Raw genomic sequence first — 57,671 nt, forward strand, 5'->3', positions numbered from 1 at the left:
ATTATGGTGGGTGAAGGCAGGAACAATTTTATCATCGATTATATTGATCCTGCAGACAGAGAAGAAGAAGTTGCTGGCATATTTGAAAAAGACTGATGGCGGAGAAACAAGCAATAGAAATACTTTCCCTGCCCGTATATGCACAGGCAGATACTTCCTTTGTAGTGTCAACGCTTTGTTCCCTGGGCCCCGATTTCTTTGCCCATACCGAAGCGCCCCACCGGCATGAGTTCTATACCATCTACTGGATCAGAAAGGGAGAATTGACACATACCATCGATACCGTAACGCATGTAGTGGAAAAGAACACGCTCTTTTTCCTGGCCCCGCGGCAGGTGCACAAAATGCATTTCAGCCAGAAGGTAGACGGGTATATGATCGCCTTCCCTGACGCCTTTATGTGTTTACAGGAGGCCGCCAGCATGGCGGGCATCCAGACAGACCTTTTTATCAACAACCAGTTCAGCAGCGTGATCACCCTGGACCAGGAACAGGAAAAGGAATTTGAAGAGATCGTACAACGTATGCTGCGCGAGCTAAGCGAAAAAGAAGCCGGCTATGAAACCGCGCTGCACAGTTTGTTGCGCTATTTCCTGGTGCTGGCTTTCCGTATCAAAGGCGCCAACATGGCGGCAGTGCCGGAACAGTTTGCGGCGCATAACAGCTCGCTGTTCCTGCATTTTAAGAACCTCATAGAAGAGCAATTCATGCAGCTGAAGACCGTTTCTGATTATGCCGCCCGCATGCATATCAAACCTGTGCTGCTGAATGAGATCAGTAAACAGTTATCCGGCATCACTGCAGGAGAACATATCCGTAACCGCGTAATATTGGAAGCCCAGCGCTACCTATACAATACCGACCTTACCGCTAAAGAAATAGCCTATAAACTGGGCTTCGAAGACCCCCATTATTTTAGCCGCTTTTTTAAGAAGTACACCCAGCAAACCCCTTCCGAGTTCAGGGAAAGCGCCAGAACAGGAAAGACAGAAGGGCTGAGATTGGAGGTTTAATGTTTGAGGTTTGACGTTCGTTAAACGTTGAATGTTCAGAAACATATAGCCTGCGGTTGCTTAAATGCCTGATTTTAAGATTTTTAGGGTGCTTCCTCCTAACCTCAGACCTCCATCTTCAAAGCTCAAACTAAAAAAAGTGCACCACTTGCGATGTTTTATCCATTTCAAATAGTTGTTGCAACGCATAATTTTGTGTCGTATTCAGGAGGTTAATATGATAACGACGAAAACAATAAAAAGTGTCAGCAATATATATAAGGCTCCGGCGCCGCATATGGTGGGCGATGGATTCAGGGTGCAGAACGTATTTCCCAGCGGGAACAGGTTGGGAAAAAAGATCAGCCCCTTCTTTTTACTGGATTACGGGGCGCCGGCCTACTTTCCTCCAAGCAATAAACCCAGGGGCGTAGATGAGCATCCGCACCGCGGTTTTGAGACCGTGACGATCCTGTATCAGGGCGCCCTGGAACACCGCGACTCCGCAGGGAACTACGGAAAGTTGTATGCGGGCGATGTACAGTGGATGACAGCAGGTTCTGGCGTAGTGCATGAGGAAAAACATGAAACGGAATTTGCCCGCCAGGGTGGTACGCTGGAAGTAGTGCAATTATGGGTGAACCTGCCAAAGGCATATAAGATGACCGCTCCCCGCTACCAGGAACTTTCTAAAGACCGGATACCGGTAGTACCGGTGGGTGAGCATAGCCGGCTGCGGGTGATCGCCGGGAACTTTAATGGTCACGATGGCCCAGCCAGCACTTTTACGCCGCTGAACCTGTTTGATATACAGCTCAAAGCCGGTGACAGCGTAACGCTCAACTTACCGGAAAACTATAGCACCGGCATTGTAACGCTGAAAGGCTCCGTGAACTATAATGAAACGCATGCTGCGAAAGAAGTGGAGATTGCATTGTTTGATACAGCAGGTGAAGAGATCACTATCACGGCCATTACCGATGCCACACTGCTGGTATTGAATGGTGAGCCGATCGATGAGCCCATATTTGCCTACGGGCCTTTCCTGATGAACACAGAACATGAAATAATGGCGGCCATCGATGACTACAACGCCGGAAAAATGGGACATCTGAAGTAGCAGCTGGCTTTTGGCTATTAGCTTTTAGCTGGTAGCGGTTAACAGCGAACAACTAGTATTTAATACCTTTTTAAAATAAACTGATTAAAAACACAAACAATGGCAACCTGGAAAATTGATTCAGCACACAGCGAAGTACAATTTAAAGTAAAGCACCTGATGATCAGCACCGTAACCGGTCAGTTTTCAAATTTCGAAGGCACGGTTGAATCTGCCAACGATGATTTCAGCGGCGCAAGCATTACGTTCGAAGCAGATGTGAACAGCATCAGCACCAAGAACGCAGACCGCAACCAGCACTTGAAAGCGCCCGATTTCTTCGATGCTGCACAGTATCCGAAAGTGCGCTTTGTTTCTAAAGAAGTGAAAAAATTAGACGAATCAAATTATAAAGTAACCGGCGATCTTACCATCCGCGAACATACCAGGCCTGTTGAACTGGCTGTTGAATATGGCGGTATCACAAAAGATCCCTGGGGACAAGTGAAAGCAGGTTTTGAACTGACTGGTAAGATCAACCGTAAAGAATTTGGATTGTCTTTCCACGCTACTACCGATAATGGCGGCCTGGTGCTGGGTGATGAAGTGAAATTGCTGGCAGCAGTAGAAGTGGTGAAGCAATAATGTTTGAAGTGTTTTAGGTTAAACAAGGTAGAATTTACATAGGAATAGCAAAGGATTCATAGAACAGTAACAGCAATAATCAGCATAAGTGGAACAATGTAGGGGAGTGACCCTGATAATTGAAAAGTGCAAATGGAAGGGCACAGATAGAATGGAATAAATGAAACATTATAGCAGGAAAAGAAGCTGAAGGATCAATTGTCAGGCGAAAAGTAAAAACCGTCCCGGTTATAATCGGGGCGGTTTTTTTATTAACTTGATTCTCTCTTATTACTCACCTCAAAAATTGCAACAATGAAACGATCCGCATCTGCTAACTGGCAAGGCACAGGTAAAGAAGGCAAAGGCACATTGACTACAGAAACCGGCGTACTGAACCATACTCCCTACTCTTACAGCAGCCGTTTTGAAAGCGGCGCAGGCACTAATCCGGAAGAGCTGGTAGCGGCAGCGCATGCAGGCTGTTTCACCATGAAGCTGAGCTTCCTGATCTCCGGTGCAGGGTTTACACCGGGTAATATTGACACCAGGGCTACTGTTACGCTGGAGAACGGTATGGTGAGCAGCAGTCACCTGGTGGTAAATGCAACAGTGCCGGGCCTGGACAAGGGGAAATTTGATGAGCTGGTGGAAGATGCAAAGGCGAATTGTCCGATTTCGAAATTGATGAATACAAGTATAACGTTGGAGGCGACGCTAAGCTAGTTTGAGGTCTGAAGTTTGAGGTCTGAGGTTCGTTGAAGGTTGCAAGTTTAATGTAGACGTCTTCGTCAGAGAAACTGTCTGATTGGATATAAAACTTGTTTTGAACCTTTAGCTTTTAACGAATCTCAGACCTCAAACTTCAAACCTCAAACTGCCTTAGTAACTCATTCCCCAGCCAAACTTATACAGCGGCTGCTTTGAATCATACGGCACATCTTCCTTTTGTGCGCGTACGGCTTCCATAGAAGAAGGCAGTTCAATAGGTAGTTTTCCTTCCGGTTTGGCTTTGCCGAAGATCACATCCAATACGGCTGCATCGCTGGCGCCGAAGTCGGCCAGCAGGCCTTTGGCAGCTTCGTTAATCTCGGGTATCACGGCGGGACGATCAAGGTAGATGTCTACGATAGACGGTGTGGTGCGGATCAGCATCAGGAGGCTGTCCTTCTGTTTGCCTTTAAAGTCCAGATCGCCGTGGTGAAACATCAAAGCGAACGGGTTCTTGGTGGCTACGGGGTAAAAGGGTGTGTTAAGGCGAATGATGGCGATGTCTGCATCAGCGGCCTGGTCTACTACCACGCCGTATTCTGCGGCTACTTTAGGATCTATATTCTTTATATACAGTTTTAATGTGCCGGGTTTCAGCGGCAGTTTTTTATCGGTGTTCTTCAACAGCGTGATGGCTCTGCGCTGCGAAGCTTCTCCTTCCTTGCTGAAAGCGGCATTGCCTACCATGGTGGCTGCTTTTTCGACATTTACAAAGGGATGATCAAACAGTCCCAGTTCAAATTTCTGCCGCAGCAGCCTTCTAACGGAGGTGTCTATACGCGCTTCGGTAATTTGTTTACTCTTTACCAGGTTCACTACCAGCTGAGGCAGGTTCTCACCGCCAAACTGGTCTACACCAGCATCGATCACCTTTTTTACGCGCTGTTCGGGGCTGAGCTTTTCCACGCCCCAGGCCCTCGCAGGCCATATGGTGGCGCCCAGGTTGGCGTCGGAGATCAGTCCCCAGTCTGTACATACCACACCATCATAGTGATATTTGTTGCGCAATAAACCGGTAATAATATCCTTATTAAAGGCAAAGCCTACGTTCTCGCTAGTTTGATCCATGGGCACGCCGTAATAGGGCATAATAGCGGCTGTATGCGCTTTAAACGCTGCTTCAAAGGGAATAAGGTGGTAATTGAAATTCTTGCCAGGGTATACCTGTCCGCGCTGAAATTCAAAATGCGGGTCCAGCCCTTCTTTCTGGGGGCCGCCGCCGGAGAAGTGTTTGGTCATGCAGGCTACGCCCGAATCGTTCAGCGAATTACCTTGGTAACCCAGTATGTAAGCATAAGCCATTTTTGCGGAGAGCGCCGCATCTTCGCCAAAGGTACCGCTGATGCGGGGCCAGCGCGGCTCAGTGGCCAGGTCTACCTGCGGGTGCAGGGCCTCGCGGATACCTACGGAAACGTATTCCTGCCGCGATATTTCTGCAAAGCGGCGGGTAAGGGCGGTATCGCCGATGGCCGCCAGTCCGAGCGGCTCGCACCACTGAGAGAAGCGGCTGGCCTGCATGGCGAAGATATTATTGCTGAAATGATTGCGTGGATCGGAGGCGATGGTGACCGGGATACCCAGGCGGGTATTGGCGGCGTATTTTTGAAGACTATTATACCAGGTGGCCAGTTCCCTGGGTGGAGCGGGAATCATCCAGAGGTTGAAATGGTTCATTTTCATGCTGTCCACCAGTTTGGTAGCGGCCATCACTCCGGCCAGCATGCCTTCTGCGGGCTTATCGTCCAGGCTGCCGTCGGCATTTACTTTGGTGCCGTTAATGAACAGCATACCGGCTTTTTCTTCCAGCGTCATTTGTTGCAGCAGGTCGTTCACGCGCTGTTCTACAGGCTGCCGGTTGTCTTCGTAAGGGTCCAGCTTCCCGTTCTTGTTCAGGTCGCGAAAAGTAAACCCGTTGATGGTAAGCGTGCCGTCCTCGTTTTTTGAAGGGCTGTTGTTACAGGCCGGTAGGATAGCAGATAAGGCAAGGATAGCAAAGGGTATAAAGGGCCAATTTTTCATAAGGTGGAAGTAGTTTTGATCACCTGAATATAAGCATAAATATGTAGTGTGTCAATACGACGCGCACTTAGTTGCTCTGAATTGATTTTCAAATTGTTTGTATTTTTAAGCGATGTTACTAGCAACGGATCTTGACGGCACATTCCTGGGCGGCAGCCCGGAAGACAAAGCGCAGTTATACAGCTGGCTGAAACAGCAGAAAGATGTAAGCCTGGTATTTGTTACAGGCAGGGGATTGGCCAATGTGCAGCCTTTATTGGACGACCCTCAGATGCCAATGCCGGATTATATCATCTGCGACGTGGGCGCTACCGTGGTAAAAGGCAGTAGCCTGGAGCCGGTGCAGCCTCTTCAGGAAGCCATTGAGCAGAAATGGCCCGGAGAGGCGATGGTAAGGGCCCAGCTGGAGCAGGTATCCGGTTTACGCTACCAGGAAGTGCCCCAGGAAAGGCGCTGTTCCTTTTATTACGATGCCAGCACCCCTATTGATGTAGCATCTGCCATTGCTACTGAGCTGGGCTGTGATGTGCTGCAGTCGGCCGGAAAATACCTGGATATATTACCCGCGGGCGTCAATAAAGGCAGTACGCTCACGCAGCTGCTGGAAATGCTTGGCTACCCGGCTGAGGAAGTACTGGTGGCCGGTGATACCATGAACGACCGGTCATTATACGACGCCGGTTTTAAAGGTGTGGTTGTAGGGCTTGCCGAAGCGGCATTATTGCAGTACACCCTGCCATTTACCCACGTACTGCAATCAGAAAAACCAGGCGCAGCGGGTATTATCGAAGGTATTTCCTGGTTCACGTCGGAAAAAGAAAAAAGATCGTAACTTAGAAATGGCTTTCACTATATACATTGGATATTGACTGATAGCGATAGGAAATGATGAGCACTTCGTTCTATGTTCATTCATCATTTAACTGCTACAATAAAATCAATACACCATGGAAATTCCAACACAGACTTCAGACCTGCAGCAGCAGATCAGTTCCTGGAAAAGCAACGTAGACAATGCACGGCAGGAAATACGGGAAATGCGCGGCAGGTTAGAACAGATGGCGTACCGGAAAACAGATGCTGATATGCTTATCCATGTAGAGCATTTTCAGAACCAGTTCATTTGCCAGATGGAAGTAGCGGATGAATTGTTCCATGACCTCAAACAATCTGCGAAGAAATTGATGAATAATGGCGTCCTTGCGATTGTTCATGACGATCGTCCTGTTGACGATGTTGGCACTTTACATGACCGTATGGAGACTTTTCAAAAGTTGTACGGTGAACTAAGACATGAGTTCGAGCAATTTGCAAAGTAAAAAGAAGTCGTAAGCGGTTAGTCGAAAGTGGCCAGTGATTGGTATTCGCTGCATTTACTTACAACTTACGACTAACCACTTACCTCTCTTAATTACTTTTCTCTATTTCCCTCACTTTTTCTTCCACCTTGTGGATGATCTCGTCCAGTTGTGATGTGCTGTCATACAGCCAGTCGATGAGCTGGTTGTTGAGCGACATGTCCTGATTGCTTTTATCAAAAAGCTGTGCAATGCCGAGGATGGAAGCAATGGGCCGTCTTACTTCGTGGGAGTTGATGCGGGCAATCTCCCGCAGACCTTCGTTCTGCTCGCGCAGGCGTTGAATGATCTGTTTCTTTTCAACAATGTGATCTATATCCTGCAGCAGTCCTACCATACGGAGAACCGTTCCGTTCTCACGGATGATATAAGCTCTTGCCAATACAGATTTATAGGCGCCGCCCGCACAGAGCAGGCGGTATTGTGCTTCATAATATTCATCTGTGCTTTGCAGGGTTTCTTCAAAGTAGGTGATCACATGGTCCTTATCATCAGGATGTACCTGCGCCAGCCACCACTCCATGGTAGCGCCGGTTTGCGGGGTATAGCCGAACAGGGAATAAAGACCATGGTTCCAGATAACCTTATCAGTGGCAAGGTCCCAATCAAAAACTGCGTCGTTAGTGGCTTTGGTGACGAGATCATACCGCTTTGCCAGTTCATGTGCTTCGATGCTTTCCTTTACCTGTGCATCAACATCCACCGCCATGACAATGCGGGTTCGCCTTCCGAGGTAATAACCATCATGCCCGTAGAGCTCTACATAAAAATCAGTACCGTCTTTTTTGCGGTGTTTCCATAAACCGCGGTACTGTCCATCCGGACGGTTCTGTTGCACACTCTCCAGCATTTTAGCAATCTCCTTCGGATCACGTATGTCCTTTAGCGTTAGTGAAAGAAATTCCTTCTTACTGTATCCGTATTTTTCTATTGCTGCGCGGTTCACGGCCAGAAAGCGAAGCGTTCCGTATTCGTATATCCACATAGGAATGGGATGATTGTCGAACACACGGAAATATTGCAGCACAAAACGGTAGCGGAATAAAAAGTAGAACAAGAGCGCTGTACTGAATGAGGCAAACAGACCGTAGGAGAGCCAAACAGGCTCCGGGAGTATCCGGTTGATCAGGAACAGCACAGACAACCATAGGATAATACCTGCAAAACACACAGTTGCCAGCCTGAAAGGGGTATAACGCATGGCAGCATTTTTATCAAAATTTAACGATAAAAAAGCGAAGGACAAAATTTATAGCTGCGCGCTATAAGGGAAAGCTCCAAGCTGCAAGCTACAAGCTGAAGGAGTATACCGTTTATTCAGGTACCCGCATGAACGGCGTTAGCTTGCAGCTTGTAGCTTTTTACAGCTCTATCCTGACGTGTTCGCTGATTGGGTAACTCACGCAGGTAAGGATAAAGCCCTGGGCCAGCTCTTTATCCGTGAGCACCTCATTAACGGGCATCCATACTTTACCTTCGGTACAACGGGCGGTGCAGGAGCCGCAAACGCCACCCTTACAGCTGTAGGGCAGTAATACGCCCTGCTGCAGGGCACTGTCAAGGATATGCTGATCACCGGGGACGGTAATACGATGGGACTTACCGCCGATCAGCAGCTGTACATCTTTGGGAGAGGCGTCGCCGGGGCGTCCGGCCTTTTCCACCTTTACGGCGGTATTCACCACAAAGTTCTCCTTGTGCAGCTGTTCTTCTGCAAAGCCCATGAAAGTAAGGGTGAGCAGGATCATACGCATATAATCCGGGGGGCCGCAGGTAAAGAATTCCGCATCTTCCCTGTTGTAGCGGAGGTGCTCATTTACCAGTGGCTCCAATGAAACGTTGTTCAGCCGGCGGATGAAACCGGGGTTGTCATCAGGCAGCTGCCTGCTGAACAGGTAGATGATCTGCAGCTGTGCACTGAACCTGGTTTGCAGTGCCTGTAATTGTTCAAAGAAGATGGTTCTTTCCGGCGAAGTGGTGCTGTAAATGAGTGTAACCCTGGCCGATGGCTCCCGGTAAAGAATATGTTTCAGCAGGGAAAAGATGGGGGTAATACCGCTGCCGGCGGCCATCAGGAAGATATCACGGGGGCGCGGGCCCAGCGTATTAAGGGTAAAGCGGCCGCTGGGCAGCAGGCTGGTAATGATATCCCCTTGCTGCCAGTGGCGCAGAATGTAACGGGAGATCTCCCCGTTCTCCTTTTCGCGGATGGTGACAGACAGGAAGGGATCTATGCCGGGAGTTGAGCTTAAAGAATAAGAACGGCGGTAGGTAGTGCCATGCAGCGCTATGAGGAAAGTGAGGAACTGACCTGCCTGGTAGATCACTGGTTCATCGCTGGTATTTTCCAGGCGGTAAGTGAAGGCGTCCGGTGTTTCCTTTATTATTTCGGTGATACGCAAACGAAGATACAGATCCGGCATTGGGTAAAAATTCAAATCCCAAATTCCAAATTCCAAATGGTGTTCGCGAAGATCTTCGCTGTTTGGAATTTGGAATCTGGGATTTGGAATTTCTTAGTTTATTCTGTTATTACAGTGATCTTACTTTTAAGCATTTCCCTCACTTTCGCGGCAATGGCAGCGGCGTCGTACCCGCATTCGCGGTGCAGCTCTTCCGGCTTGCCATGTTCCACGATTCGGTCTGGTATGCCCAGCATCCGTACTTCGGCGTGATAACCATTCATGGCCATGAATTCCAGTATGGAGCTGCCAAAGCCACCTGGCAGGGCGGCATCCTCCACGGTGATCACCTTATTGAACTTGCTGAACACTTCGTGCAGCATTTCGGTATCCAGCGGTTTAACGAAGCGCATATCGTAGTGGGCGGGCTGCAGTCCGTCTGCCAGCAGCTCTTTGCAGGCTTCTGTTACGAAGTTGCCGGGATGACCAATGGAAAGGATGGCCACGTCTTTTCCGTCGCGGATCTTGCGGCCGGTGCCTATTTTGATCTCACGGAAAGGCTGACGCCAATCGGGCATTACGCCTTGTCCGCGGGGATAGCGGATCGTAAATGGTGAATTGTTGGAGGGCAGCTGTGCCGTGTACATGAGGTTGCGCAGCTCTTCCTCGTTCATGGGGGCGCTCACGATCATATTGGGAATGCTCCGCATATAGGCGATATCGTAAGCTCCGTGGTGAGTGGGACCGTCATCGCCCACCAGTCCGGCACGGTCCAGGCAGAAGACCACAGGCAGGTGCTGGATGGCTACATCGTGCACTACCTGGTCGTACGCCCTTTGCATGAAAGAAGAGTAGATATTACAGAACACCCGCATGCCCTGTGTGGCCAGTCCGGCGGAAAGGGTTACGGCGTGCTGTTCGCAGATGCCCACGTCGATGGCGCGGTCCGGCATCTTTTCCATCATAAATTTCAGGGAGGAGCCGGACGGCATGGCGGGTGTGATACCCATGATCTTGTCGTTCTGCTCTGCCAGTTCTATGATGGTATGTCCGAATACATCCTGGTATTTGGGCGGCTGCGGGGTGGTGACCGGCTTTTTAAAGATCTCGCCGGTGATCTTGTCGAACAACCCGGGAGCGTGCCAGAGGGTCTGGTCCTGTTCTGCGAGGGCATATCCTTTGCCTTTGGTGGTAACGATATGCAGCAGTTTGGGCCCGGGGATGTCTTTCAGGTCCTGCAGGGTATCTACCAGTTTGGTGATATTATGACCGTCGATAGGCCCGAAATAGCGCAGGCTGAAGGATTCAAACAGGTTGCTGGAGCTGGACACGATGCCTTTGAGGCTGGCTTCCAGTTTGGAGGCCATCTCGCGGGTAAAACGTTTGCCTACCGGCAGCTTGCCCAGCAGGTTCCATACATCATCACGTAACTTATTATACGTATGGGAGGTAGTAATGTCTGTTAAATATTCTTTCAGCGCGCCCACATTGGGATCTATGGACATGCAGTTATCATTCAGGATGATCAGTACATTGGCGTTGGACACACCTGCGTGGTTAAGCGCTTCGAAGGCCATACCGGCGGTCATGGCGCCATCGCCTATCACGGCAATATGCTGGCGGTCCTGTTCTCCTTTGAGCTGGGAGGCGATGGCCATGCCCAGGGCGGCGGAGATGGAGGTGGAAGAGTGTCCTACCCCGAAGGTGTCGTAAGGGCTTTCGTCGCGTTTAGGAAACCCGCTGAGGCCTTTGTATTTACGGTTAGTATGGAATACTTCCCGGCGTCCGGTCAATATTTTATGGCCGTAGGCCTGGTGGCCAACATCCCATACCAGCTGGTCGTACGGTGTATTGAACACATAATGCAGGGCGGTTGTTAACTCTACCACGCCCAGGCTGGCCCCGAAATGGCCCCCATGCACGCTAACCACGTCTATGATGTACTGGCGTAGCTCATCACATACCTGGTGAAGCTGTTCTTTGCTTAACTTCCGCAAGTCGGCGGGGTATTGTATCTGGCCCAGCAAAGGACCGGGAGTAATGTTCATAGTTATAATACCGGATCAGGGTTTGTTATAAATATATGGCAAAAATAGGTAAAAATAATGTGCGGATGTGCGGCACCTTAAATCCACCCATCCGTACTTCTGCCCTTTGATAACATTTACTTTCAGGTGGGCAGTGCTGAATGGTATTTTTGAAATAAAGCGACAGTTTACTAATTTCAAATTGATGTTTAAACACATATCAAAATATTGGTGGTGCCAGGTACTTGGGTGGATGGCGTATTTTGTGATCAATATCTTCTTTGCTTATTCTTACAACGGAAAGGTAGAATCTTCCTTCTTAGTCAATATCATCATTTTGATGTCGTTTGGGCTCTTGTCCACTCATTTGCTGAGGAATGTTATCAACCGGCAAAACTGGTTTCAATATAGTTTTGAGAAGCAGATATTGTTATTCTTTGCGCTGATCGTAGGGGCCGGGGTGCTCATGTCTCTGGGGGCAACCTCGGTGAGCAATTTTTTCCGGGAGCCAGACCATCGTAAGGCCTTTTCGGGGCAGGAGGTATTCAGGAGCCTGTTGTCCAACTGCCTGATCACCACCATCTGGTGGCTGATCTACTTTATCTGGCATTATGTAGACAGGAGCCGGAATACCCAGGTTGATAAGCTGAAGCTGGAAAGCACGGTAAAGGAGCTGGAGTTGAAAACCATCAAATCGCAGCTGAACCCGCATTTTATATTCAATGCGCTGAACAGCATCCGGGCCCTGGTGGATGAGAACCCGCAACGGGCGCGGACGGCCATTACGGAGCTGTCTAACATCCTCCGCAGCTCCATGCAGGTAGAGAAAGTTGAAACGGTAAGCCTGGAAAATGAGTTAAATATTGTGAAAGATTACCTGGCGCTGGAGAACATCCGGTTTGAGGAGCGGCTGAAGGTGCAGTATGATATTGATCCCGACACGCTGGAGCTGCCCGTGCCGCCGCTGATGCTGCAAACCCTGGTGGAGAACGCCATTAAGCACGGCATTTCCAGGATGGTGCATGGAGGCGTGGTGCGTATCAGCTCGCATTTGCGGCAGATGCAGCATGAGCTCACCATTGAGAACACGGGCCAGATACAGATCGTGGAACCCGGTAACGGGCAGGGCTTTGGCTTGCAGAGCACCCGGCAGCGTCTGAGCCTGTTGTTTGGCAGCCGGGCCTCTTTTGAGATCTATAACAAAAATGAAGAAACGGTGGAAGCAAAAGTGCTGATGCCGTTGATATAGAGCTTTTAGCTGTTGGCTATTAGCCGTTAGCCGGCGGCTAACAGCTAAGGCTGATAGCTAAAACCACTGTCATCAACCAAACAAATAGTTTCAGATGAAAAAAGCGCTAATAATTGATGATGAACGCCTGGCCAGAAGCGAACTAAAGAAATTACTGGCCGATCACCCGGAGATCGTAGTTGTTGGAGAAGCGGTAAATGCTAAGGACGGGCTGGAAAAGATTGAGACACTGCATCCCGACCTGTTGTTCCTGGATATCCAGATGCCGGACAAAACAGGGTTTGATCTGCTGGCAGAACTGGAAAGGACACCGCAGGTGATATTCACCACGGCCTATGACGAACACGCCCTCAAAGCCTTTGAGTACAACGCACTGGACTACCTGTTGAAGCCCATTGAGCCCAAACGCCTGGCAGATGCCATCCATAAGCTGCACCAGCAGGAAGAAAAGGAGCGTCAGGCGGCAGCCGGAGGCATACGCACCATCCTTTCGGAGAATGACCAGGTATTTGTAAAGGATGGAGACCGCTGCTGGTTCGTAAAGCTGCAGGAGATACGCCTTTTTGAAAGCGTGGGCAACTACGCGCGGGTGTATTTCGAAAACAACAAACCGCTGATACTGAAGTCATTGAATGCGCTGGAAGAACGCCTGGACGAGCGGACCTTCTTCAGGGCCAACCGCAAACATATTGTAAACCTTCGCATGATAGAGAAGATCGATACCTACTTTAATGGTGGCTTACTGCTGGAAATGCGTGGCGGGGAAAAGATTGAGGTAAGCCGTAGGCAGGCGGTGAAGTTTAAGGAGATGATGAGCCTGTGAAATCAGCTTTTGGCTGTTAGCTTTTAGCTATTAGCGCTTAATGCTAACGGCTAAAAGCTAGCAGCTGACGGCTATTTTATAGCTACCGGCGCTGAATGCACTGCGTCGGCAATTTCTTTAACCAGGGAGAGGTCTTTTTCGATAGCATTACCTACAACGATCACATCTGCACCGGCTTTACAGTCGAGATAAGCTTTTTCTGCATCGCGGATACCGCCGCCAACGATCACGGGCACACTTACCTGGCTGGACACCTGGCTGATCATGCTTTCACTGATGGCGTCGCGGGCGCCGCTGCCGGCATCCATATAGATCATTTTCAATCCGAGCATTTCCCCCGCCATTGCGGTACACATGGCAATATCATCCTTGTCTGCAGGGATGGGGGTGGTATTACTGATATAGGAAACCGTGGTAGGAACGCCACCATCGATCACCATATAGCCGGTAGGAATAATTTCGAGCCCGCTGCGTTTAACCGCGGCGGCCGACACCACGTGCTGGCCAATAAGGAGCTCAGGGTTCCTGCCGGATATTACGGAAAGGTAAAGGAGAGCGTCTGCATACCGAGACACCTGGGTAGGGCTTCCTGGAAAGAGCACAACAGGGATGTCACAGGCAGATTTGAGCCGTTGTACGCATTCATCGAGGTGCTGGGTTATGACCAGGCTGCCGCCGAGGAATATATAATCCACCTTGGCTTCTGCACATTTGGCTGCAAGGTCTGTTATTCCAGCAGGCGTTACCTTATCCGGATCAATCAGGACTGCAAATGACTTTAAACCTTTTGCTTTTCTTTCAACGAAAGAAGTGTATAGTTTTTTGTACATCAAATAAGCGTTGTTCCGGTTGTCGCAAATGTATAAAAAAATTGGTAAAAGTGACTACCCGTGTTGTATATATGCATGACATTCATTTTTTATGGGAGCTGAGATCCTGCTTTTGGAGTAAAACCTGGCCTACCAATTGTACCATAGCAAGGTTTAGGCCATTTTTTGGTTATTAACATTCCTAATGTACTGATATTTAAAGCCTTTAAAGGTAGGGAAACGGCTGGCAGCCTGAGGTCTGTTGGCATCTGACAGTTGGTTTTCCAATTATCCACAAGCTGTGAAAAAGAAAAATGACTTATCCTAAATTTAAAAAATTATTTTAGCAATACCTCAGGTTTTCAGAAAAATCTTATTGTTAAATCTCCAATTCATGGGACAGATAAAACCGGGCATAAGTAACACCTTTTACACCCTGAGCAACTACTTAAAGTAGGTCTAACACCATTAAGCGCAGCCACTTACTGCTGGTGTAGTTATGTGAATGCCGGGTTCCCGTCCTGCCAATGGAAAAAAATATCTAAACGGATGAAACAGGCTATTAACAAAGGCGGCCTTGTATTTTCCCGCCACTTTACCCAGGAAGGGACAAGCCCATATGATCAATTTGAGTACGAGCTGCGCTCATCGGTGATCCGCAACCCGGGCGGGGATGTGGTGTTTGAAATGAATAATGTAGAGGTGCCCCGGGCATGGTCTCAGATAGCAACCGACATACTGGCCCAGAAATATTTCCGCAAAGCGGGGGTGCCTCAGCCTGATGGTAGCCTGGGCCGCGAAACATCCGTTAAACAGGTGGTGCACCGTATGGCCAATTGCTGGCGCGTATGGGGAGAACGCAGCGATTATTTCGCTTCTGAAAAGGATGCACAGGTGTTTTACGAAGAACTGGTTTACTGTATGCTGAACCAGGCCTGTGTGCCCAACTCCCCCCAATGGTTCAATACCGGCCTGCATGAAAGCTATGGCATTACCGGCAAGCCACAGGGACATTATTTTGTGAACCCTGCCACCGGCAAGGTAGAGAAGTCCACTTCTGCCTATGAGCGCCCGCAGCCGCATGCCTGCTTTATACTGAGCGTGGAAGACGACCTGGTGAACAATGGTGGTATTATGGATCTCTGGATGCGGGAAGCCCGCATCTTCAAATATGGCTCCGGCGTGGGCACTAACTTCTCCAACATTCGCGGCGAAGGAGAGAAACTGAGCGGAGGTGGCACTTCCAGCGGTTTGATGAGCTTTCTGAAGATAGGCGATCGGGCTGCCGGCGCTATCAAATCAGGCGGCACTACCCGCCGGGCCGCCAAAATGGTGTGCCTGGACCTGGACCATCCGGAGATCATGGACTTTATTAACTGGAAGGTAGAGGAAGAAAAAAAAGTAGGCGCGCTGATCGCCGCCGGCTATTCTTCCGACTATGAAGGAGAGGCTTACCGTACCGTGTCTGGTCAGAACTCCAACAACTCTGTACGGATCCCCAACAGCTTCTTCCACAAGTTGGCGGAAGACGGCGAGTGGGAGTTGAAAGCCCGCACCAATGGCAAGACCATGAAGAAAGTGCGCGCCAAAGACCTGTGGGACCAGATCGCCTACGCCGCCTGGCGTTGTGCAGATCCCGGCACACAGTATGATACCACCATCAATGAGTGGCATACCTGTCCGGAAGGAGGGCGCATTAACGCCTCCAATCCCTGTTCAGAATATATGTTCCTGGATAACACCGCCTGTAACCTGGCTTCTGTGAACCTGCGCCGTTTCTTTGACGAGCAACGGAACCAGTTTGACGTGCAGGGTTTTGAATATACAGTGCGCCTGTGGACAGTGGTGCTGGAAATATCTGTGCACATGGCCCAGTTCCCATCCAAAGAGGTGGCGCAGCTGAGCTATGAGTACCGTACCCTTGGATTGGGCTTCGCCAACCTGGGCTCTATGCTGATGGTGAGCGGCATTGCTTACGACAGTGAAGAAGCCAGGGGTATTGCAGGAGCGATTACCGCGATCATGACCGGAGTATCCTATAGCACTTCCGCTGAAATGGCCAGCCACCTTGGCGCTTTCCCCAAGTTCGCAGAGAACAGGGAGCATATGCTGCGGGTAATGCGCAATCATCGTGCAGCCGCTTATGATGCGGCCGATGCTTATGAAGGCATTGAAATAAAGCCCCAGGGCATTAATGCACGGTATTGCCCCGATTACCTGCTGAAAGCTGCTACCAAAGCATGGGATGATGCTGTTAAGCTGGGCGAAAAGTACGGTTACCGCAATGCACAATCCACCGTGATAGCACCCACGGGTACTATCGGCCTGGTGATGGATTGCGACACTACCGGCGTAGAGCCGGACTTTGCACTTGTAAAGTTCAAGAAACTGAGTGGTGGCGGCTATTTCAAGATCATCAACCAGAGTATCCCTTCCGCATTAAAAAACCTGGGCTACCAGCCCAACCAGATAAAAGCGATCGTTGATTACGCCAAAGGGGCCGGCAGCTTTGCAGGTGCGCCTTACATCAATCATCAGTCGCTGAGCGAAAAGGATTTATCGCTGAAGAAATGAAGAAGCTGGATACGGCCGTAGCTTCTTCTTTTGATATCTCTTTTGTGTTCAACGTGTACACACTGGGCGAAGAATGCCTGCAAAGACTGGGCTTCAAGCCGGAGCAGTATTTCAATATGGAGTTCAGCCTGCTGCATGAGCTGGGCTTTACAGATGAGCAGATAGAAGCCGCCAACGATTATATCTGCGGCACTATGACCGTAGAAGGGGCGCCTTACCTCAAAGCAGAGCATCTGCCTGTATTTGACTGTGCCAACAAGTGCGGCAAAAAAGGTGAGCGATATATCCACGCGCATGGGCACATCCGTATGATGGCGGCCACGCAGCCGTTCATCTCAGGCGCTATTTCCAAAACTATCAACCTGCCTAATGAGGCCAGCGTTGAAGAGATAGAAGACGCTTACAAGCTTAGCTGGGAGCTGGGGCTAAAGGCCTGTGCTCTGTACCGCGACGGCTCTAAACTAAGCCAGCCGCTGAGCAACAAGAGCGATAAAAAGAAAAAAGCGGAAGCCGCCGAAGAGAACAACAAGGAAACTGCTACACATATCATAGACCTGAACCAGCTTACCATCGATGAACTGCTGGAAGAAGTAAGCAAGCGTATGCAGGCCAGTCCGGATACCACGCTGAAACGCCAGCTGTCACGCATTATCGAGCGTAAAACGTTGCCGGGTAAACGCCGCGGCTTTACACAAAAGGCCAAGGTGGGCGGACAGGCGATCTTCCTGCGTACCGGTGAATACGGAGATGGCACACTGGGCGAGATCTTTATAGACCTGGCCAAGGAAGGATCAACGCTGCGCAGCCTCATGAACTGCTTTGCCATTGCGGTTTCTGTAGGCCTGCAATATGGCGTGCCGCTGGAAGAGTTTGTAGATAAATTTGTGTTTACGCGTTTTGAACCGGCGGGCATGGTAGACCATCCCAACATTAAATCAGCTACTTCTTTGATAGACTATATCTTCAGGGTATTGGGCTATGAGTACCTGGGCAGAACAGACCTGGTGCATGTGCTGGATGCTCCTGGTAATACGGGAGAAGATGATGATATGCCTGAATCGCTACCGGCGCAATCACAGCCTTCTTTATCCAATGTGCGGGTAACAGTGCTGACTGGAAAAGGTAATACAGCCAGTCCCAAACCGGTGAAGCAACAAGCGCTGGCGGCCAGTGAGAACAGTACACAGGATTATATGCGCAGCATGCAAAGCGATGCGCCGGCATGTAATACCTGTGGTCATATTACCGTGCGTTCAGGCACTTGCTACAAGTGTTTGAACTGCGGAAATAGTATGGGATGCAGCTGAAAGCGTTGTCAGCAAAGGCCTTGTTAATGATTTGTTATTCTTGGCTCAAAATTTCAAAGAAAATTAACATGCACTTACCTTTGTATTCAAATAGGGTTTTCATAGGATAGTAACAAATTGAGGGCGCCTTTCTAGGTGCCCTTACTTTTTTTAGTTGAGACCCCAACATGAACATCTTTTTCCCACTCCCTTCTTTCCGGTCTCATTTGATTATTTTTAAAAAGGCGCTTCCTATTTAATTTTTTACTAATATTTCAAGCCTGATTTTGAGCTTTTCCAAATCTTTAACATTACACTAACATCATTATAGATTTTTTATATATTTGTTATTGTATTAATTTTTATTATGGTTACTGTCCTATGAAAAACCAAATATTTCTACAAGCATGACTCTTCATGCACTGTAAATGACTCTCGAAAGCAATGGTTCATCCATTGCTTTTGTTTTTTATTCAGGGCAGTAATTCCTTGAAAAAGAACCGGTTATCCCAGTTGCCCGCGCTATAGCTGCGTTCTACGGTTTCGCCGGGAGTAAAAGATACGGGCGATTTAAAGAGGGGACCGTCAAAAACGAAGGTGTGAAACTCTCCGTTCTCCCCGCAGGGGTCTACATCCGGGGGCAGGTCTGCCAGGAATTGTTCATCAATGATCCGGCCCGCGAAGCTTGCATCCAGGTAACGGGCGTTCACGCATACAACGATAGCTTTAAAACCGGCCTTTATGATCTGTTTTAAAAGTTCGCGGCTGTCCTGTTTCCAGATGGGAAATATTCCCTGCATACCTATCCCAGCCAGCTGTGTTTCCCGGTACTGCCGGAGGTCTTCCAGGAAGATATCGCCGAATACCGCATGAGAAATATGCTCCCGGAGCATAGCTTCCATCTGCTGCTGCATTAGCTGGTTATAGTCTTCCATGGAGGCATTTTCCGGTAGAAAGGCTTTTTTAAGGGGGATGCCTATCTGCCTGGCCTGTTCATCCAGCAGCTCTTCCCGCAGCCCATGCATGGATACCCGCTGAAAGCCGGCGCTGAGAGTGGTGAACAGGTAGCGTATGTCATAAATGCCCTGCTGGCGGACGGTCCAGAGGGCGAAGCAGGCGTCTTTACCGCTGCTCCAGTTGATAAATGCAGGAATCATAAGAAAAAGACAAGGCCCGCGGCGGCAGACCATATGTTAAATAATGTTAATGGTAAAGGTAGGCCGATTTTGTTTTTTGGGATTTGTAAATTCTATTTTGTATTTTTAAAGTTGAAAAATTACCTATATGAAGCCAGGCATGCCAATATTTTCTCAAAGATGTATGGAGAACATGCAAGGCTTTTCTGTTTTCCCCACATCAAAAAAATATCTTCACATGAGAACGCTGTTGTTCCTGCTGATGGTGATCATCGCCTCAGCCGCATCAGCATATGCCACTGATAATGATGGACACAAGGAGAAATGTGAGAATCCGGAAAAGCCATCCAGTGAAAGCAAGGCTGCTGTAAAAGCTACCGTTAAGCCCAGCCGCGTAGAAGAATACGTATGGATGCTGAGCCGTGAAGATAACAGCGCTGTAGAAGACGGCGCCCTGGAGAATGCTGTAGTGGACCTTTACAAATGGTACCTGCAGAATGAAAACAGGATCAATAGTAATGATTACCTGAAAGGTGGCGGTAAATCGTTGGTATTTCCGTTTAAAGTAGACGCCAAAGCGCTGCAACAATATTTTCAGTTTATCAAGAATAATTTTCCGGGATTGAGCGAGGATGATCTTGAGAAGATCAAGAAGCCTGTAGCAAACCGTAAAAAATATGCTCCTGTTACAGAACGGGATGATATGGAAAACCCGATGTCCATTGCTGCGCCCAAGTAGTTGTTGATCGTAGACCATAAAAAACCTGTTGCCTGGCATAATGCACGTAGAGTTTAGCTATAACAAGGAGGATGTATTGAATGCATTACGCTATCACTTTTCGAGACGGGGTGAGATCAAAGTCTTCCGTAATACCTTATGTATATTGGTGCTGGCTGCCCTGGCCGGATTTTTCTTTCAGCTGGTAACGCTGAATGCACTGATTGGCATTATAGCCATGACCGGCCTGATCGCATGGGCATTCTGGTATGTGTTACCCTTATCCACCTATAATAAGGCTGCCACTTTTAAAGATGAGATACGGCTAAGATATACCGAGGACGGGTTAATGATATCTACCCGGGCCAGCGATCACCAGCGGCAGTTATCCTGGAATAATTTTTCCCGCCTGGTGGAAACCCGGAAATTCTTCTTCCTGTACCGGGATAAAAAATCCTTTCTGCTGATCCCTACCAGCGCTTTTGAAAACGAAGATGCACGGAATACCTTCAGTAAGCTGGTGAAGGGAAAGATCAATTGATTAATTATGTTGGTGTGTTAATGCATCAGCTCGAAAATAAAAAGGCCTTCCTGCTGATAACAGGAAGGCCTTCGTAATTCAAATGTAAAGTAAAGCCCCCAAGTGATAATTGGCTGTTTGCAATTTGCAGCAAGGGCTGCTTTATTATTAAACTGCTAACAGCCCCTTATTGTTTATTCCACCACAATTTTACTCCCTTGGTATCACCGCCAATGGCAGTTGCCGCGGCCTGGTAGCTGGCATTGTTCTGCTGCTGCTCGCTTACAGGGTAGGTAAGGCGGTAGGGCACGAATGTTACGTTCTGGTCAAGTGAGCCATCCACGGGAGCAATGAACAGGGAATCGCCGCCGGGTTTTTTGAAGTTCAGCCTCAGGCGTTCAAACCAGCCCTGCAGGCCCTGTGGATAGAGCGCCAGCCATTTTTGCGTGCCGATCACATTTCTCCAATCGCCTTCGTTATATGGCACCCGCTGCAGGTACGCGTTCACCGAATCTGCATTAGTGATGCCCCAGTATTCCAGGGAGGCTTTTACGCCGTTCTGGTAATGGGTGGCGGCATCAGCGCCTACCGCCATACCACGGGCGGCTGCTTCAGCCAGTATGAACTCTACTTCCGGATAGGTCATCAGTATGCCCGACATGTCTGCGGCATAGATCCTGGTACCCGGATAAGAATAACCGGAGGGGGGCAGGCGGCTTGGATTGCTTTCGGATGTACCATAAGCCAGTCCGCGGTATACCGTGTCTAATTTCGTTGGACGTGCGAACACCGGCAGACGGGGATCGTTTACAGTGGCCATGTAATCTACCAGGGTAGATGTTACAAAGAATTCCGACAGTTCCCTTTCAGATTCGTTATAAGGGAATTTATTGGGCGCTGCGGTCAGGTATTTGAAAACTGCACTGTCTGCATTGCTGGTCATAGCGTTCTGCCAATTAGCTTCGATAACGCTTTTTGCTTTGGCCGGATCCGCATCCACCATACGAATGGCCAGGCGTAACATTAAGGAGTGCGCCAGTTTTTTCCAGGCAGCCACATTGCCTTTAAAGATCACGTCTCCGGTGGGAAAGCTTTGCTGTGCAGGATCGAGCGCTGCCGCCTGTTGCGCCAGCGTATCCAGTAAGGAATTATAAATGGCTTTGGCGTCATCATATTTCGGCCTGATATTTTTTACATCCTGCAGCGCATCTGTGTAAGGAATGTTACCGTAGGTATCTGTCAGGATCTGATAGATCCATGCTTTCAGTATCTGGGCAATGGCAATCTGGTTAGTGGATACCGGCAGCGGTTTTTCCTTGTTCAGGCGGATGATCTCGTTCAGGTTGTGCAATGACACGCTGTAAAGGTTATTCCAGATGGGTGCGTTAATACCCTCGTCCAGCAGGTAACGTGCATCGTTCGCCTTATCGTTGCCGGTCCAGTATTGTGCGTAGGCCATGGCCGTGCGCCCGTTCTGGGGGCCGGCGTACAAAATATCCATGGCAGATTTCTCTGCTCCTGTAAGCAGGTATTGCGGTTCTGTGGTGGTAGGCTTGGTAGGATCGTGATTGATGTCCTCCAGTTTTTTACAACCTGTTATTACCATACCACCTAAGAGGAGATAACAGCTATATTTTAAGATTCGTGTAAGCATTTCCGTTGAATTTGTTGGTTAGAATGAAATATTCAGGTTCACGCCATAAGAGCGCAGCGAAGGCAATGCACCTCCCTCAATGCCCTGTACGTTACCGGCAGAGTTGGTAATATTCGAAGGGTCTACATTGGGCGCATTCGAATGAATGAGCCAGAGGTTACGTCCGTACAGTGATATACGTGCGGCTTGTGCCCTTATCTTTTTATACCATGATTCCGGAATATTATATCCTAGTTTTACTTCGCGCAGGTATACATAGCTGGCATCATACAGATCGGCCTTGCTGATCACGTTGCCACCGTTTTGGCTGAAGTTGTCCTTTGCGGTGATGTTTTTGGTGTTGTCCTTACCGTCTTCTGTTACACCGGGTACTACGATGCCGTTCTCACGAATGCCGTTTGCAGCGGTAATATCCAGCAAGCCCGACTTCTTACCATACAGATTGGTGTAGGAGAAGAACTCGCCTCCGTGCTGCATGTCTATCAATGCAGAGAGGTAGATGCCTTTGTAAGAGAAGGTATTGTTAACGCCGCCTATCCAGTCAGGATTTACATTACCGATCGGGTGAATATCAGACACCTTATAGTAACCATCAGCAGTTACTACTTTTCTGCCCTGTTCGTCGTATGTATAGTCAGTACCCATAATGGTTCCCAGGGACTGGCCTACTAACGCTACTATGGATACCTTGTTGGTACGCCGGTCCGTAGCCAGCGAAAGTAGGTCCAGGTTGGTATTGTACTGTTCTATATTCATGTCCAGCAACTTATTCCGGTTGCGGGCGAAGTTGGCGTTGATATCCCAACGGAAGCCTCCTTTGAGGCGGATTGGGTTCAGGTTTAAGCTTACTTCCACACCCTGGTTACGTACGTTACCGCCGTTCACCACTACGGTAGTAAAGCCGGTGGCCGCAGGAATGGGCAGGGTAAGGATCTGGTCTTTGGTGTTACGGTTATAGTAAGTAACATCCAGTCCGATGCGGTTGTCAAGGAACTGCAGTTCTGTACCGAACTCATATTCACGTGTGCGCTCCGGTTTGAGCAGGAGGTTATTCTTGGTGGACAGGAAGTTGGTTACCGGATCAGTGCCAAAGGGCGGTATCAGCGCATAAGCGTCATATACCTGGTACGGATCGGTGTCGGCGCCCACTGCGGCAATACTACCCCTGATCTTTCCGTAGTTCAGCCATTTCCATTTCAGCAGATCGGAGAAGACAAATGAAAGGGACGCGGATGGGTAGAAGTATGGATTGTTGTCTACGTTGATAGTAGAGCTCCAGTCGCTACGGCCGGTAAGATCGAGGAACAGGAAATTCTTATAACCCAGGGTGGCAGTTGCGAAGGCAGAATTGATCTGCTTTTCGTAGAACTGGTCAAACACCTGGGCAGGCTGTACGGAGTTCAGCAGGTTATAAGTGCCGGGGATAATGAGGCCACCGGTTGTTTGTCCGCCATTCACCGTCCATTTCCTATGGAGGATGTTACCACCAACGGTAGCGTCCAGTGAGAAGTCGCCAAAATCTTTATTGATGTCTGCCGTGAACTGGTAGTTCATTTCACGGGAGCTGCGGAGGCGTTTCAGATAAGAACCGGTAATAAGGCCGGTAGCACCGGGCTGTTGCGCCATCCTTTCTTCTTCAGTAGAATTGTACTGATCCATAAATACGCGGCCGCTCAATGTAAGCCAGCTGGTTACCTCATAATCCAGACCGCCTAAGCCGAAGAGCCTGTTACGGGAATCTGTTTCATAATCCTGGTAGCGGTTCCAGTATGGGCCGTTGCTGAACGCAACAGTAGGATCATTCCAGAGCTTGCGGTTCCAGGTCATCTGTGAGCCGTCTGGGAACATATAATTCTTTGCCCTGTTCATATCCAGTTGCCGTTGCCCGTACATAGTGAACTGCAGCGTAGGGTTAGGACCGGTAAAGCCGGTGCCCGGGCGGCCTTTGGCGTCTATGATGCTATAGTTGGCGGATACTACCGCGTTCAGGTTCTTGGCCAGCTGGTAGTTCGCGTTAATGGAAAGGTTGTTCCTGATAAGTGTAGCATTGTCCAGTACAAAGTTTTGTTTCATGTTGCCATAAGACAGGCGGAAAGAACCTTTGTCGTTGCTACCACCCACGGCGATATTATTGGTGAGCGTAGTTCCTGTTTTGTAGAAGCTTTTAACGTTATTCGGTTGGGGAGACCAGGCGGCTGTTTTACCGAAGTCGGGATTGCCTTTGTCTTTATCCCATGACCAGTAGTGGCGCACCTGGCGGCCATCGAGGCGAGGTCCCCAGGATTCATCTGCATAGTATTGCGGCAGCAGATCATAACGGCCTTTACCGTTGTTATCATCATAAGTAGCGCTCTGTTCACTGAGAAAAGCTTCCGGATGCTGGTTATAATACACAGTGTCGAAGCCCGTATAACCGCCACCGTATTGATTCTGATAGTTAGGCAATTTATATACCTGGTCTATCTGCGCGTTGAGGCTGTAGGTAACGCCAATGCCACCGTCTGCATCCGGCTTTTTCTTGGTAGTGATCTGCAATACGCCGTTAGCGCCGCGGCTGCCATACAGGGCTGTGGCTGCAGCGCCTTTCAGTACGGAAATATTTTCAATGTCTTCCGGGTTAATATCCTGTATGGGGCTGCCGTAGTCATAACCGCCGCCACCGCGTTGCTGGTTGGGATCGTTGAGCACGTTGTTGAGCACGGGCACACCATCTACGACGATAAAGGCGTTGTTATCTCCTAGGATGGATTTGTTACCACGGATGGTCATTTTGGTAGAACCGCCCATGGAACCGGTATTGGTACTTACCTGCAGGCCCGCTACTTTACCGGACAATGCATTTACGAAGTTCACTTCCTTGGCTTCCTGTACAGCATTGCCGCCCACTTCCTGCAGGGCGTAGCCTACTGCTCTCGGGTTCTTTTTGATACCGAGGGCGGTCACTACGACTTCCGACAGTGTTTTTTGTCCGGCGGCGGCAGAGGTCAGTGATACCGTCATGGGCTCCCGTCCCTTCACCGGCAATGCCTGTTCACCGAAGGTAGCGGCTGATACTACAATTGTATCGTTGCTGGCAGCTTTGATAGAGAACTTACCATCAGGAGCAGACATAACCGCTTCCCCTGTCTTTTTGTTCAGCACTTTGGCGCCGGGAATAGGTGTTTGCGATGAGTCCTGTACGGTTCCGGTAAGTGTGAACTTAGTAAGCTCCTGTTTGACGGTATTGGAATCCGGAGGCAGGATCAGAGCAGTATCCTGTCTGGGTTTGCTGGTATCCCTGGCGGTGGTGGCCGCTTTACTGGTGTCTGTTGCCGGTTTTTTTGTAGTATCAGCAACAATAACAGCAGCGGGTTTTGATGTGTCTTTTCTAACAGAAGTGTCTCGTTGAACTGTCGTATCCTTCCGTACTGGCGCAGTAGTATCCTGTTGCGCTCTGCCGGCAGTACAATAAAAGATACAGCACAGTCCAAGCCCGGCGAGTACATGGCTTTTCATGATATGTAAGTGATTTTTTGATTACAAAGCTTGCTTGCTTTATACCGGGCAGCCGTTGAATATTAGAGAGGCTACAGTTACAGTTTTTTCCTCATTTCGTAGTGCGGAATGCCTACTTCCATAAATTCATCTCCGTGAATTTTGTACCCCAACTTTTCATAGAAACCTGCAGCTGTTTTACGTGCGTGCATCATCAGTTCTCTAAAGCCGTTGCTGATAGCTTGTTGCTCTGCAAATACGATGATGTCACGACCTATCCCCCTGCCCTGGAATTCCGGGGCTACGGCCATTTGCCTCAACTGTACCGTGTTTTCATCCACCGGTGTCAGTATGCAGCACCCTGTCAGTAACTCCTTGTCGTTCTCTGTCAAATAACATCCTATCAAACAGTCATTGATCTCCTGTTGCAGATAGGATTCGGAAAAAGTAAGCCCTAAAGGTTTGCGTAGTATTGCATTCCGGAGGGTTACCATGTCCCGGTAAGCACAACTACCGTATTCGATTATACGAAAATCCATCATAGCAACATGGTCAATCTAAGTACAGTATTGTGTTACAGGCTATTTGCCATTGCCCGCCAGGGCGGGTAGAACAAACATCGGGCCAGTGGGCCACAGTACGGGGTTCGGGGGTTATCAGGATGCTGGCACCCTTTATACAAGGCGTATGCTGGTGGCTATAAACGGAGAAAAATGCACGCTGTGGCATAAAATTCGGGAGTAATGACCAAAGATAGGAAATTTCCGCAGCTCCATTTTTAGCGACCGCTGGATTTGGGGACTATGTCAGCAATGTGTGGACACTCACTGGTTCATTTTTAACGTTTCTTTTGCGAGGGGAAAGCTATATTTGGCGATGCCTATTACCAAAAATAGACAGCTTTTATACGCGTGGGCACTGTTACCTTTATTCCTGTTACTGTTGGCGGGACTACAACCTTTACGCGCGCAGCAGATACAGGTGAAAGTATCCGGTATGGTGGTGGATGCCGATACAAAGACGGGGCTCCCTTCCGTCACGATCATCAACAAAAGAACGCAATCAGGGACGGTCAGCACAGAAAGCGGCCGTTTTTTAATAGAAGCTCAGCCCGGTGATACTATAGAATTCTCCATGTTGAGCTATTATAAGAAAGAAGTGGTGGCGCCATTGGAAAGCACCTCCATCAATGTGTACATGCCTAAAAGGATCTTCGGGCTGCAGGAAGTGAATGTACGGGGCCGGAACTACCACCAGGACTCACTGGCCACCCGCCAGGAATACGGGAAATATTTTAACTACAAAAAGCCAGGTGCGCTGGACGTGCTGAAAACGCTGCCGGCCAACCCGGTAACAGCGCTTACCTACCTGATGCCCAGCAAGGCGAGGAAACGCAAGGAGCATTTCCGCGACCAGCTGCAATACTGGGAGAAGGAGAAATTTATAGATTACCGCTATTCTCCTGAACTGGTGCAGAAAATGACAAAGCTCGAAAGTCCTGAGCTGGATTCTTTCATGCTGCATTACCGCCCGGGGTATCATTTCCTGGAAACGGCCACGGATTATGACTTGATGCTGTATATTAAGCAGTCGTTTGAGCAATATCAGCGGGATAAGAAAGAGGAAAAGGCGCAGGGACAGTAGTTATACCAGTTGAAGCGGCTTATTGTCGAATTTTACATTAAAGTAGATCTCTGCTTTCAGCGCATGAAATATCTTAACAATGGTGCCGATGGTTGCGCTGTTGGCGCTGCTTTCTAGTTTAGATATCTGCGCTTTTTGCACTCCAACCAGTTTACCTAATTCCTCTTGTGTAATGTTACGCTCTTTTCTGGCCTTTTTAATCATATAACCCAGGATCTCCATCTTAAGTTCGTACTCATATTCTTCCCTGGCGGGAGTTCCCGGTTTACCTATAAACTTGTCTTTCATCTCATCAAGTGTATAGGTTTTTAGTTTGGGCTTTGCCATAGTTATTTGTTTTTGTCTGAAAAATATGACTGCCTTATCTTTTCGGCCTTCTCTATTTCTTTGACCGGCATCTTGCTTGTTTTTTTGATAAGGCCATGTGTTGCCACCACTAGTGTAGTTACCTTATCCGTTTTATCCCAAAATGCCAGCAGCCGGTAGTGAAGGTTTCCATATTTGGTTCTGAATTCCCAAATATTATTTGTCAATTTCTTGAAAAGTTCCGGGTTGTTTGTCTGTTCAGCATGCTCTATGTTATATGAAATTTTTCTAAACGCCTTGCCGCCAATCATTTCAAAAAACGTGTCTACTTCTTCAAGAAATACTGTCCTGAAATACCGCTTCGGGTTAACTTCCATACAAATGTAATAAATGTTTCCAAATATAGAAACTTTATTACCCCTACAAGTTAATCAAGAGTTAATAACCAATGCGTTATGATTCCTGCACTACCTGCACCTTCTTCCCATAAAACAGCCCTATCTTCTCAGCTGCCTGGTCTAATAATTTCTTAGCCGGACGACTGCTATCCGGGAAAAGCGTGATCGTGATCCCTACTTTATCGTCTTCCAATGTTCTCGCCCATAAACCTTTTACCTGCCCGTTCACTACCAGCGGCGGACGGAAGATACCGTTAACATTAATGATCGTTTTAGTATGTACCAGCGGCAGACTGGCAGTTCTGTCTTTATACCCGATGATGAATTCGTCAAAGCCGGGCAACAGGTGAACGGCGGGATCGTTGTTTACTTGTTTGGCAATAGCGCGGTTAAACCAGTAGGTTTCTCCATTAACGGTTTCCTGTAAAAAACCGGCCTTTACCATTTCCAGCGCCCGTTTGGCGTCGGTGATAGAGAGGCCTGACCAGTTGATGAAGTCTTTTAAGGTAGCCGGTCCGCGGCTGGTAAAATAGCGCGCTGCCAGCGTAGCCAGCGCCTCTTCTTTGTTCAGCGTTTTCTTGTTGGGTACCCGTTCTGCAAGGAGTGCATAGGTTTGTTTACCGTCTCTTGTTTTTCCGCTGCAGATAATAGCATCCAGCTCTGCCCGGAACAAGAGATGAGAGGAGCGATTCTCGTCTGTTGCGATCTTTGCCTGCTGCAGCTCGCTCAGTATTTCTTCGCGTAGCAGATGGCCTTTTGACAGTGCTTTTTCTATGATGCGGTTACTTTTCTTATAAATGGTTTCCGACAGTCCGAGTTCTTTATTTCTTGATTTTTGGCCGGCCAGCAGATAGGGCGCGGTCAGTTCCAGCAGCCAGTAAATATCATCAGCTGATACCAGGTGCCAGGTGGGCCGCAGCAGGTGTGTACGCAGAATGGCGCCTTTATCGAGGGCCGTTTCCACTTTAGCGATGGTGGCAGCAGGGCAGCGTACACCCAGTGCCCATTTGGCCATAGCATGATCCTGCGCCTGCATGGCGCCCATCCAGGTGATTACATCTTTTACGGTCTTACATTTTGAAGCAGCGATCTGCTGGCTCCATAAGCGGAGGGTGGCAATATCTGTTAAGGTCATCCGGACAAGGTTGCTTGCCCTAAAAATAACTATTCCTTCAACAACTCTCCTTTCAACCTTAACAGCTCTGTTTCAGCAAGCTTGGTGTTGTACCTGGCCAGGATCAACCGGTTGAATGCATCCTGCAAGCTTTGCTGTGCCAGCTTCACTTCCAGCGTGGTAGATACGCCCTGGCGGAAACGTTCCAGGGCAACCATGGCATTTTCGCGGGCAAGGCCGATGTTCTCTTCTTCCAGGGTAACCGCTGTTTTATAATATTCATAGCTCTTGAAAGTAGAGTCAAGGCTAAGGCTTACCCGGCTGCGCGAATTATCTAACCAGAGTTGCTGGTAAGCTACATTCAGCTTGGCGTTCTTCACCTGCCGCCTTACGTTCAGTCCGTTGAAAATAGGAATGCTGGCAGAGAAACCATAGTTCAGTACTCCGTTCTGGTTAAAGATGGGGCTGAACGAGTTGGTGGCCGCGTTGGAGTTAACGCGGCTGAAATTATAGGTGGTATTGAACGACAAGGTTGGAAAGTAATCGGCCCTGGCTTCTTTCAGCTGCAGCTCAGATATGCTTACCTGTTGCTGTGCTATTTTCAAGGCAGCGTTTTTGTTCATCACCTCCTGTTGCAGGGCGCCATAGTTCAGGTCCAGGTTGATGGGAATAGAATCCTGTACATCATAGGTAGTGTTACCTACAGCTATAACCATGAGTTGATTGAGCACAGCCTTGCTTTGCGTGATGGCTGTTTGCTGGCGCAGGTAAGCTGTCTTTTGTCCGTTATAATCCACCTGTGATTGCAGGAGGTCTGTTTTGGGGCCAAGACCTGTCTGGAACTTGGCGTCTGACAGTTTCACCCTTTCTTCGGAAATGGACATTTGCTCCGCCAGGTTGCGCAGCTGCTGTTTCTGCTGCACGACATCATAGTAGCTGTTGATGATGTCTGCAATGGTATTGATGATGCGGTTTTTCAGGGCCAGCTCGCCCAGGTCGCGCATGCTTTCCAGGCGTTGCCGGGTGGCGAACATTTTCAGTCCGTCAAACAAGGTCCAGTTGAGAGCGACGTTGGCAGTATAGTTATTGCTTTTGATACCGCTGGTATCCCTTTTGTTGCCATTGGCAAACTCCTGGTTGGTGCGGGTAGTGCTCCAGGTTCTGCCGGCGGCGCCATTAATGCGTGGCGCAAAGGCAAAATTCGCATAGGCATAATCGTTAGCCAGTACATCTGCATCGTTATGAGCCAGCCTGATATCGTAGTTGTTCTTCAGCGCCAGGTCTATAGCCTGTTCGAGTGTAAGTATCTGCTGGGCCTGCGCCTGACCGGCTATACCAGTCAGGGCTAAGCACAGCAAAAATAGTTTAACAGCGTTCTGTTTCATTTCAGATTTAGTTTCATGCATGAGCAGCCGCCGCATCTTTTGCGGCTTCGTACTCTTCGGCTATCGCCGCTTCATATTCTTTATTGGGCTTCCTCCTGGAAAGGAAGCTATACATGGCCGGAATTACGAACAAAGTAAGCACCAGGGAGAATATGATGCCTCCTACGATCACAATACCCAAGGGGATACGGCTGGTAGCTGCGGCGCCGAGCGACATGGCAATGGGCAGTGCGCCCAGGGCCATAGCCAGACTGGTCATCAGAATAGGCCGCAGGCGCATAGTGGAGGCTTCTATTACCGCCCGTTTCTTCAGCATTCCCTCATCCCTTTTGTGGTTGGCAAATTCCACGATCAGGATACCGTTTTTGGTTACCAGGCCTATGAGCATGATCACCCCTATTTGCGAGAAGATATTCCAGGTTTGGTTGAAGATCCACAATGACAACAGCGCTCCTGCAAAGGCGAGTGGTACAGTTAGCATGATGATGAAGGGATCCACCCAGCTTTCGAACTGGGCCGCCAGTACCAGGTAGATGAGCATCAGTGCCAGGATCAGCGCGAAGCTGGTGTTAGAGCCGCTTTCTGCAAAGTCACGTGACGAGCCTGAGAGTGCGGTATTGAATGAGTCGTTGATAACGCCTTCCTGCTTCAGTTTGTTAAAGATATTATACATCGCCTGTATACCGTCGCCGATGGTTTTACCCGGCGCCAGGCTGGCAGAAACGGTGGCTGATTTATACCTGTTAAAGTGGTAAATGATCGGAGGGCTGGTCTCTTCGTGGATGCTTACCAGGTTGTCCAGCTGGATGGCCTCCCCGCGATTGTTGCGTACATAGATGTTCTGCAGATCGGCTGGATCGTCACGGTTGGCGCGGAATACCTGACCCATTACCTGGTACTGTTTACCATTGCGTATAAAGTAGCCGTAGCGCAGGTTACTGAGGGCCAGCTGCAATGTTTGTGAAATATCTTCTACTGAAACACCCAGTTCACTCGCCTTTTCGCGGTTGATCTGTATGCGCAGTTCCGGCTTGTTGAATTTAAGATCTACGTCTATTGCCTGGAAAGTAGGATCGGCATTGGCCGCTTCCAGGAATTGGGGCAGCACGGCAGCCAGTGAGTCAAAGTTAATATGCTGCAGCACGAATGCTACGGGCAGGCCACCACGGCGACCTACCTGTATGGTTTGCTGTTCTATGGCAAACACTCTTCCCTGCGGGAAGCGGTACATGTTGCGGTTCACCATGTTCACGATCTCTTTCTGGGAGCGTTGGCGTTCGTGGGGCTCTGACAGCACTACGTTGGCAAAAGCAGAGTTCACGGCGCCGCCGCCACTGAAGCCGGGCGCGGTTACTGAAAGGATGATCTGTTTTTCGGGTATGGAATCGATCATGAACCCAACCAGGTTGGTCACATAATTATCCATATAATCGAAAGCAGTGCCCTCTGGGGCCGTGATGGAGAGCCGGAACTGACTGCGGTCTTCAACGGGGGCCAATTCTGCCTGAAGGGTACGGAAAAGAAGATAGATCAGCACCAGACATCCGGCAATAATAACGGTGGCCACCCAACGCACGCGCATGAACTGTTGCAGCGAACGCTTATACCCGTTCTCCATCCAGTGGAAGAAGGGTTCTGTTTTCAGATAGAACCAGGAGTGAGTATGTGTTTTGCGGCCAAGCTTTACGTTCAGTACCGGGGTTAGCGTAAGCGATACGAAAGCAGAGATCAGTACGGCGCCTGCCACTACGATCCCGAACTCCCGGAATAGCTGTCCTACAAATCCCTGGAGGAATATGATCGGCAGGAATACAAAAGCCAGCGTAATGGAGGTGGCGATCACCGCAAAGAAGATCTCTTCAGAGCCTTCTTTGGCGGCCCGCATACGAGGCATGCCCGCTTCAATCTTCTTATAGATATTCTCCGTCACCACGATACCGTCGTCCACCACCAGGCCGGTAGCCAGCACAATGGCCAGCAGCGTAAGGATATTGATGGTGAACCCGCATACATACATGATAAAGAAAGCGCCTATCAGGGAAACCGGTATATCTATCAGCGGACGGAAGGCCATCAGCCAGTCGCGGAAGAACAGGTATACGATCATTATCACCAGTACCAGCGCTACGATGAGTGTTTCTTCCACCTCTTCAATAGACTTCTTGATGAATCGGGTATTATCCATCGCGATGTTCGTAACAAAGTCTGGCGGAATATCCTTTTTGATCTGGGCATATCTTTTATAAAACTCGTCGGCAATGGCCACATAGTTAGATCCCGGTTGCGGGCTAAGCGCCAGTGCGATCATCGGTATTGCGGATTCCTTCAGAATGGTCTCCTCGTTTTCCGGGCCCAGTACGGCCTGGCCGATATCGCGGAAGTGCACAACATTGCCGTTAACATTCTTTACGATCAGGTTATCGAACTCCTCTTCCGTATCGAGCCGTCCAAAGGTGCGTACAGTCAGTTCTGTGGCATTGCCTGCTATTTTACCGGATGGCAGCTCCACGTTCTCTTTCAGCAGGGCCTGCTGTACATCTGAAGGTGTAAGGCCATAGGCTGAAAGACGGGCGGGATCCAGCCAGAGGCGCATGGCATATTTCTTTTCTCCCCAGATACGGATGGAGCTTACGCCGGGAATGGTTTGCAGTCTTTCCAGCAGTACGTTGTTGGCATACTCAGTGATTTCCAGCTGGTTACGGGTGTTACTCTGTACCGTCATGGAAATAATGGCGTCAGAGTTGGCGTCCTCTTTTGTTACTACGGGAGGTGCATCCAGGTCGGGCGGCAGGCTGCGCAGCGCCTGCGAAACCTTGTCGCGCACGTCATTGGTGGCGGCTTCCAGGTCTGTGTTCAATTCGAACTCTACGGTAATGCTGCTGGTGCCCTGGCTGCTGCTGCTGGAAATATTTTTGATACCGGCGATGCCGTTGATCTGTTTTTCCAGTGGCTCAGTGATCTGGGTTTCTATAATATCGGAGTTAGCGCCTGCATAGGAAGTACGAACGTTCACTATGGGCGGGTCTATTGCCGGAAAGTCCCTTACGCCCAGGAAGGAGAATCCCACCACACCAAATATCACGATGATGATGTTCATCACAATGGCAAAAACCGGACGCTTCAGGGATAAGGATGGAAGACTCATTGTGTAAATTTTTTTAGTCCGCAGGTTGCTAGTTTACTTTATCATATTTTAATGGCATGCCGGCTCTCAGCTGCATGATCCCGCTGGTAATAACGGTGTCCCCTACGTTTAGTCCGCTGGTAATCTGTATGTTATTTTCGTCCCTTATGCCGGTCTCAACCACTACAAATTTCGCTTTGCCGCTATCTGCCACGATCACTTTTTTGTCTCTTGTACCCGGAATGACGGCCTGGGTGGGGACCATGATGGCCTCAGGCATATCCCGGAGCCCCAGGGTCACTCTTGCAAAGGAGCCGGGGAGGAGTTGGCCTGTATTAGGCATAATAGCCCTGATCCTGATGGTACGTGTAGCCAGGTCTATTTTCGGGTCCATGGCATAGATACTGCCTTTATAATTGTCATTATCGCCGGCTACCCGGAAAGTTACGGCATCGCCCAGTTTGATGGCGGTGCGGTATTTTTCAGGGATGGAGAAATCTATTTTTAAAGGATCTATCTGCTGTAAGGTAGTAATAACGGTGGTGGGAGATACGATGGCGCCCAGGCTGACATTGCGCAGGCCGAGGCGTCCGCTGAAGGGAGCGCGCAGCTCTGTTTTCTGGAGCTGTGTTTTCGTATATTCCATATCGGCGGCATAAGCGCTTACCTGGTTACGGGTAACGTCTACGTCCTGTTGGCTGATACCGTTTATCTTCAGGAGGTTTTCCTGGCGTTGCAGGGTGGTTTTAGCCAGTTCCTGCTGCAGCTGTAATTTCTGCAGCTGGGCTTTCAGGTCTTCGTCGTAGATCTTTACCAGGAGGGCGCCTTTAGCTACGTTCACCCCTTCTTTAAAATAAAGGCCAATGATGCGGCCGGTGATCTCTGGTTTAACTTCTACTTCTTCATTACTCTGGAGGGTACCGCTGGCTTCGATGGTTTCATCCAGCTTGGAAGTTTTCACGATATAGGCATCTAAGAGCGGGGGCTTGCCGCCTCCGCCGCGGCTGGCAGGCGCAGCTGGTTCTTTTCTTTTGCCGTCTGCCACCTTTTTGTACACGAGAAAAATGACTACTGCACCAATAATGGTGAACAGTATGGTTCTCAGCATCTTTTTACTGTTGGTCATGATGTTTAGTTCGCCTGGATTTTGATAACGTGGCACCCTTTGGCGCAGGCTGCCCCGGCAAATTTAATAAATGGCGGAGGCGCTAGGGAAGGCAGAGTGTTAATTAAAGTTAAGACCTCTTAATACGTCCATAAATGGTTCAATAACGGGTTGAATGGTGTAATTATGCGTTATGACAGTCAATTTTGGCCTTCCGTCGATCCTGTAACAAGGTACGCCAATTTATTAATAATGATTGCAAAAGCAGACGGGGTGTACGTTTGCGGCTATTAGCACTGACGCGTATATGTGAAAATTTAGATGCGTAGTTGCCAATTCAATAAAAATTATATTTTTGCAGTCAAGTTTTAAACCAAAAACACTTAAAATTATGTCAGACATTGCATCAAGAGTTAAAAAGATCATCATTGACAAATTGGGCGTTGACGAAGCCGAGGTAACTCCTGAAGCCAGCTTCACCAACGACTTAGGCGCTGACTCTTTGGATACGGTAGAACTGATCATGGAATTCGAAAAAGAATTCAACATCTCCATTCCTGACGAACAAGCTGAAACTATTACTACTGTTGGCCAGGCTGTAGCTTACCTGGAAGAACACGTAAAATAATCCTACTTAACCAGAATTGTTTTAATGCAACCAAAACGCGTAGTCGTTACAGGTTTAGGTGCTCTTACACCGCTCGGCAATTCCGTACAGGAATACTGGCAGGGGTTGACGAACGGTGTATCCGGCGCCGATTTCATCAAGCAGTTTGATGCTTCCAAGTTTAAAACCCGTTTTGCTTGTGAATTAAAGAACTTTGATCCCACCCAATTCATTGATAAGAAGGAGGCCCGTAAAATGGACCCCTTTACGCAGACAGCAGTGATCGCTGCTGACCATGCTGTTCAGGATGCCAAAATAGACCGTAACTCCGTTAATATAGACCGTGTAGGTGTTATCTGGGGGACCGGTGTAGGGGGAATGATCAATTTTTGCCATGAGCTAAGAGACTTTTACCAGGGGGATGGAACGCCGCGTTTCAGCCCTTTTCTGATTCCCCGGTTGATCACTGATATCGCCGCAGGACATATTTCGATCCGTCATGGGTTCAGGGGGCCGAATTTCTCGGTGGTTTCTGCCTGTGCATCGGCCACCAATGCTATCATGGAAGCGATGTTCCTGATCCGTTACGGTAAGGCAGATGTGATCGTTACCGGCGGTTCTGAGGATGTTATCAACGAGGCTTGTGTAGGCGGGTTCAACGCCATGAAGGCCTTGTCTGAAAGGAATGATGATCCCAAGACCGCCTCAAGGCCTTTTGACCTGGAGAGAGATGGTTTTGTGATGGGAGAAGGAGCGGGCGCCCTGATATTGGAGTCATATGAGCATGCGATGGCGAGAGGAGCTAAAATTTACGTAGAACTGGCAGGCGGCGGAGCTACTGCAGATGCACACCACCTTACGGCACCACACCCCGAGGGGCTTGGCGCCATGAACGTGATGCGGCAGGCGCTCGAAGATGCAGGGTTGAGCACCCATGAAATAGATTACATCAATGTTCACGGGACTTCCACTCCCTTAGGCGATGTAGCAGAAGTTAAGGCCATCCAGCAGGTTTTCGGGGATGACGCTTATAAGCTGAACATCAGCTCAACAAAATCTATGACCGGGCATTTACTGGGCGCTGCAGGGGCTGTAGAGTCCATCGCAGCGATCATGTCTGTTATAGACGGCATCGTACCTCCTACCATTAATCATTTTACGGACGATCCTCAACTGGATCCCAAATTAAATTTTACCTTTAACGTCGCACAAAAGAGAGAAGTTAGAGCAGCATTAAGCAATACCTTTGGATTTGGTGGTCATAATGCCTCTGTTATTTTCAAAAAATTTGTTCCTTGATTGTGTGAAATTACTGCCAGGATTTTTATATCGCTTCGTAACCAAAAAAAGGCAACTTTATAAAGACCTTTATAACCTGCTTGGCTTTGCGCCAGGTAATTTCTCTTTGTATGAGGTAGCGTTAAGCCACCGTTCCAGCAAGGAGAAGTTCCTGGAAAGCAATGAAAGGCTGGAATACCTCGGTGACGCCATCCTGGGCGCCATCATAGGCGATTACCTGTTCAGGAAATACCCCTACAAAACAGAAGGTTATCTAACCGAAATGCGATCCAAGATCGTGAACCGGCAGCAGCTCAATGAGATTGCCATTAAAATGGGCCTGCGCAAACTAACCATCTACGATAAATACAACAGCTTTCTCAAGATCAGCCAGATCTTCGGCAATACCCTGGAAGCCCTCGTGGGCGCTGTATACCTTGACAAGGGTTACAACAGGACCAAACAGTTTGTTTACAAACGTATCATCATTCCCTACATTGACCTGGAAGCGCTGGAAAGCGTGGAAATGAACCACAAGAACAAACTCTATGGCTGGGCTAACAAGAACGGCAAAACGCTGGAGTTTGAACTGCTGGAAGAGCAGATGGATAACGGCCGCCGTATTTTTACCGTAGGCGCTGTGGTGGACGGAGAACTTATCTGCAGCGGCAAAGCTTTCAACAAGAAGGACGCCAGCCAGATAGCAGCCCAACAGGCAATAGAGCTGCTGGGCCTTGGAGAAGATAAATAAGAAAGTAAAAAGTTTTCTTTTTTACTTTTTAACCGGTTGCCTTAAAATGGTCCTCATCTTTTCCGGCGCTGCTTTGCGGGGATCTGACAAATAGATCTCATGATGTCTGCCATTCCATTTCAATTGATGTTTTGCCATAAAATCTTCCATTAGCTGTAAGGTAGCTGGTTCCGTACTATAAGGTCCGGTATGCATCACCTGTATACAATCCCCTTCCTCATAGGGAATGAATGTTACGCCTTTCAGGAGCGGCAATTGTTTTTTAACAATGGCGGTCTGAATAGCCTGCTGCACATTTTCGTCGCTTACAAATTCGGGCATACGGATCAGCAGCTGCCATTGCCATTCTTCGCGGGGTACCTGGAGTGCGCTGTGATGGCCGTCTACCTTCCAGCGGTTTTCATCTACCCACCATAAACCTTCCAGTTTGCATACGGTAAAATCCTGCTGTTGCTGTTTATAAATAGCTTTAACGCTATAGGCAGCAGTATATAAGGCTTGGGTAGCGGCGGCAAAGGCTTCGCCGTTCGGGTCGCCTTTCCCGGAAATGGAAAGGAACTTTGCCGCCGGTACAGTGATGCGTTGGGGGACGGAAGGAGCGGTGTAATAAGACTTTTGTGTTTTGGTAAGATCCAGTTTCATATAGGTTAAATGTTATTTGGTTGTTAGCGCTTAGTCATTGTAGTCAGTGAGGCCGATCACGTTACCACTGGGATCCAGCAGCTCTGCCGCCCAGCCGGTGTTAATCTTGTAAGGCTTTTTAGTGAAGGTGACGCCCTTGGCCAGCAGTTCGTTATAAAATAGCTGAACGTCTGTTACGTGGAGCAGCAGGGCTGCTTTGGCATCAGGAAACCTGGTAGTGTCTTTCAGGATGACGGCTGCTTCGCCGTTCCCCACCCGGAAAGCCAGCAGGCCTCTTTCCGAGAAATCGAACTTTAGGGGCAGTTCCAGCGTGCCGGCGTAGAAGCGGCGGCTTTCCTGCAGGCTAAGGGCCGGCAGGAAGAAGTTGTCAATGCTCAGTATCTTGTTCGTATTCATGGTTTTTATTGCAAAGCAAGGCACAGGTGGTGACAACGGTATGTCAGTAGGCCGTTTAGTCCCCGTCGTGTTGCATTCGGATTGCCCTCTGCTCCCCGTATGTTCCATTGTTGTCCCATCTCTCTCTCGTTGTTGTCCCATCCCTATAGAAGCCTTGGGACAACAACGAGAGAGAGATGGGACAAAATCTGATGAAACGGCAACATGACAGCTATCCGAATGCAGCAAGCACCCGGAAAACAGCAAAGATGATCGAACAGAGAAGGGAAGATGACTATACCTGGTAGTGTTCTTTCAGCTCCAGGGTCAGTTCTTTCATGCGAACAAGCAGTGCGTCGGGAGAAAGGATCTCCACGTCGTTACCCCACATTAATATCCAGCGGGCGAAGTATTCCAGGGGGTAATTATTCATGAAGGTATATTCCACCTGGTTATCGCAGATCTTTTCTTCTACGAGGCCGTAGTAATACTTCTGGTTACCCAGGTAGCGGGCCATGCTCAGGCTGAACCGCACCTTGAAGGTATGCTCGGGAACGGGGTCTGAGTGATACCTCTCCAGGTATTGCTGGAGGGAAATATGCCGGGATTTGTCGTAGCCGGTACTGGTAACATGCATATTCCGGATGCGGTCTGTCCGGAAGTTGCGGTAGTCGCCCCGCAGCTGGCACCAGGCAATAAGGTACCAGGTACTATTGCTATGGTAGATGCCGATGGGTTCAACATTCCTTTTAGTGAATTCGCCGTTCTGGGCGGCGCGGTACTCCATCTGGAGCACCTGCTGTTTTCCCAGGGCCTGCTGTATGTCTGTGAGGAAGCGGTTGGGAAACTCATCTTCCTGGGGCGTACGGTTGCGGAGCACGGCGATGTTCTCATCCAGCACTTCCAGGAAATCTTTTTCGCTGCCGCGCAGCACCGCCCTTATTTTCTGCATGGCGCTGCTGAACTGCTGCCGGTTGGAACGGTCACTGAAATGCTCCATCAGCTTTTCGCCGGTAAGGAGGGCGGCGGCTTCTTCCCGGTTGAACATCACCGGCGGCAGGTGGTAGCCTTCCACAATATAGTAGCCGGTTCCTGCCTCCGCGCCGATGGGCACCCCAGACTCCTGCAGGGCCTTTACATCGCGGTATACCGTGCGGAGACTGATGTTAAACCGCTCTGCTATTTCAGAGGCCTTTACTACCTTTTTGCCCTGTAATTGAATGAGTATAGCGGAAAGACGGTCAATACGGTTCATAATTGCAAGTTAAATATTTCCCGGGCAACCTAATTATATCAGATTTCGTATACATGATATCATCTATTATTATATCTTTAAGGGGGACAATTCTTACAGCAACTAAAAATATTTTTTTTACAGATTAAACTTTTACTCAACTTAGCTGTCTGAAATATAGACGGTAACTACTTGAAATCATACAAGTGCCTGATACTGAGCAAATAACTGTTTTCCCCTTTAAGATATTTAAGTTTTGATGCTACAGTACAGAATATAGGTTAAATGGTAAGTCCCTGCAATTTTTTGCGGGGACCTGTTTTTTAGGGAGGTTTTAGCCGCTGGCTTTTAGCCATTAGCGCTCCTCCGGCAGAGAAGCCAGCTCACTAAACTTTAGGGGTTTCCCTCAGCTAATAGCTAATAGCTAATAGCTAACAGCTAACAGCTCTCTTAATAGCTCATTTCATTTAACTTCACTTTCCCCCTAAACGTCCAGAATACAAACAGGGTATATGACAGTACCAGTGGGGTACCGATGGCTGCCATTACAAGCATGATCCGGAGGGAGGTGGCAGAGGAGGCGGCTTTATAAATGCTGATATTGTAAGCCGGGTTGGTAGAAGAAATAATGATATTGGGAAAGAGCCCGATGGCGAAAAGGATCAGGAGAATGGAGGTAGTAATGCTGGAAAAAACGAATGCCGTGAAATACTTACGGCTGTCTATATTCCGCTTCAGGTTAAGCACCGTGAGCACCGCCGCCAGGGGCAGCCCAAACAGCCAGGGACTGCGTTTGAACTCGTGGGTCATGTGTGGAATATAGATCAGTGTGGCCATAGAGGTTAGGATAAAACAGAGGATGAAAAACTTGCAGCAGTTGTTTACCAGCACGGTAAGCTTTGCGTAAAGACGGTTCTCTGTTTTCATGGTGAGGTAGATGGCGCCGTGCATCATGAAGAGCGAGAGCGTAGTTACTGCTATCAGGATTGCGTAGGGATTAAAGAAGGTGAACAGGTCGCCGGTAAATTCATGTTTTTCATTAAAGGGCAGGCCCTGTATCAGGTTGCCCAGGATCAATCCCAGCAGCAGGGTAATAAAGGTACTGGAGGCCATATAGCTGATGTCCCACATTTTGCGCCACCAGCGCCAGGGCTCTTTACTGCGGAACTCTATCGAGATGGCCCTGAAGATAAGCGCCACCAGGAAAAGCATGAAAGGAATATAGAAGGTGGAAAGCAGTACCCCGTATACCAGGGGGAAGCCGGCAAATAAGGCTCCGCCGGCGATCACCAGCCAAACCTCGTTCCCATCCCATACAGGCCCTATTGCATTGAGGGCGGTGCGGCGGCTTTCTTCCTTATTAAAGAAGAGATGCAGGGCGCCCGCGCCCAGGTCAAAACCGTCCAGCACACCATAGCCGGTAATAAGTCCGCCTATTACGAGAAACCACCAGGTGGGGAGATCGAGGCCGATGAATGTTTCCATATTATATAAGTTTAAGCCATAAACAAGCTAAAAGCCACAAGCCTCAAGCTGCAAGTAGTATCAGGTAGTTCAAAGTGCTTCAAAGCTAAACTGTAAGCCTGCCCCAACAACCACCCTTTTAATGCTTGCAGCTGATAGCTGACAGCTTGCAGCTTTTTAATGTACTCCTCCAATGTTCCTTTTAGAATACAGATCACTCACTTCTTCTTCATTTTGCGTAACATCCGGACCGTGTTGTATTTTCCTGTGCAGGAGGAACAGGAAGAGAAGGAAGAGCAATACATATACCAGTGTGAACAGGATCAGTGAAAAGAGCACCTGGTTGGCGCTAACGGTTTTTGAGAGCGCGTCGGAGGTACGTAGCAGGCCATATACCACCCAGGGCTGGCGGCCTACTTCTGCGGTGTACCAGCCAACCTGGTTAGCGATCTGCGGCAGCAGTACGGCGCCTACAAAGATCGTCATTAGCCAGCGCTGATCAAACAGCTTCTTTTTCCAGAGCAGGAACACGGCCAGCAGGGTAAGCCCGATCAGGGTCATGCCGATGATCACCATCATATGGTAGGTCTGGAAAACAAAGTTCACCGCGGTGGGCCGGTCGGCTGCCGGTGTAGCCCGCAGGCCCTGCATCGGTGTGGTAAAGTCGCCATGGGTGAGGAAGGACAGTCCGCCGGGTATTTTAAGCCCGCTGGTTTTCTGTTCTTTCTGGTTCACCCATCCCAGCAGGTAGGCATCGGCTACGGCCAGGCTATCAAAATGGCCTTCCATCGCGGCCAGCTTAGCCGGCTGGTATTTGCTGACGTAATGTGCAGACCGGTGGCCGGTAAAGAGCTGCAGCAGGGCCGCTACCACCGCTACCCGTAGGCCTACCCTGAACATAGCTTCGGCATGTTTGATAAACTGGCGCCGCAGTATGTACCAGGCGGCAACGCTCATCACGAGAAAAGACCCGGCCAGGAAGGACCCGATGATCACATGGCAGAAACGGTCTATTGAAGACGGGTTGAGCACCATCTCCCAGAAATCGGTGACCACTGCCCTGGCTTCCATACCGGTTCCCTCAACGCGGAAGCCGGTGGGTGTTTGCTGCCAGGAATTGGCGATCACTATCCAGAGCGCGGAAAAGATGGATCCGAGGGCGACCATGATGGTAGAAAAGAAGTGCACGCCTTTGCTTACACGGTTCCATCCGAAGAGGAGCACGCCAAGAAAGCCGGATTCGAGGGCAAAGGCGAAAATACCTTCGGCGGCCAGTGCGCTGCCGAATATATCTCCTACATAATGGGAGTAAGTGGCCCAGTTGGTACCGAACTCAAACTCCATTACGATGCCGGTAGCAACGCCGATACCGAATATGAGGGCAAATATCTTGATCCAGAAGCGGGTGATCTCCTGGTAGATGGCCAGGCCTGTTTTAAGGTAGAGCCCCTCCATAAATATCAGGCACAACCCTAATCCGATACTCAACGGGGGATATATATAATGGAAGGCAATCGTGAATGCAAATTGCACCCTTGCCAGTATTTCAACAGATGGCATAAAACATTAACTGGTTTGAAGTAAGCAACTGATTGAAAAAGGCCGGCAGCAAAGGCTTACCGGTAGTGCAAAGGTAGTAGCGCGCTGTTAATCCAAAACTGATCTTTATCATAAGTTCTTATGCTATTGTAACAGATAACTTTTTTATAATGTTTGTCTTTTACAAATTCTTTGACCATTAACTGATGATTAACATATTAAAAATAAGAATCTTTTTAATTTTGATCCTGTATTGAAGTGGAAGATTGATACACCCCATCTTCCCTGGTAGCTGTAGAGATTAGTTCATTATTATAGTATATAATATTCGGATCCGGCCACATCCTGAGGCATGGTCCAACCATATCCTATTTGGGGGGACTTTTTTTACATTGGGGACAAACAACCGGAATAAGAGCGTAACCACCAAAAACGAATTGAATGCAAGTCTGCGCATAGAACAAACTCCGTAAACAGCGCTACGGGTCAACATATTGTCATTTAGCATTGTCATGTGAATGTTACAGAATTATTTGTGTCTTTTAATGGTTAAACCAAATAGGGGAATGAGCCTGATGTTTATCAGGCTCCCCTTTTGGAAAAGATATAAACTGTTCCGGCTTTTTGTAAAGCATCCTTATTCAAAACCAATTATTGCTGTCTCAATTTTGAAGGATTTTCATAATTATAGGTTTTTGTTATAATACACGCAAAGTCCAAAGACTAAACGTTGTGTCTTAATGGATAGCTTGACGGAGCTTGATGTCTATCGGGCTCTTATTTTTTATAGCAGCAAAGCAGCTCTATTAGTCTACAAAAATTATAGGATATTTCTTGGAAATTAAATGAGGGCCTTCTATATTTGTATCACCACCCTAATTAATCACCACCGTTAATTAGCTGATTTTATCAGACTCTCCCTGTTGTTTCATGAAGTGTATATGACCGCAACTAACATCATGCGGAAGAGGGAGAACTATGCCTGATCAGTACTGTAACATGATATATATACTAAGTAAAGACTGAAACCAACCATTAACGTTTGTTCTCTGTTGTTAGGCCTGCGGGCTGCCAAGGCAGCCTTGCAGGTATTCTTATTTTAGCCCTGAACGTATTTTTTCCATGATAACCGTGGTTAATTTCTGCTAACAATCGGTTAATTAGTGTGATATGTACACTTATTTTACGAGGTAAATTTACCTTGGGAGTATCAGTCTGATCATTCAACCAAAAGCTAAGTAGCGTAATACCTGTAGTTGCGTACATTAATTCACCCTAAATAATATGGATATGCGTTCATTCTACGTTAGAGCCACGCTATTTATAATACCGTGGTTATTTGTGTCGGCATCCCTGCTGGCGCAAGGCATCTCAGTGTCTGGTAAAGTAAGCGACGCCAGGGAGGGGCTTCCCCTGCCAGGCGTCAGTATATCGGTAGCCGGCGGCGCCAACGGCACTGTAACAGATGTTGCCGGTCAGTATAAGTTAACTGTTCCTGCTGATAAAATATTGGTGTTCAAATTTACAGGCATGAAAACATTGGAGATCCCGGTGAATGGAAGAACAGTCATTGATGTACAAATGGAGTCTACAGAGGTGGGTTTGAATGAAGTAGTAGTAGTGGGATATGGTACGCAACGAAAAGGAGATGTAACAAGCGCGATTGCCAGTGTAAAGTCAGAGAATTTTGTGAAGGGAGCTGTACGCGATGCAGCGCAGCTGATACAGGGAAAAGTGGCCGGCCTTACTGTTTCCACGCCCAGTGGTAATCCTACTGCCAATACGCAGATATCACTGCGTGGTATTACTACCTTAAAAGCAGGCACCTCTCCGCTGGTATTGATAGATGGGATACCCGGTACGCTGAACACTGTTGCACCGGAGGATATAGAATCCATCGATGTGCTGAAAGACGGTTCTGCAGCCGCTATTTATGGTACGCGTGGCACCAATGGCGTGATCCTGATCACCACCAAAAAGCTGCGTGGCGACATGCGCCCTACCCTGCAGTATGATGCATACACAAGTGTGCAAACTATTGCCCGGCGCCCGGAGTTCCTGACAGGAGATGATTACCGCCGGTTTATCAATGAAGGTGTTGCTTTCACAGATTATGGCACTTCTACGGATTGGATAAAGGAGATCACCCGTAATCCCGTAAGCCATACGCATAATCTTACTTTCCAGGGAGGAAGCTCCAGCACTAATGTAACCGCCTCGCTGAATTATCGTAACTGGCAGGGCTTGTTCCTGCATTCAGACAACAAGCAGGTGACCGGCCGCGCGGATGTGAACCATAGCATGTTTGATGGTATGTTAAAGGCCAACCTGAATGTGATCACGCGCAGCCGCACTTATTGGTCGGGCGTTGATATTGGCGATGGAGGATTTGCCAACGGTAATAGCTTTAACAATTATGTATACAGGCAGGCCTTGATACGTAATCCCACAGACAGCGTAAAGAATTACAAAGGCGATTGGATGGAGCGCAATATTTATTTTTATGATAACCCCGTAGCTTACCTGAATGAGTCTTACGGACAAAATGAAGAAAGGGAAACAAGGCTGAACGGCAGCGTTATCCTGGAACCCTTAAAGGATCTGAAGTTCAAGCTGCTGTTATCCAATAATAAATGGACAGAGATAAGAGGATATGCGGAAACGAAGAAGCATGTATCTACCGTTAAAAACAACCGCAATGGTTATGCTTCCAGGGGCACTTCCGATATGCAGGATAACCTGCTGGAATTTACTACAGAATATAGCCGCAGCCTGCAGAAACATCGCTTTAATGTATTAGGTGGTTACAGTTACCAGGATAATACACGTGAAGACTTTTATATGCAGAACTGGGATTTTCCGACAGACCAGTACTCCTATAACAACATGGAAACCGGCAATGCTTTAAAACGCGGAGATGCGGTAATGGGCAGCTTTAAAGATAAGTGGAAGCTGATCGGTTTTTTCGGCAGGCTCAGCTATAACTGGGATGATAAATATCTGGTGCTGGCCAGTGTTCGTCATGAAGGATCTACAAAGTTCGGCCGTAATTATAAGTGGGGTACTTTTCCTGCCGTATCGCTGGGATGGCGTGTAAGCCGTGAAAGTTTTATGGAAGGCATCAAATGGCTGGATGATCTGAAGCTGCGCGCCGGCTTCGGTGTGACCGGCACCATACCTGATGACCGTTATGCATCTCTGCAGAGCTTTAACTATAACAATCGTTTCCTGGTAAACGGCGTATGGGTACAAGGTCTGGATGCGGTACGCAACCCTAATGCGGAATTGCGTTGGGAAAAGAAGGAAGAGTTCAATATAGGTTTGGATTTCTCTCTGCTGGCAGGCAGGGTATCCGGTAATATCGACGCTTATCGCCGCCTCACAAAAGATGCGCTCTTTGATTACCAGGTGCCGGTGCCACCTTACCCCATGTCTCAGATAGTGGCCAATGCTGCGCAGATCAGGAACCAGGGCATAGAAGTGCTGCTGAACTTTGTTCCGGTGAGCACACGAAACCTGCAGTGGAATTCAGGCTTGAACTATTCTACCAACAAGAATGTGCTGGTATCGCTTTCCAGCAACACCTTTGCCGCTACCAACGATTTCTTTGACGCCGGATATACCGGGGAACCTATACAGGAAGCCACACACCGCGTGCAGGTTGGACAGCCTATCGGTAATTTCTACGGTTATAAATCCATCGGTATTGATGATAACGGCCGCTGGATCATTGAAGGCAAAGATGGTAAGCCGGTGGCCAGTGCAGACAAAAGCCCGGACGATAAAAAAGTGCTGGGCAATGGCCTGCCCAAACATTACCTGGGATGGAACAACTCGCTACGTTATAAAAACTTTGACCTGAATGTTACCATGCGGGGTGCATTTGGTTTCCAGGTGCTGAACTTTCAACGCCTGTTCTACGAGAATCCTAAAGTGACGCAGTACAACATGTTGAAAACCGCGTTTGACAACGTATATGGCAAAACCAGGCTGAATGATGACCTGGCTTATGTAAGCTATTATATTGAGAACGGCGATTACTGGAAGATAGATAACGTTACCCTTGGTTATAATTTCAACATCAGCCGGGTGAAATTTATCAAACAGGCAAGAGTGTATGTAGCTGCGCTGAACCTGGCTACCATAACGGGCTATAAAGGAATAGACCCGGAAGTGAACCGTACCGGTTTGGCTCCCGGAGATGATGAGCGGGATAAATATCCTACTACCCGCACCTTTACCGTAGGCGTTCATCTTACCTTCTAACACCTCATTAAAAAAGTAGTCATGAAGAACAGAACAAGCATACACGCATATATAACAGCATCGGTTGTACTGGCATTCTTTTTCAGTGCCTGTACCAAGCTGGACCCGGAAACCTTTTCAGAAATAGTGGAGGAAACTATTGTTTACAAGGAGTCTGATACATCGGCAATCATCGCCCAGGCCTATAGTCCGCTGCGCCCTGTGATGGCAGACTGGATGGGATATTTTGACCTGCAGGAAGAAAGTGCAGATGCTATCATTACACCTGCAAGGCCCAATGGATGGTATGATGGAGGTACTTATCAGCGTATGCACCGGCATACCTGGACCTCCCTGCAGGAACAACCCAGCGCCCTGTGGAGCCGGGTGTACACAGGAGTTGCCAATACCAACAGGGCAATATGGCTGATCAACTCTGGTACCTTGCCGGTGGGAGACGCCAAAGCACCCTTACTGGCGGAGTTGCATGCATTGCGTGCGTTTTATTATTACCTGCTCTGCGACAATTTCGGTAATGTTCCAGTGGTAACAGACTACAAAGATCTTTCTGTGCCCAAGCAGAGCAAGCGTAAGGAAGTATATGATTTTATTGTAAAGGAGCTGACCGACAACATGCCTTCATTACGGGAAACCGTCGGAACGGCTATGTACGCGCGGTTTAACAAATGGGCTGCCAAGACCTTGCTGGCAAGGGTATATCTCAATGCACAGGCGTACAGCGGCGCCACCGCCTGGGAGCAATGCCTGCAGCAATGCAACGATGTGATACAGTCAGGGGCCTATATGCTCGAACCGGTATATCGCGACAATTTCAAGACCAATAATGAAAACTCACGTGAGCTGATCTTCACCGTGCCTTACGATGAGATCAATGCGCCTGGTTTCATTATCCATATGAAGACACTGGACCCGCTAAGCCAGCAGGTATTTAAAATGGAAGCGCAGCCCTGGGGTGGTAACTGTGCCGTGCCGCAGTTTATCGACACCTATGATCCTGCTGATACCCGTTTGAAGGACACCTGGCTGCAGGGCCCGCAATTAACACCAGCCGGCGTGGAAGTGATCAATTATATCAAATACGTGGAGAGCATTGAGAAAAGTAAGTCTAATGAAGGCTTCCGGGTTGGTAAATACGAGATCCGGCAGGGCGCCAAGGGATCCCTGAGCAATGATTTTCCCATTTTCCGCTATGCCGAAGTGTTGATGATGAAAGCAGAATGCCTGCTGCGTACCGGTAAAGCTGCCGAGGCAGCCATAGAGGTAACCAAAGTGCGGCAGCGGGCCTTCACCGCTACCCCTGCTAAAGCGACCGTTACGGGCGCCGATCTGCTGAAGGGCAGCGTATATAATTACGGGTATTGGAACAATGGGCAGGTAACAGAAGTGCAGGGCGGAAATGACGTTCAGTACGGGCGTCTGCTGGACGAGCTGGGCTGGGAATTTGCGGCGGAAGCACACCGCCGGCAGGACCTGATCCGCTTTGGGGTGTTTACGGTTAAAAAATGGTTCCAGCACCGGCCCAATGGAGAGGGGCGCAAGCTTTTCCTGATACCGCAGGAGGAGATCAACAAGAATAGCAGCCTGGAGCAAAATCCATAAATTATTACTGTTTATCAGGCCCCGGTAGTATGCCGGGGCTTTTTTTTTTAATATGTGGTATCGTTTAAATTCTTTTGGAAATGCGGTTAAAAGACTTATTTTTGCATCCCTGAATTTAAAAGTTCAACCGGAGGAGTGCAGGAGTGGTTGAACTGGCACGCCTGGAAAGTGTGTATACTCGAAAGGGTATCAAGGGTTCGAATCCCTTCTCCTCCGCAAGACAACTTTATTAAAGGCTCGTGAAACTAAAGGTTTTACGAGCCTTTATAATTTTAGGGATTAGTTGCCAGATTTGCCTGTTATGATAAGATATTCGTTAGCTTTACTATGCTAAGAAAATACCAGGCTATTGTTATAAAATAGAAAAAATGGTGAAAAAAATATTAGCAATAATTACAGTCATTGTTATCCCCTTTGCAGCAATATATGGACAAACACAACCTGAACTGTATAAGGAGATTTACCAGCAAGACAGTATATTTTTCAGCGCATTTAATAATTGCGATACTGCTACATACAGGAAAATGCTTAGCAACAACCTTGAGTTTTATCATGACTTAGGCGGACTGCATTACCTGGATGAAGAGATGCAATCCATGCAAAAAATGTGTGAAAGAAACTCTCATATACGACGAGAGCTTATAAAAAACACACTGGAAGTTCACAAACTAGGCGAAAATGACGCTTTAGAAATAGGCGTTCATCGTTTTTATCATACTAATCCGGGACAAGCGGAACATATCAGTGGCACCTATAAATTTATTCATGTGTGGCAAAAGAAGAACAACGCCTGGCAGCTCTCAAGAGTAATAAGTTATGACCACGGCAAAATGAATAATAACTAAAAATACTCCAGAACAGTCCTCTCTGTTTATTCGTACCAGTTGGTCCTGCGAAAGCGGGGGTTTGTGTAATTGTTTGACCCGCAAAAGGGCTCCGTAATATATTTGTCGCATATTAATCATTTCCAGCAGTGTAGCGAGAGTGCCAAGTTGAGTACAAATAACCCGTCTAAACCACGTATATGGATTATGCTTTCTTTCCAAAGCTGATGCTAAGAAATCCCAGCTTCAGCTATCAGGACTATTTTGCCGCTGATTATGACCAGCTGCTTAAAAGCAATTTTTTCAGGGCAGCGTTATACCTTGCCAGTACGGACTTTTACCGGGAGCTGGAGAAGCGTGGGTTCAACTACCAGGACCTGAGCAGCGCACAGCAGAACACGCTCCGCAAGTATTATAACCGGGCTTGTTTCAGGCCAACTCCTTTCGGCGCATTTTCTTCTTTTGCTACCACGGTATGGAGCCAGCAGGAAGAACAAATACGGTTGAACAATGGCAAAGGCGAAACGCATATCAAGCTGGATTATCTGCCGGAGCTTGAGCTCTGCGAAACGCTTGTCTGCACGGAGGCAAAGCATATACTGCAATATAGGGTAAACGCTTCGCTGTATAAGGTTTCCAAACATTTCAGGTATATCAGGCATGATAAAGACGCCAGGAAAAAAAGATCGTTTTCCGTTATTTCATTAACGGAGAACAAAATCCTCAGCGATATCATTGCATTTTGTGCCAGTGAAAAGATGCTGTCCGAAATAGTCCAATTCCTTACAGAGAAGACGGCGTGGGAGCCGGAAGCTATTGATGCTATGATAGACCAGCTTATCGGTGAGCAGATCATCCTGCCATTGTGGGGCGCCAGCATAACAGGAGAAGGATGCCTGGAAGACCTGATGGAACATCTTGCTGCAAAAGGGGTATGGTCTCACGAGCTGGAGAAGATACAAATAATCCTGAACGGACTGAATGAGACGGATATAAATGAGTTCGACAATGTTCTCAGGTATGCCGGCCAGGTGGAAAGCATGTTAAATGAGCCGGAGGACATCAGGAGCTTTTTCTATAGCGTTACTGACCGTGGCCAGACAGCAGGAGGGCTTGATGTCAAATTTCAGCAGATGATACATGATGGCCTGCATTGTCTGAATACGCTGATACCCATGCACAGGAGCGCGGAGCTGGAAGATTTTAAGCGTGCGTTCACTGGAAAGTTTGAAGGCAGGGAAATACCGCTGCTTACGGCGCTGGACCCGGAATTGGGTATAGGGTATGAAAACCAGGAAGAAGTAGTTTACCGGGACGACGCTTTGTTAAAAGATGTGAGATTTGATGGTGGCAATAAGGGTACCGATCAATATCTGAAGTGGACGGCGGGGCATTCGTTGTTATTGAACCGGCTGCAACAGAAAACTGACGCAGAGGGCAATTACCAGATTGAGCTTTCAGATAAGGACCTGGCGGGGATGACGCAAGACGATGCACATTACAAGCTGCCTCCCAGTATCTCTGTAGTTTTCAGGATGCATAATGACATGCTTTATCTTGAAAGCGCCGGTGGGGCATCTGCAACTTCACTGGTTGGCCGTTTCTCTGTTTTTAGCGATGAAGTACTGGCTGCTGCCCGGGAAATTGCCCAAACAGAGCAAGCACATAATAGCGGTGTGTTGTTTGCTGAGATTGCACATTTATGCGATCCTCATGCCGCCAACATTAACAGGAGAAAGCATATCAGGGATTATGAGATACCCGTTCTTGTTACTTCAACCTTGCAGCAGGATGGACAGATCGCACTGTCTGATCTTTTTATATCTGTGCAGAACGACCAGATCATTTTAAGGTCCAGAAAACATAATACGATTGTAGTGCCCCGCTTAAGTTCAGCATTTAATCATAACAACAGCGAGCTGCCGGTATTCCGTTTCCTGTGCGATCTCCAGTACCAGGGGCTTAAAACGGCGTTCAAGCTGGAATTGAGCAGTTTCTTTCCGGGGCTGAAGTTTTATCCCCGTGTAGTGTATAAGTCCACGATATTAAGCCTGGCAACCTGGCATCTCGTTGCCGGCGATTTTTCCTGGTTAAAGAACAGCAGCCCGGAGCAATGTTACGAATCATTTATCCGCCTGGCCAGGCAGATCGGTTTGCCCCGTTATTTTACGCTCACCCATCATGATAACCAGCTGGTATTTGACAGGGACAAGCAGGAAGAGGTGTTATTGTTCCTGGATGCCATCAAAAACACCGGGCGCATTACGCTGACCGAATTTCTTATGAATGAGCACAATACCGCTGCTGTAACAGATGCCCATAATAAGCCGCTCATAGGCCAGTATATAGCGGCGATGTACCTTAAAGAGGCTGTATACGACGTTCCCGGCCAGCTCAAGTTTGACGGCAACAGGAAAAATAACAGAAACTTTATGCCCGGTACGGAATGGCTGTATTTCAAGATATACTGTCATCCGGTGTTAACGAATGAGCTGCTCTGTAATGTACTTGCGCCGCTGCTGCACAGAGTGTATAAAAGGAAGCTTATTGATAAATGGTTCTACGTCCGTTATACAGATCCTGACCACCATATTCGCTTGAGGCTGCATGTAACAGACGGCTCACTGGAAATGCTGATAGCTGCTTTTAGCAGGAGGCTGAAGATATTGCTGGACGAGCGGAAGATACAGAAATATTACATTGACACATATATCCGGGAGCTGGAACGGTATGCGCCTGCCGATATCGGGGATGTGGAGTCTTTCTTCTTTTCCAGCAGCCTGCTGATGACTGATTATATCAGTCGTACGGAGCAGGAAGGATCCCAATACTCCTATGACCTGGACGTGATCATGTTATCGGTAAATGAGATACTGGATGCTTTTGAACTGGCGCCGGAGCAGCGCATCTCCCTGTTTCAGGACCTCTACACTGCCTTTTACCGCGAGCATGGCGAAGATAAGGACCTCAAGAAGAGCCTGGAAAGAAAATATGGCGATGTGCGAAGGGAAATGAACGATATACAACAGCGGCTCTATCTGCTCAGAGAAGAGATGGGAGAATACTATGATGATCTTTTCGGACATTCAAAGCTGATCGCCGCCAGGGTAAGAAAGTCTCGCCAGGCAGATCCGGCCGGTATTATAGGAGATATGATACACATGCATTTGAACCGCCTTTTTGTACAAACCCCCAGGAGGCAGGAACTGATCATTTATTACCTGCTCTACAGGCACTATAGCGCCCAGATGTATAAAGGGCAATTAACTGCCCGGTGACCTTTTTGTCTTGATCATTTTTTCATTCAACTGATTAAAGAAAGCGGTCTTGTAGCTTACACCCAATACCAGTTCTGTCTTATCCTTCAGCTGGATGGCATTGCCATCAATGGCGCTCACCTGCGCAAGGTTGACGATAAAAGATTTATGGACCCTCATAAAGACGCTGGAAGGCAGGCTTTCCTCCATTTCTTTCATCGTGAGGTAGGTAATATACTTCCCTTTCTGGGTATGGATGATTACGTAATTCTTCAGGGCCTGTATGTAAATAACATCGTTATACTCAAGTTTAATGATCTTCCCCTTCATTTCATACTGAATGTAGAAATGATCCCGTACGCTTTCTTCTTCCTGTGCATTCTTGACCGTTCGGCTGTTCAGCTTATTGATGCATTTCAGGAACCGCTCGTAGGATATGGGTTTGAGGATGTAATCGAACGCATTCCTTTCAAAGGCCTGTAGTGCATATTTATCGTAAGCGGTGGCAAATACGATGGAGGTCTTTTCGTGCAGCAGGTCTGACAGGTCCATTCCGGATAGCTGCGGCATGTCAATATCAATGAAAGTAATATCAGCATAACCCTTTTCCCTGAATATCTGTAGGGCTTCCAGGGGATTTTCGGAGGTTCCCATGAGCTGCAGGCCCGGGGTCATCTCTATATAGTTGGCTAAAACCTGTATGGCATGCTGTTCATCATCTACAATATAGCATTTAATCATGTCACCCGCTGGTTATAATTTTATAACTAAATGAAGATAAAAGTCGTCTTCGCCGTTTTTGGTTGTAAATGTGTAAGCGTCTTTGTAGAGGTTATTAAGTCGTTTGTGCATATTCACCAATCCTATTCCATGACTAACGATTTTCGTACGTGTCTTTTTCTTGTTTAAGGTTACTACTTCAACATATTCCCCATTGTAGTTGATGGTTATTTTCCCGGGTACTCTTTGTCTGTTAAGTTGGCATGTTTGAATACATTTTCTATCAACGGCAGCAGACCCATAGGAATTATCCTGGCATCACTGAAGTCCCCGTTAAACTCTACATCAAGATATAATTTATTATTGAATCTTATCTGGTTTATTTTGATAATATTCCTGATCTGCTCAATCTCTTTTTCCAGGTTTACTTTTCCGTCTGGTTCCAGTTCGCGTAGCGAATAATTCATCAGCTCCGCCAGGAGAAGAACCGCGTCGGATGCCTTCTCTGACACTTGCTGAACATTATTGTAGATAAAATTAAGCGTGTTGAAGATCAAATGCGGATTAATCTGGGATTGCAGGTAAGCGTTTTGCATTTCGATATAGCCTTTCTCAAGGTTGCTTTTATCGATCTGATGCTGCATCTGCAGCTTTTCCAGATACCGGATCCTCTTTTCGGCAACGATGCTCTTTATCACGAACCAATAGGCGGAACTGAAGCCGGTAAAGTAGATGCCCCGCCAGAGGTGCCGGAGCAGCGGGGTTTTGTTTCCTGAGAGGAACTGGTTTAAGGCGCTGGAAGACCTGCCCTGATCCAGGGTGTCTATCGCCGTCATCAGGTAAAGGTAAAGGCCAAGCCCGGCCACCAGGAGTATAACAAAGAGCCCGTATTTCCGCTTGTTTTTCCCGAAGGAGTAGGATAGGGTAACATGGGCATGGTAATAGAATAGCCCGATATTGACCACATAAGGCAATATATAGTCAAACAGTACATTCCTGCCGGTGGGAACCCCTATTAGTAAGGTTACAAAGGAAACTTCGTAGAGGATAAACAGGGCCCAACCTAAAACGTGGTAAAATAGGACTTTATCGCGGATGCGCGCCGAAACCCAATTGCGCAAAAAACTCATGTCTCTAAAATACTAAAATATATCTACGGAAAGAATGTATTGGTGTAATTATTTGAAAGGGGGTGATTTGAGGGTGTAAATTGCTTACATAAATCAAAACACTTAATACTATGAACACTTCCACCACCCAGTTTTTTATCCAGGCCAAACCCCTTTTCCGTTACAAAAGAACTACCGGCCAGGTTTCACAAGGAAAGAAAAATGATACTACCGTTACTACCATCACCCTGACAGGCATGATGATGGCAAAGCCGGTTTCCACTACCGGAAGCGCGAAGTCTGCGCATACCTGCTATAATATAGCATAAAATCAATATGTGATAACGCTTAAATGAGCTTTACAATGGAACAACATCTCAGGGACTTAAAATGGTACGTGCTGTATACCAGGCCAAAATTTGAGAAAAAGATTTGCATGGAAATGGACTACCTTCATTTTGAGAACTACCTGCCAGTCAGATCGGTGACCCGCCGTTGGAGTGACCGGATCAAGAAGATCGAGGAACCATTGTTTTCCAGCTACATTTTCGTTAAGACAGACCACCGCAAGGGGGTACACCTCTTACAGATCCCGGGCGTAGTGAAGTTTGTCACTACCGAAGGCAAGCCTGCCGTCATTTCATCCAGCGAAATCGACCGAATCAGGCTTATTGAAACGCAGGGAAGCGGCATTCAGAGCGAGCAATATTATTCGGAAGGAGATCTGGTAATGATAAAACAAGGCGCTTTTGCAGGAATGAAAGGCGTGCTGATTCGGCGAATTAATAAACAGGGACGGTTTCTCATCAGACTTCCCCTTCTCAAACAGGCAGTGTCCATTGAGGTGTCGGTTGACGATCTCATGGAAGTAGCCTAGGAAACCAGCATCGATACGCTTATATCGATACGGCCAATAATGCCATTTGTCAGCATTATTTATTACATCTATTTCAATTATTACATCTATTTCAATAATAAAGCAACCTGTGGGTTGAATGAGCGAAGCTCTGCCTTGAAAAAGCAACCTGTGAGTTGAATCAGCGAAGCTCTGCCTTCTATTGAAATATAAGTACCAACATTATGATTGAACCGTTAAACATACTAGTTGCAGGAAAACCAGCCACCGGAAAGTACAACAGTATACCTGCCACCGAGCCGGCCGAATCATATGAGCTGTCTCACGCTCAGCAACGCATCTGGCTCGCGGAACGGATGGCGCCGGAAAAGCTGAGGTATAACCTGTCTTTCTGCTCTACCATTGAAGGTGAGCTGGATGTGGCCAGCCTGGAACGCGCAGTTGACACTGTCATCATGCGCCATGAAAGCCTCAGAACCTCATTCATTTCCAGGAAAGGAATGCCCAGGCAGCTGGTTGGCCCTGTAGCGCTGTTTAGTTTGACAATCAATCATATAGACATCAGCAACTATGAAAATAAGGAGGAACTCACCGCTGAGATCATTGACGAAGAAAAGGACTTCCCCTTCGAACTGGAGGGAGGTCCCTTACTGAGAAATACGCTGATCCAGCTGGGGAAGGCCCGCTTCATTTTTATGCTATCAGTGCATCATATCATTTCCGATGAATGGTCGCTGAAGATCATACTCAGGGAAATCTTTACCCTCTATCATGCATATTCTCAGCAGCTTGAGAATCCTTTGGCCCCCTTAAGGATACAGTATAAGGATTTTATTTCCTGGAAAAATTCCCAGCTTCAGGGAAACCAGCTCAAGGCGCTGGAAAACTACTGGATGAACCGGCTCGATAAAGCGGCTCCCGTGGAGCTGCCTGCCGATTTTCCAGGGAATAGCCTTGTATTTCCGGGCCAGGAAAGTGTTGATTTTGATATCAGCGCCGACCTGACCACTTTACTACAGCAGGTGGCCCGCCAGCATGATACCAGCCTGCTGGCAGCCCTGGTTGCAGGCGTCAGTATACTGTTTAACCGCTATACCGGACAACGCGATATCATTATCGGCACGCCGGTAACCATGCGGAATCACCCCGAGCTGGAAGACCAGGTGGGGCTGTATATCGATGTGTTGCCGATAAGGATCATCCTGGATCCGGACAAGGACTGCTTTAAAGATGTGCTGCAGAAGGTAAAGCAAACGCTGAACGACGCCCTCGAATATGGCCTGTATCCCTATGACATGCTGATAGAAAAACTGTCGCTGTCAAATGAAAGGGCCAGGTCCGGTCTGGTGAACGTGCTTGTGCAATCACAACACGTGTCGCCTGTCTCTCTCCCGGAAATTCCAGGTCTGTCCATATCCAGCTACCTAAATACAAATATCATTGACAAAGTTAACCTGACTTTCTGCTTCAAGAAGGCAGCCGGCTGCCTCACGGCTGCCGTTGTATATAACGACGCCTTGTTCAAACGTACCAGCATCAACCTGGTCTGTGAGAACCTGGTGCATATAACGGGCAAATTACTCGCAAACGAACGTATGGTTATTGGGGATATGAGCATTGTCTAATTTCTATATTTTAAGCAAAATGAATGCAAAGATCAGAGAACGAGATGTCAAGATGAGATGGGTTGGCGCGGCGCCAGGTGATACAAAGAGAGTGGCATTATTGATTCCACAATACAACGAGGGAAAAAATTTCGACCTGGAAGGAAGGTTACACTACTTCCGGAAATTAGCATCGGAATATAAGCATATACTGGATGTTATCTTAATCGACGACGGCTCTACAGATGGTAGTCAGACACGCATAGCCGAATTTTGTGCCGAGCACCCCGGCTGTTTTTATTTTGCGTCTGTTCGCCCTAATTCGCAGAAAGTGGGCGCACTCTATATAGTGTCCGCCGTCATAAAACATCCGTATGTGCTCCTGTCCGATTTTGATACGGACCTCGCGCATCTTCATCACCTGGAAGATGCCCTTAACCGTTGCGATGAAGAGCCCGGGATTATGGGCTGTTATTTCAGGATGATCCCGCTGGAAGGGCAGGGAAGGCCCTCCTTATTCCAGCAGCTGGAATACTTCTTCGCCCGTATCTATTATAACCTTCATAAAAAGGACCAAAGTGTTCCGGTAATGCCTGGCGCGGGATCCTGTTATAAAAGGGAGCTCCTGCTACAGATCTATGCCAATCACAGCGGCAACCGGAATGGAGAAGACCGCGAGGCTACTGTAATCGGCTTAAAGCTGGGCTTTAAGACCATATATGCAGATGCTGTCCTGGCGCTTACCCGGCCGCCGAGAACTTTTAAAGCGCTCCTGGTACAACGGAAAAGGTGGTACCTGGGATACATTGAAACGGTCTTCAAGGAAAGGCTATACTACTACACATCCGTTCTGAAAGGCAAAAGCATCGGCTTGCGTACTTTGCAGGATGCTTTAGGCGTAGGCCTGATGTTATTGTTGCCGATAGAGCTGCTGC

45 protein-coding genes, 1 tRNA gene and 1 pseudogene (2 of these 47 cut by a window edge) are annotated in these 57,671 nt (G+C 48.2%); 25 read left to right on the plus strand and 22 right to left on the minus strand.

All coding sequences use genetic code 11. The features are described from left to right. The 5 genes from ACR9Y8_RS19645 to ACR9Y8_RS19665 all read left to right on the plus strand — a co-directional run. Positions 1-96, plus strand: the 3' end of a protein-coding gene (locus ACR9Y8_RS19645) for a segregation and condensation protein A (RefSeq protein WP_481214953.1). Its footprint begins 693 nt before the window's first position; 96 of the gene's 789 nt are visible here — the last part of the coding sequence; the start codon falls outside the window, past its left edge; the stop codon is at positions 94-96. Continuing rightward, positions 96-1,013 (plus strand): helix-turn-helix domain-containing protein, encoded by a 918-nt coding sequence (locus ACR9Y8_RS19650; protein WP_481214954.1) that lies wholly within the window; start codon positions 96-98, stop codon positions 1,011-1,013. The genes ACR9Y8_RS19645 and ACR9Y8_RS19650 overlap by 1 nt, the downstream gene beginning before the upstream one ends. A gap of 217 nt (positions 1,014-1,230) precedes the next feature. Next, positions 1,231-2,112, plus strand: a complete 882-nt coding sequence (locus tag ACR9Y8_RS19655) for a pirin family protein (RefSeq protein WP_481214955.1) — start codon at positions 1,231-1,233, stop codon at positions 2,110-2,112. A gap of 99 nt (positions 2,113-2,211) precedes the next feature. Then, positions 2,212-2,736: a YceI family protein gene (locus ACR9Y8_RS19660; RefSeq protein WP_481214956.1), complete on the plus strand. Its 525-nt coding sequence runs from the start codon at positions 2,212-2,214 to the stop codon at positions 2,734-2,736. Between the two features lie 294 nt (positions 2,737-3,030). Beyond that, positions 3,031-3,441, plus strand: a complete 411-nt coding sequence (locus tag ACR9Y8_RS19665) for an OsmC family protein (RefSeq protein ID WP_481214957.1) — start codon at positions 3,031-3,033, stop codon at positions 3,439-3,441. 156 nt (positions 3,442-3,597) lie between these two features. Here the strand turns inward: ACR9Y8_RS19665 and ACR9Y8_RS19670 are convergent, their stop codons facing one another. Then, positions 3,598-5,505 carry a glycoside hydrolase family 3 protein gene (locus tag ACR9Y8_RS19670; protein WP_481214958.1) on the minus strand — a complete coding sequence of 636 codons (1,908 nt, stop codon included), beginning with the start codon at positions 5,503-5,505 and terminating at the stop codon, positions 3,598-3,600. Positions 5,506-5,617: 112 nt separating this feature from the next. Between ACR9Y8_RS19670 and ACR9Y8_RS19675 the strand changes: the two genes are divergently transcribed. Both ACR9Y8_RS19675 and ACR9Y8_RS19680 read left to right on the plus strand, forming a co-directional pair. Continuing rightward, the gene (locus ACR9Y8_RS19675) at positions 5,618-6,337 is read left to right on the plus strand and encodes an HAD family hydrolase (protein ID WP_481214959.1); all 720 of its coding nucleotides are present in this window, start codon (positions 5,618-5,620) and stop codon (positions 6,335-6,337) included. Between the two features lie 115 nt (positions 6,338-6,452). Continuing rightward, positions 6,453-6,824 (plus strand): hypothetical protein, encoded by a 372-nt coding sequence (locus ACR9Y8_RS19680; RefSeq protein ID WP_481214960.1) that lies wholly within the window; start codon positions 6,453-6,455, stop codon positions 6,822-6,824. A gap of 88 nt (positions 6,825-6,912) precedes the next feature. On the opposite strand, the gene ACR9Y8_RS19685 is transcribed toward ACR9Y8_RS19680, so the two are convergent. From ACR9Y8_RS19685 to dxs, 3 genes are all read right to left on the minus strand, one after another. Then, the gene (locus ACR9Y8_RS19685; protein ID WP_481214961.1) at positions 6,913-8,064 is read right to left on the minus strand and encodes a PAS domain-containing protein; all 1,152 of its coding nucleotides are present in this window, start codon (positions 8,062-8,064) and stop codon (positions 6,913-6,915) included. A gap of 160 nt (positions 8,065-8,224) precedes the next feature. Next, complete coding sequence (locus ACR9Y8_RS19690) at positions 8,225-9,286, minus strand: 2Fe-2S iron-sulfur cluster-binding protein (RefSeq protein ID WP_481214962.1); 1,062 nt, start codon at positions 9,284-9,286, stop codon at positions 8,225-8,227. Between the two features lie 98 nt (positions 9,287-9,384). Beyond that, complete coding sequence (gene dxs, locus ACR9Y8_RS19695) at positions 9,385-11,313, minus strand: 1-deoxy-D-xylulose-5-phosphate synthase (RefSeq protein ID WP_481214963.1); 1,929 nt, start codon at positions 11,311-11,313, stop codon at positions 9,385-9,387. A gap of 184 nt (positions 11,314-11,497) precedes the next feature. Between dxs and ACR9Y8_RS19700 the strand changes: the two genes are divergently transcribed. After that, positions 11,498-12,541, plus strand: a complete 1,044-nt coding sequence (locus ACR9Y8_RS19700) for a sensor histidine kinase (protein WP_481214964.1) — start codon at positions 11,498-11,500, stop codon at positions 12,539-12,541. Between the two features lie 94 nt (positions 12,542-12,635). Then, positions 12,636-13,364 carry a LytR/AlgR family response regulator transcription factor gene (locus ACR9Y8_RS19705; RefSeq protein WP_298736485.1) on the plus strand — a complete coding sequence of 243 codons (729 nt, stop codon included), beginning with the start codon at positions 12,636-12,638 and terminating at the stop codon, positions 13,362-13,364. A gap of 71 nt (positions 13,365-13,435) precedes the next feature. On the opposite strand, the gene ACR9Y8_RS19710 is transcribed toward ACR9Y8_RS19705, so the two are convergent. Then, positions 13,436-14,194 (minus strand): phosphoglycerol geranylgeranyltransferase, encoded by a 759-nt coding sequence (locus tag ACR9Y8_RS19710; protein ID WP_481214965.1) that lies wholly within the window; start codon positions 14,192-14,194, stop codon positions 13,436-13,438. A 528-nt stretch (positions 14,195-14,722) separates the two neighbouring features. On the opposite strand from ACR9Y8_RS19710, the pseudogene ACR9Y8_RS19715 reads away from it, so the two are divergent. Then, a pseudogene (locus ACR9Y8_RS19715) lies at positions 14,723-18,054 on the plus strand (vitamin B12-dependent ribonucleotide reductase). A gap of 452 nt (positions 18,055-18,506) precedes the next feature. On the opposite strand, the gene ACR9Y8_RS19720 reads toward ACR9Y8_RS19715, so the two are convergent. Next, positions 18,507-19,190: a Dph6-related ATP pyrophosphatase gene (locus ACR9Y8_RS19720; RefSeq protein ID WP_481214966.1), complete on the minus strand. Its 684-nt coding sequence runs from the start codon at positions 19,188-19,190 to the stop codon at positions 18,507-18,509. A gap of 217 nt (positions 19,191-19,407) precedes the next feature. On the opposite strand from ACR9Y8_RS19720, the gene ACR9Y8_RS19725 reads away from it, so the two are divergent. After that, the gene (locus tag ACR9Y8_RS19725; protein ID WP_481214967.1) at positions 19,408-19,908 is read left to right on the plus strand and encodes a hypothetical protein; all 501 of its coding nucleotides are present in this window, start codon (positions 19,408-19,410) and stop codon (positions 19,906-19,908) included. 40 nt (positions 19,909-19,948) lie between these two features. Further along, positions 19,949-20,428, plus strand: coding sequence for a YcxB family protein (locus ACR9Y8_RS19730; protein WP_481214968.1), 480 nt, complete (start codon positions 19,949-19,951; stop codon positions 20,426-20,428). A 166-nt stretch (positions 20,429-20,594) separates the two neighbouring features. Here the strand turns inward: ACR9Y8_RS19730 and ACR9Y8_RS19735 are convergent, their stop codons facing one another. The 3 genes from ACR9Y8_RS19735 to ACR9Y8_RS19745 all read right to left on the minus strand — a co-directional run bounded on the left by ACR9Y8_RS19735 (position 20,595) and on the right by ACR9Y8_RS19745 (position 26,077). Beyond that, a complete protein-coding gene (locus ACR9Y8_RS19735) occupies positions 20,595-22,061 on the minus strand; it encodes a SusD/RagB family nutrient-binding outer membrane lipoprotein (protein ID WP_481214969.1) in 1,467 nt (488 codons plus the stop codon). 18 nt (positions 22,062-22,079) lie between these two features. Further along, on the minus strand, positions 22,080-25,556 hold the full coding sequence (locus ACR9Y8_RS19740; protein WP_481214970.1) for a SusC/RagA family TonB-linked outer membrane protein: 3,477 nt from the start codon (positions 25,554-25,556) through the stop codon (positions 22,080-22,082). 77 nt (positions 25,557-25,633) lie between these two features. Continuing rightward, the gene (locus tag ACR9Y8_RS19745) at positions 25,634-26,077 is read right to left on the minus strand and encodes a GNAT family N-acetyltransferase (RefSeq protein WP_481214971.1); all 444 of its coding nucleotides are present in this window, start codon (positions 26,075-26,077) and stop codon (positions 25,634-25,636) included. A gap of 400 nt (positions 26,078-26,477) precedes the next feature. Here ACR9Y8_RS19745 and ACR9Y8_RS19750 point away from each other — a divergent pair, with 400 nt between their 5' ends. Then, entirely contained in the window at positions 26,478-27,179 is a 702-nt protein-coding gene (locus ACR9Y8_RS19750) for a carboxypeptidase-like regulatory domain-containing protein (RefSeq protein ID WP_481214972.1), read from the plus strand. On the opposite strand, the gene ACR9Y8_RS19755 is transcribed toward ACR9Y8_RS19750, so the two are convergent. The 6 genes from ACR9Y8_RS19755 to ACR9Y8_RS19780 all read right to left on the minus strand — a co-directional run bounded on the left by ACR9Y8_RS19755 (position 27,180) and on the right by ACR9Y8_RS19780 (position 34,632). Next, complete coding sequence (locus ACR9Y8_RS19755) at positions 27,180-27,506, minus strand: helix-turn-helix domain-containing protein (RefSeq protein WP_481214973.1); 327 nt, start codon at positions 27,504-27,506, stop codon at positions 27,180-27,182. It lies immediately after the preceding gene. Positions 27,507-27,508: 2 nt separating this feature from the next. Beyond that, positions 27,509-27,862 (minus strand): type II toxin-antitoxin system RelE/ParE family toxin, encoded by a 354-nt coding sequence (locus ACR9Y8_RS19760; RefSeq protein ID WP_481214974.1) that lies wholly within the window; start codon positions 27,860-27,862, stop codon positions 27,509-27,511. A 76-nt stretch (positions 27,863-27,938) separates the two neighbouring features. After that, positions 27,939-29,018 carry a winged helix DNA-binding domain-containing protein gene (locus ACR9Y8_RS19765; protein WP_481214975.1) on the minus strand — a complete coding sequence of 360 codons (1,080 nt, stop codon included), beginning with the start codon at positions 29,016-29,018 and terminating at the stop codon, positions 27,939-27,941. A gap of 29 nt (positions 29,019-29,047) precedes the next feature. Then, positions 29,048-30,382: a TolC family protein gene (locus ACR9Y8_RS19770; RefSeq protein WP_481214976.1), complete on the minus strand. Its 1,335-nt coding sequence runs from the start codon at positions 30,380-30,382 to the stop codon at positions 29,048-29,050. Between the two features lie 13 nt (positions 30,383-30,395). Further along, complete coding sequence (locus ACR9Y8_RS19775) at positions 30,396-33,527, minus strand: efflux RND transporter permease subunit (RefSeq protein ID WP_481214977.1); 3,132 nt, start codon at positions 33,525-33,527, stop codon at positions 30,396-30,398. Between the two features lie 28 nt (positions 33,528-33,555). Beyond that, a complete protein-coding gene (locus tag ACR9Y8_RS19780) occupies positions 33,556-34,632 on the minus strand; it encodes an efflux RND transporter periplasmic adaptor subunit (protein ID WP_481214978.1) in 1,077 nt (358 codons plus the stop codon). A 370-nt stretch (positions 34,633-35,002) separates the two neighbouring features. Between ACR9Y8_RS19780 and ACR9Y8_RS19785 the strand changes: the two genes are divergently transcribed. Genes ACR9Y8_RS19785 through rnc form a run of 3 tightly spaced genes read left to right on the plus strand, consistent with a single transcriptional unit; the run spans position 35,003 to position 37,247 of the window. Continuing rightward, positions 35,003-35,239, plus strand: coding sequence for an acyl carrier protein (locus ACR9Y8_RS19785; protein WP_012788038.1), 237 nt, complete (start codon positions 35,003-35,005; stop codon positions 35,237-35,239). A gap of 24 nt (positions 35,240-35,263) precedes the next feature. Beyond that, on the plus strand, positions 35,264-36,517 hold the full coding sequence (fabF, locus tag ACR9Y8_RS19790; protein WP_481214979.1) for a beta-ketoacyl-ACP synthase II: 1,254 nt from the start codon (positions 35,264-35,266) through the stop codon (positions 36,515-36,517). 4 nt (positions 36,518-36,521) lie between these two features. Next, positions 36,522-37,247 (plus strand): ribonuclease III, encoded by a 726-nt coding sequence (gene rnc, locus ACR9Y8_RS19795; RefSeq protein WP_481214980.1) that lies wholly within the window; start codon positions 36,522-36,524, stop codon positions 37,245-37,247. 21 nt (positions 37,248-37,268) lie between these two features. Here the strand turns inward: rnc and ACR9Y8_RS19800 are convergent, their stop codons facing one another. The 5 genes from ACR9Y8_RS19800 to ACR9Y8_RS19820 form a co-directional block, all read right to left on the minus strand. Continuing rightward, positions 37,269-37,889, minus strand: a complete 621-nt coding sequence (locus tag ACR9Y8_RS19800) for a GyrI-like domain-containing protein (protein ID WP_481214981.1) — start codon at positions 37,887-37,889, stop codon at positions 37,269-37,271. A 30-nt stretch (positions 37,890-37,919) separates the two neighbouring features. After that, the gene (locus tag ACR9Y8_RS19805) at positions 37,920-38,285 is read right to left on the minus strand and encodes a VOC family protein (RefSeq protein ID WP_481214982.1); all 366 of its coding nucleotides are present in this window, start codon (positions 38,283-38,285) and stop codon (positions 37,920-37,922) included. 274 nt (positions 38,286-38,559) lie between these two features. Beyond that, on the minus strand, positions 38,560-39,519 hold the full coding sequence (locus ACR9Y8_RS19810) for a helix-turn-helix transcriptional regulator (protein WP_481214983.1): 960 nt from the start codon (positions 39,517-39,519) through the stop codon (positions 38,560-38,562). Between the two features lie 429 nt (positions 39,520-39,948). Then, positions 39,949-40,983, minus strand: a complete 1,035-nt coding sequence (cydB, locus tag ACR9Y8_RS19815; protein ID WP_481214984.1) for a cytochrome d ubiquinol oxidase subunit II — start codon at positions 40,981-40,983, stop codon at positions 39,949-39,951. Positions 40,984-41,139: 156 nt separating this feature from the next. Continuing rightward, positions 41,140-42,522 (minus strand): cytochrome ubiquinol oxidase subunit I, encoded by a 1,383-nt coding sequence (locus ACR9Y8_RS19820; protein ID WP_481214985.1) that lies wholly within the window; start codon positions 42,520-42,522, stop codon positions 41,140-41,142. Between the two features lie 1,320 nt (positions 42,523-43,842). On the opposite strand from ACR9Y8_RS19820, the gene ACR9Y8_RS19825 reads away from it, so the two are divergent. From ACR9Y8_RS19825 to ACR9Y8_RS19845, 5 genes are all read left to right on the plus strand, one after another. After that, a complete protein-coding gene (locus ACR9Y8_RS19825) occupies positions 43,843-46,767 on the plus strand; it encodes a SusC/RagA family TonB-linked outer membrane protein (protein WP_481214986.1) in 2,925 nt (974 codons plus the stop codon). Between the two features lie 21 nt (positions 46,768-46,788). Continuing rightward, the gene (locus ACR9Y8_RS19830) at positions 46,789-48,366 is read left to right on the plus strand and encodes a RagB/SusD family nutrient uptake outer membrane protein (protein ID WP_481214987.1); all 1,578 of its coding nucleotides are present in this window, start codon (positions 46,789-46,791) and stop codon (positions 48,364-48,366) included. A 129-nt stretch (positions 48,367-48,495) separates the two neighbouring features. Beyond that, a tRNA-Ser gene (locus tag ACR9Y8_RS19835) sits at positions 48,496-48,582 on the plus strand. A 152-nt stretch (positions 48,583-48,734) separates the two neighbouring features. Beyond that, complete coding sequence (locus tag ACR9Y8_RS19840; protein ID WP_481214988.1) at positions 48,735-49,211, plus strand: nuclear transport factor 2 family protein; 477 nt, start codon at positions 48,735-48,737, stop codon at positions 49,209-49,211. A 179-nt stretch (positions 49,212-49,390) separates the two neighbouring features. Next, positions 49,391-52,468 (plus strand): lantibiotic dehydratase, encoded by a 3,078-nt coding sequence (locus ACR9Y8_RS19845; RefSeq protein ID WP_481214989.1) that lies wholly within the window; start codon positions 49,391-49,393, stop codon positions 52,466-52,468. Here ACR9Y8_RS19845 and ACR9Y8_RS19850 read toward each other — a convergent pair. Beyond that, a complete protein-coding gene (locus tag ACR9Y8_RS19850) occupies positions 52,454-53,188 on the minus strand; it encodes a LytR/AlgR family response regulator transcription factor (RefSeq protein WP_481214990.1) in 735 nt (244 codons plus the stop codon). The two genes, ACR9Y8_RS19845 and ACR9Y8_RS19850, sit on opposite strands and share 15 nt — an antisense overlap. A 206-nt stretch (positions 53,189-53,394) precedes the next feature. After that, positions 53,395-54,297 carry a sensor histidine kinase gene (locus ACR9Y8_RS19855; RefSeq protein WP_481214991.1) on the minus strand — a complete coding sequence of 301 codons (903 nt, stop codon included), beginning with the start codon at positions 54,295-54,297 and terminating at the stop codon, positions 53,395-53,397. 110 nt (positions 54,298-54,407) lie between these two features. On the opposite strand from ACR9Y8_RS19855, the gene ACR9Y8_RS19860 reads away from it, so the two are divergent. The 4 genes from ACR9Y8_RS19860 to ACR9Y8_RS19875 form a co-directional block, all read left to right on the plus strand. Then, positions 54,408-54,605, plus strand: a complete 198-nt coding sequence (locus tag ACR9Y8_RS19860) for a hypothetical protein (protein WP_481214992.1) — start codon at positions 54,408-54,410, stop codon at positions 54,603-54,605. Between the two features lie 35 nt (positions 54,606-54,640). Next, positions 54,641-55,153 carry a UpxY family transcription antiterminator gene (locus ACR9Y8_RS19865; RefSeq protein WP_481214993.1) on the plus strand — a complete coding sequence of 171 codons (513 nt, stop codon included), beginning with the start codon at positions 54,641-54,643 and terminating at the stop codon, positions 55,151-55,153. A gap of 203 nt (positions 55,154-55,356) precedes the next feature. Further along, the gene (locus ACR9Y8_RS19870; RefSeq protein WP_481214994.1) at positions 55,357-56,757 is read left to right on the plus strand and encodes a condensation domain-containing protein; all 1,401 of its coding nucleotides are present in this window, start codon (positions 55,357-55,359) and stop codon (positions 56,755-56,757) included. Between the two features lie 19 nt (positions 56,758-56,776). Then, positions 56,777-57,671 carry the beginning of a condensation domain-containing protein gene (locus ACR9Y8_RS19875; protein WP_481214995.1) on the plus strand. The gene runs 1,703 nt beyond the window's last position, so 895 of the gene's 2,598 nt are visible here — the first part of the coding sequence; its start codon is at positions 56,777-56,779; its stop codon lies off the right edge, out of view.

The sequence above is a fragment of the Chitinophaga sp. SVR4-12A genome, from assembly GCF_056754765.1.

What these genes read in the sequence shown, in the direction of transcription:
- ACR9Y8_RS19765 (WP_481214975.1), bottom strand. Translation starts at nt 29,018, where the DNA reads ATGACCTTAACAGATATTGCCACCCTCCGCTTATGGAGCCAGCAGATC.
- ACR9Y8_RS19870 (WP_481214994.1), top strand. Translation starts at nt 55,357, where the DNA reads ATGATTGAACCGTTAAACATACTAGTTGCAGGAAAACCAGCCACCGGA.
- ACR9Y8_RS19760 (WP_481214974.1), bottom strand. Translation starts at nt 27,862, where the DNA reads ATGGAAGTTAACCCGAAGCGGTATTTCAGGACAGTATTTCTTGAAGAA.
- ACR9Y8_RS19675 (WP_481214959.1), top strand. Translation starts at nt 5,618, where the DNA reads ATGTTACTAGCAACGGATCTTGACGGCACATTCCTGGGCGGCAGCCCG.
- ACR9Y8_RS19665 (WP_481214957.1), top strand. Translation starts at nt 3,031, where the DNA reads ATGAAACGATCCGCATCTGCTAACTGGCAAGGCACAGGTAAAGAAGGC.
- ACR9Y8_RS19755 (WP_481214973.1), bottom strand. Translation starts at nt 27,506, where the DNA reads ATGGCAAAGCCCAAACTAAAAACCTATACACTTGATGAGATGAAAGAC.
- ACR9Y8_RS19690 (WP_481214962.1), bottom strand. Translation starts at nt 9,286, where the DNA reads ATGCCGGATCTGTATCTTCGTTTGCGTATCACCGAAATAATAAAGGAA.
- ACR9Y8_RS19820 (WP_481214985.1), bottom strand. Translation starts at nt 42,522, where the DNA reads ATGCCATCTGTTGAAATACTGGCAAGGGTGCAATTTGCATTCACGATT.
- ACR9Y8_RS19735 (WP_481214969.1), bottom strand. Translation starts at nt 22,061, where the DNA reads ATGCTTACACGAATCTTAAAATATAGCTGTTATCTCCTCTTAGGTGGT.
- ACR9Y8_RS19655 (WP_481214955.1), top strand. Translation starts at nt 1,231, where the DNA reads ATGATAACGACGAAAACAATAAAAAGTGTCAGCAATATATATAAGGCT.
- ACR9Y8_RS19855 (WP_481214991.1), bottom strand. Translation starts at nt 54,297, where the DNA reads ATGAGTTTTTTGCGCAATTGGGTTTCGGCGCGCATCCGCGATAAAGTC.
- cydB (WP_481214984.1), bottom strand. Translation starts at nt 40,983, where the DNA reads ATGGAAACATTCATCGGCCTCGATCTCCCCACCTGGTGGTTTCTCGTA.
- ACR9Y8_RS19745 (WP_481214971.1), bottom strand. Translation starts at nt 26,077, where the DNA reads ATGATGGATTTTCGTATAATCGAATACGGTAGTTGTGCTTACCGGGAC.
- ACR9Y8_RS19670 (WP_481214958.1), bottom strand. Translation starts at nt 5,505, where the DNA reads ATGAAAAATTGGCCCTTTATACCCTTTGCTATCCTTGCCTTATCTGCT.
- ACR9Y8_RS19700 (WP_481214964.1), top strand. Translation starts at nt 11,498, where the DNA reads ATGTTTAAACACATATCAAAATATTGGTGGTGCCAGGTACTTGGGTGG.
- ACR9Y8_RS19780 (WP_481214978.1), bottom strand. Translation starts at nt 34,632, where the DNA reads ATGACCAACAGTAAAAAGATGCTGAGAACCATACTGTTCACCATTATT.
- ACR9Y8_RS19805 (WP_481214982.1), bottom strand. Translation starts at nt 38,285, where the DNA reads ATGAATACGAACAAGATACTGAGCATTGACAACTTCTTCCTGCCGGCC.
- ACR9Y8_RS19705 (WP_298736485.1), top strand. Translation starts at nt 12,636, where the DNA reads ATGAAAAAAGCGCTAATAATTGATGATGAACGCCTGGCCAGAAGCGAA.
- ACR9Y8_RS19720 (WP_481214966.1), bottom strand. Translation starts at nt 19,190, where the DNA reads ATGATTCCTGCATTTATCAACTGGAGCAGCGGTAAAGACGCCTGCTTC.
- ACR9Y8_RS19650 (WP_481214954.1), top strand. Translation starts at nt 96, where the DNA reads ATGGCGGAGAAACAAGCAATAGAAATACTTTCCCTGCCCGTATATGCA.
- ACR9Y8_RS19845 (WP_481214989.1), top strand. Translation starts at nt 49,391, where the DNA reads ATGGATTATGCTTTCTTTCCAAAGCTGATGCTAAGAAATCCCAGCTTC.
- fabF (WP_481214979.1), top strand. Translation starts at nt 35,264, where the DNA reads ATGCAACCAAAACGCGTAGTCGTTACAGGTTTAGGTGCTCTTACACCG.
- ACR9Y8_RS19770 (WP_481214976.1), bottom strand. Translation starts at nt 30,382, where the DNA reads ATGAAACAGAACGCTGTTAAACTATTTTTGCTGTGCTTAGCCCTGACT.
- ACR9Y8_RS19710 (WP_481214965.1), bottom strand. Translation starts at nt 14,194, where the DNA reads ATGTACAAAAAACTATACACTTCTTTCGTTGAAAGAAAAGCAAAAGGT.
- ACR9Y8_RS19785 (WP_012788038.1), top strand. Translation starts at nt 35,003, where the DNA reads ATGTCAGACATTGCATCAAGAGTTAAAAAGATCATCATTGACAAATTG.
- ACR9Y8_RS19810 (WP_481214983.1), bottom strand. Translation starts at nt 39,519, where the DNA reads ATGAACCGTATTGACCGTCTTTCCGCTATACTCATTCAATTACAGGGC.
- ACR9Y8_RS19725 (WP_481214967.1), top strand. Translation starts at nt 19,408, where the DNA reads ATGAGAACGCTGTTGTTCCTGCTGATGGTGATCATCGCCTCAGCCGCA.
- ACR9Y8_RS19680 (WP_481214960.1), top strand. Translation starts at nt 6,453, where the DNA reads ATGGAAATTCCAACACAGACTTCAGACCTGCAGCAGCAGATCAGTTCC.
- ACR9Y8_RS19840 (WP_481214988.1), top strand. Translation starts at nt 48,735, where the DNA reads ATGGTGAAAAAAATATTAGCAATAATTACAGTCATTGTTATCCCCTTT.
- ACR9Y8_RS19740 (WP_481214970.1), bottom strand. Translation starts at nt 25,556, where the DNA reads ATGAAAAGCCATGTACTCGCCGGGCTTGGACTGTGCTGTATCTTTTAT.
- ACR9Y8_RS19730 (WP_481214968.1), top strand. Translation starts at nt 19,949, where the DNA reads ATGCACGTAGAGTTTAGCTATAACAAGGAGGATGTATTGAATGCATTA.
- ACR9Y8_RS19860 (WP_481214992.1), top strand. Translation starts at nt 54,408, where the DNA reads ATGAACACTTCCACCACCCAGTTTTTTATCCAGGCCAAACCCCTTTTC.
- ACR9Y8_RS19685 (WP_481214961.1), bottom strand. Translation starts at nt 8,064, where the DNA reads ATGCGTTATACCCCTTTCAGGCTGGCAACTGTGTGTTTTGCAGGTATT.
- ACR9Y8_RS19830 (WP_481214987.1), top strand. Translation starts at nt 46,789, where the DNA reads ATGAAGAACAGAACAAGCATACACGCATATATAACAGCATCGGTTGTA.
- ACR9Y8_RS19800 (WP_481214981.1), bottom strand. Translation starts at nt 37,889, where the DNA reads ATGAAACTGGATCTTACCAAAACACAAAAGTCTTATTACACCGCTCCT.
- ACR9Y8_RS19850 (WP_481214990.1), bottom strand. Translation starts at nt 53,188, where the DNA reads ATGATTAAATGCTATATTGTAGATGATGAACAGCATGCCATACAGGTT.
- ACR9Y8_RS19865 (WP_481214993.1), top strand. Translation starts at nt 54,641, where the DNA reads ATGGAACAACATCTCAGGGACTTAAAATGGTACGTGCTGTATACCAGG.
- ACR9Y8_RS19660 (WP_481214956.1), top strand. Translation starts at nt 2,212, where the DNA reads ATGGCAACCTGGAAAATTGATTCAGCACACAGCGAAGTACAATTTAAA.
- dxs (WP_481214963.1), bottom strand. Translation starts at nt 11,313, where the DNA reads ATGAACATTACTCCCGGTCCTTTGCTGGGCCAGATACAATACCCCGCC.
- ACR9Y8_RS19775 (WP_481214977.1), bottom strand. Translation starts at nt 33,527, where the DNA reads ATGAGTCTTCCATCCTTATCCCTGAAGCGTCCGGTTTTTGCCATTGTG.